This is a genomic window from Shinella sedimenti, from assembly GCF_022601905.1.
Taxonomy (GTDB): Bacteria; Pseudomonadota; Alphaproteobacteria; order Rhizobiales; family Rhizobiaceae; genus Shinella; species Shinella sedimenti.
The window spans coordinates 362,664-418,731 of the sequence record NZ_JAKVIN010000001.1 but is presented as its reverse complement, the minus strand read 5'-3'; the positions used below and the strand labels follow the sequence as shown (position 1 = coordinate 418,731).

General features: G+C 62.8%; 53 protein-coding genes and 3 tRNA genes (2 of these 56 only partly in view). 39 read left to right on the top strand and 17 right to left on the bottom strand.

The features are described 5' to 3' along the window. From MKI86_RS02145 to secD, 4 genes are all read left to right on the top strand, one after another. A protein-coding gene (locus MKI86_RS02145; protein WP_241596475.1) for a metallophosphoesterase family protein crosses the window boundary here: on the top strand, positions 1-904 show its 3' portion. Its footprint begins 365 nt before the window's first position; only the last 904 of its 1,269 coding nucleotides appear in the window; its start codon lies beyond the left edge, outside the window; the stop codon is at positions 902-904. A gap of 1 nt (position 905) precedes the next feature. Further along, positions 906-4,370 carry an ATP-binding protein gene (locus MKI86_RS02140; protein WP_241596473.1) on the top strand — a complete coding sequence of 1,155 codons (3,465 nt, stop codon included), beginning with the start codon at positions 906-908 and terminating at the stop codon, positions 4,368-4,370. 139 nt (positions 4,371-4,509) lie between these two features. Beyond that, entirely contained in the window at positions 4,510-4,932 is a 423-nt protein-coding gene (locus tag MKI86_RS02135) for a hypothetical protein (RefSeq protein WP_241596471.1), read from the top strand. 104 nt (positions 4,933-5,036) lie between these two features. Continuing rightward, entirely contained in the window at positions 5,037-7,574 is a 2,538-nt protein-coding gene (gene secD / locus MKI86_RS02130) for a protein translocase subunit SecD (protein WP_241596468.1), read from the top strand. Positions 7,575-7,611: 37 nt separating this feature from the next. Here secD and MKI86_RS02125 read toward each other — a convergent pair whose 3' ends face one another. From MKI86_RS02125 to hutI, 8 genes are all read right to left on the bottom strand, one after another. After that, on the bottom strand, positions 7,612-8,736 hold the full coding sequence (locus MKI86_RS02125; RefSeq protein WP_241596466.1) for an NAD(P)/FAD-dependent oxidoreductase: 1,125 nt from the start codon (positions 8,734-8,736) through the stop codon (positions 7,612-7,614). Positions 8,737-8,816: 80 nt separating this feature from the next. Continuing rightward, positions 8,817-9,773 (bottom strand): LysR family transcriptional regulator, encoded by a 957-nt coding sequence (locus tag MKI86_RS02120; RefSeq protein WP_241596464.1) that lies wholly within the window; start codon positions 9,771-9,773, stop codon positions 8,817-8,819. 141 nt (positions 9,774-9,914) lie between these two features. Then, positions 9,915-10,691 (bottom strand): ABC transporter substrate-binding protein, encoded by a 777-nt coding sequence (locus tag MKI86_RS02115; RefSeq protein WP_241596462.1) that lies wholly within the window; start codon positions 10,689-10,691, stop codon positions 9,915-9,917. Between the two features lie 123 nt (positions 10,692-10,814). Further along, positions 10,815-11,402, bottom strand: coding sequence for a HutD/Ves family protein (locus MKI86_RS02110; RefSeq protein WP_241596460.1), 588 nt, complete (start codon positions 11,400-11,402; stop codon positions 10,815-10,817). Beyond that, positions 11,402-13,078, bottom strand: coding sequence for a urocanate hydratase (hutU, locus tag MKI86_RS02105; RefSeq protein ID WP_241596458.1), 1,677 nt, complete (start codon positions 13,076-13,078; stop codon positions 11,402-11,404). Before hutU ends, MKI86_RS02110 begins: the two co-directional genes overlap by 1 nt. A 16-nt stretch (positions 13,079-13,094) precedes the next feature. Continuing rightward, a complete protein-coding gene (gene hutG, locus MKI86_RS02100) occupies positions 13,095-13,895 on the bottom strand; it encodes an N-formylglutamate deformylase (protein ID WP_241596456.1) in 801 nt (266 codons plus the stop codon). A gap of 1 nt (position 13,896) precedes the next feature. Continuing rightward, a complete protein-coding gene (hutH, locus tag MKI86_RS02095) occupies positions 13,897-15,432 on the bottom strand; it encodes a histidine ammonia-lyase (RefSeq protein ID WP_241596454.1) in 1,536 nt (511 codons plus the stop codon). Between the two features lie 41 nt (positions 15,433-15,473). Continuing rightward, entirely contained in the window at positions 15,474-16,697 is a 1,224-nt protein-coding gene (gene hutI / locus MKI86_RS02090) for an imidazolonepropionase (protein WP_241596450.1), read from the bottom strand. Positions 16,698-16,801: 104 nt separating this feature from the next. Between hutI and MKI86_RS02085 the strand changes: the two genes are divergently transcribed. From MKI86_RS02085 to MKI86_RS02070, 4 genes are all read left to right on the top strand, one after another. Then, on the top strand, positions 16,802-18,148 hold the full coding sequence (locus MKI86_RS02085) for a formimidoylglutamate deiminase (protein WP_241596447.1): 1,347 nt from the start codon (positions 16,802-16,804) through the stop codon (positions 18,146-18,148). A 78-nt stretch (positions 18,149-18,226) separates the two neighbouring features. After that, positions 18,227-18,982 carry a histidine utilization transcriptional repressor HutC gene (gene hutC, locus MKI86_RS02080; RefSeq protein ID WP_370879864.1) on the top strand — a complete coding sequence of 252 codons (756 nt, stop codon included), beginning with the start codon at positions 18,227-18,229 and terminating at the stop codon, positions 18,980-18,982. A gap of 219 nt (positions 18,983-19,201) precedes the next feature. Next, a complete protein-coding gene (locus tag MKI86_RS02075; RefSeq protein ID WP_241596442.1) occupies positions 19,202-19,465 on the top strand; it encodes a hypothetical protein in 264 nt (87 codons plus the stop codon). Between the two features lie 81 nt (positions 19,466-19,546). Next, entirely contained in the window at positions 19,547-19,876 is a 330-nt protein-coding gene (locus MKI86_RS02070; protein WP_241596439.1) for a hypothetical protein, read from the top strand. A gap of 158 nt (positions 19,877-20,034) precedes the next feature. On the opposite strand, the gene MKI86_RS02065 is transcribed toward MKI86_RS02070, so the two are convergent. Both MKI86_RS02065 and MKI86_RS02060 read right to left on the bottom strand, forming a co-directional pair. Then, positions 20,035-20,184 carry a hypothetical protein gene (locus MKI86_RS02065; protein ID WP_241596437.1) on the bottom strand — a complete coding sequence of 50 codons (150 nt, stop codon included), beginning with the start codon at positions 20,182-20,184 and terminating at the stop codon, positions 20,035-20,037. Between the two features lie 22 nt (positions 20,185-20,206). Beyond that, entirely contained in the window at positions 20,207-20,464 is a 258-nt protein-coding gene (locus MKI86_RS02060) for a PepSY domain-containing protein (protein WP_241596435.1), read from the bottom strand. A gap of 137 nt (positions 20,465-20,601) precedes the next feature. Between MKI86_RS02060 and MKI86_RS02055 the strand changes: the two genes are divergently transcribed. Beyond that, on the top strand, positions 20,602-20,874 hold the full coding sequence (locus tag MKI86_RS02055; RefSeq protein WP_370879863.1) for a hypothetical protein: 273 nt from the start codon (positions 20,602-20,604) through the stop codon (positions 20,872-20,874). On the opposite strand, the gene otsA is transcribed toward MKI86_RS02055, so the two are convergent. Together otsA and MKI86_RS02045 are read right to left on the bottom strand one after the other, a co-directional pair. Beyond that, on the bottom strand, positions 20,864-22,288 hold the full coding sequence (otsA, locus tag MKI86_RS02050; RefSeq protein ID WP_241596433.1) for an alpha,alpha-trehalose-phosphate synthase (UDP-forming): 1,425 nt from the start codon (positions 22,286-22,288) through the stop codon (positions 20,864-20,866). The two genes, MKI86_RS02055 and otsA, sit on opposite strands and share 11 nt — an antisense overlap. A 222-nt stretch (positions 22,289-22,510) precedes the next feature. Continuing rightward, positions 22,511-22,774: a sunset domain-containing protein gene (locus tag MKI86_RS02045; RefSeq protein ID WP_241596432.1), complete on the bottom strand. Its 264-nt coding sequence runs from the start codon at positions 22,772-22,774 to the stop codon at positions 22,511-22,513. A gap of 149 nt (positions 22,775-22,923) precedes the next feature. Between MKI86_RS02045 and MKI86_RS02040 the strand changes: the two genes are divergently transcribed. Together MKI86_RS02040 and MKI86_RS02035 are read left to right on the top strand one after the other, a co-directional pair. Then, positions 22,924-23,073, top strand: a complete 150-nt coding sequence (locus MKI86_RS02040) for a hypothetical protein (RefSeq protein WP_241596430.1) — start codon at positions 22,924-22,926, stop codon at positions 23,071-23,073. A 110-nt stretch (positions 23,074-23,183) separates the two neighbouring features. Beyond that, on the top strand, positions 23,184-23,492 hold the full coding sequence (locus MKI86_RS02035) for a hypothetical protein (protein ID WP_241596428.1): 309 nt from the start codon (positions 23,184-23,186) through the stop codon (positions 23,490-23,492). Between the two features lie 185 nt (positions 23,493-23,677). Here MKI86_RS02035 and MKI86_RS02030 read toward each other — a convergent pair. Further along, positions 23,678-23,753, bottom strand: a tRNA-Val gene (locus MKI86_RS02030). A gap of 244 nt (positions 23,754-23,997) precedes the next feature. On the opposite strand from MKI86_RS02030, the gene MKI86_RS02025 reads away from it, so the two are divergent. From MKI86_RS02025 to MKI86_RS01900, 26 genes are all read left to right on the top strand, one after another. Then, positions 23,998-24,074 (top strand) — tRNA-Asp (locus MKI86_RS02025). Between the two features lie 46 nt (positions 24,075-24,120). Next, positions 24,121-24,197: transfer RNA gene (locus MKI86_RS02020), tRNA-Asp, on the top strand. A gap of 148 nt (positions 24,198-24,345) precedes the next feature. Beyond that, complete coding sequence (locus MKI86_RS02015; protein WP_241596426.1) at positions 24,346-25,233, top strand: prohibitin family protein; 888 nt, start codon at positions 24,346-24,348, stop codon at positions 25,231-25,233. Between the two features lie 301 nt (positions 25,234-25,534). After that, positions 25,535-25,900 (top strand): NADH-quinone oxidoreductase subunit A, encoded by a 366-nt coding sequence (locus MKI86_RS02010; RefSeq protein WP_064329771.1) that lies wholly within the window; start codon positions 25,535-25,537, stop codon positions 25,898-25,900. Then, a complete protein-coding gene (locus MKI86_RS02005) occupies positions 25,891-26,466 on the top strand; it encodes a NuoB/complex I 20 kDa subunit family protein (RefSeq protein WP_241596423.1) in 576 nt (191 codons plus the stop codon). The genes MKI86_RS02010 and MKI86_RS02005 overlap by 10 nt, the downstream gene beginning before the upstream one ends. 17 nt (positions 26,467-26,483) lie before the next feature. Then, positions 26,484-27,089: an NADH-quinone oxidoreductase subunit C gene (locus MKI86_RS02000; RefSeq protein ID WP_241596421.1), complete on the top strand. Its 606-nt coding sequence runs from the start codon at positions 26,484-26,486 to the stop codon at positions 27,087-27,089. A gap of 48 nt (positions 27,090-27,137) precedes the next feature. Next, positions 27,138-28,328, top strand: coding sequence for an NADH-quinone oxidoreductase subunit D (locus MKI86_RS01995; RefSeq protein ID WP_134652282.1), 1,191 nt, complete (start codon positions 27,138-27,140; stop codon positions 28,326-28,328). Then, positions 28,328-28,567 (top strand): hypothetical protein, encoded by a 240-nt coding sequence (locus tag MKI86_RS01990; protein WP_241596419.1) that lies wholly within the window; start codon positions 28,328-28,330, stop codon positions 28,565-28,567. Before MKI86_RS01995 ends, MKI86_RS01990 begins: the two co-directional genes overlap by 1 nt. Before the next feature lie 16 nt (positions 28,568-28,583). Then, on the top strand, positions 28,584-29,717 hold the full coding sequence (locus tag MKI86_RS01985; RefSeq protein ID WP_241596417.1) for an NADH-quinone oxidoreductase subunit E: 1,134 nt from the start codon (positions 28,584-28,586) through the stop codon (positions 29,715-29,717). A gap of 11 nt (positions 29,718-29,728) precedes the next feature. Next, a complete protein-coding gene (nuoF, locus tag MKI86_RS01980) occupies positions 29,729-31,033 on the top strand; it encodes an NADH-quinone oxidoreductase subunit NuoF (RefSeq protein WP_241596415.1) in 1,305 nt (434 codons plus the stop codon). A gap of 4 nt (positions 31,034-31,037) precedes the next feature. Beyond that, positions 31,038-31,682 carry a helix-hairpin-helix domain-containing protein gene (locus MKI86_RS01975; protein ID WP_241596413.1) on the top strand — a complete coding sequence of 215 codons (645 nt, stop codon included), beginning with the start codon at positions 31,038-31,040 and terminating at the stop codon, positions 31,680-31,682. 99 nt (positions 31,683-31,781) lie between these two features. Beyond that, a complete protein-coding gene (gene nuoG, locus MKI86_RS01970) occupies positions 31,782-33,860 on the top strand; it encodes an NADH-quinone oxidoreductase subunit NuoG (protein WP_241596411.1) in 2,079 nt (692 codons plus the stop codon). A gap of 20 nt (positions 33,861-33,880) precedes the next feature. After that, positions 33,881-34,927 carry an NADH-quinone oxidoreductase subunit NuoH gene (gene nuoH, locus MKI86_RS01965; protein WP_241596408.1) on the top strand — a complete coding sequence of 349 codons (1,047 nt, stop codon included), beginning with the start codon at positions 33,881-33,883 and terminating at the stop codon, positions 34,925-34,927. A gap of 36 nt (positions 34,928-34,963) precedes the next feature. Then, complete coding sequence (gene nuoI / locus MKI86_RS01960) at positions 34,964-35,455, top strand: NADH-quinone oxidoreductase subunit NuoI (RefSeq protein ID WP_023513863.1); 492 nt, start codon at positions 34,964-34,966, stop codon at positions 35,453-35,455. Between the two features lie 98 nt (positions 35,456-35,553). Continuing rightward, the gene (locus MKI86_RS01955) at positions 35,554-36,168 is read left to right on the top strand and encodes an NADH-quinone oxidoreductase subunit J (protein WP_241596405.1); all 615 of its coding nucleotides are present in this window, start codon (positions 35,554-35,556) and stop codon (positions 36,166-36,168) included. Positions 36,169-36,193: 25 nt separating this feature from the next. Beyond that, positions 36,194-36,502 carry an NADH-quinone oxidoreductase subunit NuoK gene (nuoK, locus tag MKI86_RS01950; protein ID WP_241596402.1) on the top strand — a complete coding sequence of 103 codons (309 nt, stop codon included), beginning with the start codon at positions 36,194-36,196 and terminating at the stop codon, positions 36,500-36,502. 7 nt (positions 36,503-36,509) lie between these two features. After that, positions 36,510-38,507 carry an NADH-quinone oxidoreductase subunit L gene (nuoL, locus tag MKI86_RS01945; RefSeq protein ID WP_241596400.1) on the top strand — a complete coding sequence of 666 codons (1,998 nt, stop codon included), beginning with the start codon at positions 36,510-36,512 and terminating at the stop codon, positions 38,505-38,507. Further along, positions 38,507-40,021, top strand: a complete 1,515-nt coding sequence (locus MKI86_RS01940; RefSeq protein ID WP_241596396.1) for an NADH-quinone oxidoreductase subunit M — start codon at positions 38,507-38,509, stop codon at positions 40,019-40,021. Before nuoL ends, MKI86_RS01940 begins: the two co-directional genes overlap by 1 nt. A 16-nt stretch (positions 40,022-40,037) precedes the next feature. Further along, the gene (gene nuoN / locus MKI86_RS01935; protein ID WP_241596393.1) at positions 40,038-41,480 is read left to right on the top strand and encodes an NADH-quinone oxidoreductase subunit NuoN; all 1,443 of its coding nucleotides are present in this window, start codon (positions 40,038-40,040) and stop codon (positions 41,478-41,480) included. Positions 41,481-41,503: 23 nt separating this feature from the next. Further along, positions 41,504-42,244 (top strand): biotin--[acetyl-CoA-carboxylase] ligase, encoded by a 741-nt coding sequence (locus MKI86_RS01930; RefSeq protein ID WP_241597795.1) that lies wholly within the window; start codon positions 41,504-41,506, stop codon positions 42,242-42,244. Positions 42,245-42,259: 15 nt separating this feature from the next. Further along, entirely contained in the window at positions 42,260-43,927 is a 1,668-nt protein-coding gene (locus MKI86_RS01925) for a ribonuclease J (RefSeq protein ID WP_241596391.1), read from the top strand. Positions 43,928-44,062: 135 nt separating this feature from the next. After that, a complete protein-coding gene (mce, locus tag MKI86_RS01920) occupies positions 44,063-44,467 on the top strand; it encodes a methylmalonyl-CoA epimerase (RefSeq protein WP_241597792.1) in 405 nt (134 codons plus the stop codon). Positions 44,468-44,542: 75 nt separating this feature from the next. Next, positions 44,543-44,812, top strand: coding sequence for a DUF1467 family protein (locus tag MKI86_RS01915; RefSeq protein WP_241596388.1), 270 nt, complete (start codon positions 44,543-44,545; stop codon positions 44,810-44,812). Positions 44,813-45,533: 721 nt separating this feature from the next. Continuing rightward, positions 45,534-46,862 (top strand): proline--tRNA ligase, encoded by a 1,329-nt coding sequence (gene proS, locus MKI86_RS01910; RefSeq protein WP_241596386.1) that lies wholly within the window; start codon positions 45,534-45,536, stop codon positions 46,860-46,862. 36 nt (positions 46,863-46,898) lie between these two features. After that, the gene (locus tag MKI86_RS01905; protein ID WP_241596383.1) at positions 46,899-48,203 is read left to right on the top strand and encodes a lipoprotein-releasing ABC transporter permease subunit; all 1,305 of its coding nucleotides are present in this window, start codon (positions 46,899-46,901) and stop codon (positions 48,201-48,203) included. Between the two features lie 11 nt (positions 48,204-48,214). Then, positions 48,215-48,901 carry an ABC transporter ATP-binding protein gene (locus MKI86_RS01900; RefSeq protein ID WP_241596381.1) on the top strand — a complete coding sequence of 229 codons (687 nt, stop codon included), beginning with the start codon at positions 48,215-48,217 and terminating at the stop codon, positions 48,899-48,901. Positions 48,902-48,935: 34 nt separating this feature from the next. On the opposite strand, the gene MKI86_RS01895 is transcribed toward MKI86_RS01900, so the two are convergent. Further along, complete coding sequence (locus tag MKI86_RS01895; protein ID WP_241596379.1) at positions 48,936-49,514, bottom strand: hypothetical protein; 579 nt, start codon at positions 49,512-49,514, stop codon at positions 48,936-48,938. After that, positions 49,511-49,732, bottom strand: coding sequence for a hypothetical protein (locus tag MKI86_RS01890; RefSeq protein ID WP_241596376.1), 222 nt, complete (start codon positions 49,730-49,732; stop codon positions 49,511-49,513). The genes MKI86_RS01895 and MKI86_RS01890 overlap by 4 nt, the downstream gene beginning before the upstream one ends. A 125-nt stretch (positions 49,733-49,857) precedes the next feature. Between MKI86_RS01890 and dnaE the strand changes: the two genes are divergently transcribed. Continuing rightward, entirely contained in the window at positions 49,858-53,352 is a 3,495-nt protein-coding gene (gene dnaE, locus MKI86_RS01885) for a DNA polymerase III subunit alpha (RefSeq protein WP_241596373.1), read from the top strand. A 141-nt stretch (positions 53,353-53,493) separates the two neighbouring features. After that, positions 53,494-54,444: a tetratricopeptide repeat protein gene (locus MKI86_RS01880; RefSeq protein ID WP_241596371.1), complete on the top strand. Its 951-nt coding sequence runs from the start codon at positions 53,494-53,496 to the stop codon at positions 54,442-54,444. A 60-nt stretch (positions 54,445-54,504) separates the two neighbouring features. On the opposite strand, the gene MKI86_RS01875 is transcribed toward MKI86_RS01880, so the two are convergent. Both MKI86_RS01875 and MKI86_RS01870 read right to left on the bottom strand, forming a co-directional pair. Then, positions 54,505-55,815, bottom strand: coding sequence for a L,D-transpeptidase family protein (locus tag MKI86_RS01875; protein ID WP_241596369.1), 1,311 nt, complete (start codon positions 55,813-55,815; stop codon positions 54,505-54,507). Between the two features lie 131 nt (positions 55,816-55,946). Beyond that, positions 55,947-56,068, bottom strand: the final stretch of a protein-coding gene (locus MKI86_RS01870) for a DNA polymerase IV (RefSeq protein WP_442475971.1). It continues 1,225 nt past the right edge of the window; 122 of the gene's 1,347 nt are visible here — the last part of the coding sequence; its start codon lies beyond the right edge, outside the window — the gene reads right to left on this strand; the stop codon is at positions 55,947-55,949.

The following is a 56,068-nucleotide window of genomic DNA, read 5'->3' as shown; positions in this document are numbered from 1 at the left end:
AGCAGGCACGCTGGAGAACGGCCGCGAGGTGCATATGCATGGTGTGAGCTTCGCCAATCCGCACGCGCCAGCCTCGCTGCTGCCGACCTATCGCGCGCCCGTAGCCGACGCCATCAATATCGGCGTGATGCACACGAGCCTCGCCGGTGCCAGCCGTCATGACCCCTACGCGCCGGTCGGCATCGCTGATCTCTCCGGTCACGGTTTCGACTATTGGGCGCTCGGCCATATTCACCAGCGGCGGGTGCATGCGCAAAAGCCCTGGATCGTCATGCCCGGCAATCCGCAGGGCCGCGATATCAATGAGGCCGGGCCGAAGGGCGTCACCCTCGTCGATATCGATGACGACGGCACGATCACCTGCGAGGAGCGCGCCGTCGCTGTTGCCGTGTTCGAGCGCATCGCCGTGGATCTCTCCGATATCGATGACTGGAGCGGCATGCTCGACCGGGTGGAGGCTGTACTTGGTGCGGCACGCGCTGGGGCCGGTGGTGCGCATCTCGTTGCACGCCTGCTCCTGACGGGGGCGACGCCGCTCGCATGGCGCCTTCGCCGCGACGAGGACTTGCTTCTGGCCGAAGCGCAGAACCTCGCAGCCTCGCTTGGCGAATGCTGGATAGAAACCGTCGAGCTTTCCGTGACGGTGCCGGCGGCAGCGACGGGCGGTGATGCCGGGCCGGTAAGCGAGCTTTCGCGGCTGATGCATGAAAATGTCGTGGAAAGCCACGCCTACCGCGAGGACCTGCGCGAGGCGCTGAGCGATCTCCTGCGCCAGCTGCCGAAGGAGGCGCGTGGCCTGCTTGCCGCGGACGAGGCGGCCGAGGAAGCGCTGCTTTCCGAACTGGCGCTGACGGGCGCCGACGCCGTGCTTGCCCGCCTCGGCGGCGAGGGCGGGAGGACATAGGATGCGTCTCGACCGTCTTGATCTCGTCCGCTACGGCAAGTTCACGGACCGCAGTCTCGACTTCGGCGCTGCGCGGCCGGGCAAGCCGGATTTCCATCTCGTGCACGGCCCCAACGAGGCCGGCAAGTCGACGCTCTTTTCCGCCTATCTCGACCTGCTCTTCGGTATCGAGAAATCCAGCGCCTACGGCTTCCTGCATCCCTATTCGCTGATGCGTGTCGGCGGTCTGCTTTCGATCGGCACTTCGCAGCAGGAAGCCTATCGGCTCAAGCGTAACCAGGCGTCGCTCGTGACCGCCGACGACCGGCCCTTGCCGGACGGGCTCTTCGCCTCCGTGCTCGGCGGCATGGACCGCCACGCCTACCGCACGATGTTCTCGCTTGATGACGAAAGCATCGAAAAGGGTGGCGAGGACATTCTGAAAAGCGAGGGCGAACTTGGCGCGATGCTGTTTTCCGCCAGTTCCGGCCTGTCCGACATGGCCTCCGCGCTGGCGGGGCTGAAAGCGGAGGCGGATGAATTCTATCGTCCTTCCGGACGCAAGCACGGACTTTCCAATCTCAAGGCCGAGATCGAGGCGCTGGCGGTCGAGCGTAAGGCGCTCGACGTCGCCGCCCGCGACTACGGCGTGCTCATGCGCGAACGCGATGCGGCGGCCGGCCGGCTCGAGGCCGCGACGGCGGCCCGCACCAGGCTACGCGGCGCGCTGGTCGAGGTGGAGCGCAGCCTTGGCGCGCTGCCGTCGCTGCGCCGCCTGCGGGCGCTGCGAGCCGAACTGGCTGCCTTCGACCTTGGCGATTCGCCGCCGCCGGGCTGGCGCGGCCTGCTGGGCGAACTGGCGCGGGAAGAAGCGGAGATCGCGGCTCGCATGGAGCATCTGGAGCGCGAGCGCCACAGGAGCGGCGACGAGCGCGACGCCCTGCCGGAGGATCACGCGATTCTGCATGCCGAGGCCGATATTCTCGCGCTGTCCGGTTCCGCGCTGGAAGCCCGTTTCCGCACTGCCGGAATGGACCTCGCTGCGCGCGAGGCCGATCGCGACCGGCTGGAGGCGACGATAGCCGATGCGCTCGTAGCACTTATGCTGGCGCCGAACACCGATCCGGCCGATCTTGTTCTGCCCGTCGGCCTCGCCGACCGGCTGATGAAACGTCTCTCGCGCCGGGCGACATTGGCGGAGCGCGCCGAGATGGCGAAGCGCGAGCATGCGGATGCGCAGAAGGCGTTGGATGCTTTCGGCGGGGACGCCGGGATGGTTGAGGGCGAAGCCGGTGGCGACGCTGCATTGCAGACCACGCTTTCCACCGCACTGCGTGCCGCCCGTGCCAACGACCTGTCGGGACGGCTGCGTGCTGCGCGGCGCCTTGCCGCCGTCGCCGCCCAGGAAGCGGATAATGCCATGGCGCATCTTCTGCCCTGGGACGGCACGCCGGACGCCTTGCGTCGGCTTGCCGTTCCCGCCGCCGGCGATGTCGATGCCCTTCGCAGGCGCAGCGAGGCTGCTGGCGAGGCACACCGCCGCCAGCACGAACAGATCGCCGCCGCCAGCCTTGACGTCGCCTCCGCCAAGGCGAAGCTCGATGCCCTGCTGGCGGTGACAGGCGCCGTGAGTGACGAGCAGACCGAGCGTCTGCGGATTGCCCGTGACGCTGCATGGCATGCCCATCGCGCGCGTCTCGACGCTTCGACGGCCGATGTCTTCGAGACGGCGATGCGCGATGACGACCGCGCGACGGAGCTGCGGCTGCGCAACGCCGACCGCCTGTCCGAAATCCGCCTGCACGAGCGCGCCGGTGCGGAAGCCGCCGCGCGCCTTGCCGTTCTCATGGAGGAGGCGGGGCGGCTGGAGCAGGGGCAGCGGGATGTCGAGGCCGATATTGCCGCGCTTGCAGGTGGGCTGGGTCTTGCGGAAAGCCTGTCGCCGTCCGAGGTGCTGGCATGGCTGGAGCGTCGGACGGCAGCGCTTGCGGCAGCCGACGATCTTGCCCGCTGCAAGGTCGAGGCTGATATTGTCGGCGCTGAGGCACAGGCCCTTGCCGAACGGCTCGCCCCGGCACTCGGCGTCGACGCGGACGAGATGCCTTTCGACGAACTGCTCGTTCTGGCCGAGGATCTGTTGGAGGCGCTTCGCGCGTCCCACGCCGCGCGGCTGGCCGCCGTGGATGCTCTCACACGGGCGCAGGCGGACGTCGAGGCGCGGCGGCTCGCTGAGGACGAGGCGGCGGCCGACCTTTTGGCATGGCTGGACGCCTGGAATGCGGATGTTGCGGGCACCTGGCTTGCAAGCGATACGGCCGGCGACGAGCCCGACCGGCTGGCCGTGCTGCTGCCGGCCCTTCAGGCGCTTGCCCAGAATATCGAGCGCAGGGGCGAGCTCGATCACCGCATCGCCGCCATGCGCCGCGATCAGCAGGATTACGCGAACCGAGCCCGCAGCCTTGCCGAACGGCTGAACGAACCCTTCGACGAGAACGATTGCCTTTCCGTCGTCGCCGGTCTTTCCCGTCGCCTTGGCGATGCCAGGAACATGCGCGAACGGCGGGAGGCCATCGACAAGACGCTGGCGCGGCTCACGGAAGAGGAGGGGGCGCTGGAGGAACGGCGCGCCGTGCTCGCCGCCCGCCTCTCGGAAATCTTCACCGTCCTTGGCTGCGACAATCTTGCGGAGGCAGCAAGCCTTCTCGAAGCCTATCGCCAGCGGGATGATGTGCTCTCCCATGTCACGGATGCCGCGCGCAGTCTCGTGGAGCAAATGCACACGGATACCGTCGATGAGGCGGAGGCGCTGCTGGCGGCGGTGGACGGCGACCAGCTCCAGGCGGAAAAGGCCGATCTCGCCGTGCAGCTCGATGCGCTCGACAGCGAGGTGCAGGAACATCATCTGGCGCGTGTGCGGGCCGACGAAGCGCTCGCGAAGGTCGCCGGCAGCGACGAGGCGGCGGCGCTGGAGGAAAGGCGCCGCACCGCGCTGATCGAGCTTGCGGAAAAATCCCGCCGGTATCTGGCGACCCGCGCCGGAATCATGGCGGCAGAGCAGGCCTTGCGCCTGTACCGCGAACGCCACCGCAGCGCCATGATGCAGCGGGCTTCCGACACGTTCCGCGATATCACCGGCGGTGAATATGCCGGGCTGTCCACGGTGCTTGAAAAAGACGGCGAGTTCCTCGTGGTCAATGCCGCCGCCGGCGGCTCGAAACTCGCCAAGGATCTCTCCAAGGGCACGCGCTTTCAGCTGTATCTGGCGCTGCGTGTCGCCGGCTATCACGAGATTGCCGCCAGCCGCGAGATCGTGCCCTTCATTGCCGACGACATCATGGAGACCTTCGATGATCGCCGGGCGCTGAACACGCTCAGGGTGATGGGTGATATGGCGATGGGCGGGCAGGTGATTTATCTCACCCATCACCAGCATCTGCGCGATCTTGCGCGCGAAGCCTGCCCGGATGTCACGATCCATGAACTGTGAGGGCTGAAACGTCGGATCGTCAAGGAAGCGTTAACGCCGCGAACTTGACTTGGCGGGCCGTAAATGGTTCTTGGCGCACCATCGGCGCCGCTGCGAAGCCTGCTTCGCGTCCGCAATGCGTGGAGAAAAACGGACGGGCATGACGATCAGGACCGGGAAAGACTGGACGGCTTGGGAGCGGGGTTTTGCACCCGTCGGCTTCCTTGTGCTGTTCTTCACCCTGTTCCTGTCGCAGTTTTTCCTGCCTGAGAACACGCCCACCGCCGCACATCCGCAGCCGACAGCCGCCGAAGGCGGCGTCGCACCGTCGCCGCTATCCACCTCCGCTGACGACCTTTGGTTTCCCGCGAGCGGCCATGCCGAGCGGCGGGTCGCCAAGGCCAAGGCCGGTCTGCCCGAGGGCGATGCCGGCGGCAAGGCATTGCTCTCGGCGAGCGGTGCGTGGCTCTATCCCTTCGAAACCGCTCTCGATGTGGTTTTTCACGCTGCTGACGATGTGGCGCCGGCTCGCTCCGGCCACAGCGCCTTCCGCAGTCGTGCGCCTCCGGCCCTTGTTGCCTGAGGCTCCGTGGCGCTGGCCGCGCCGCGCCATTCGATAAATACCGCTCCCACGGACGGCGCCGGCTTTCAGTCGCGCCTTTCCGGCAGTCGAACTGGAACAAACCCATGAAAACTTCCAAATGGGCACTGATCGTCTCGACCCTTCTCATCCTCTTCGGGATGCTTGCGGCCGTGCCGAACGTGCTGACGCCTGAACAGCAGGCGAAATACGGGCGCTACCTGCCCGCCAACCCCGTCACGCTCGGGCTAGACCTGAAGGGCGGCTCTCACCTCGTTCTGGAGGTGGATTCTGCGGCCCTGCGCAAGGCGCGCATGGATGCGCTGCTGAACGATACGCGCGCCATCCTGCGCACGGCCGGCGAACGCGCCTCCGCCGCGCGCCTGAACGGCACGACGCTGACCGTGACGCTGCCCGACCAGGCCGCCCTCGACAAAGTCCTGCCTGAAGTGCGCAAGCTCGCCACGCCGACATCCACGCTCGGCTTCGGCACCGGTTCCTCCGATATTGATGTGGCGACCAGCGGCCAGGTGATCAACGTCACGCTGACGGAAGCCGGTATCAACGAGCGCATGTCTGCCGCCGTTGAGCAGAGCCTTGAGATCATCCGCCGCCGCGTCGACCAGGTGGGCGTTGCCGAACCGCTCATCCAGCGTGTCGGCGGCGACCGCATTCTCGTCCAGCTGCCCGGCCTTCAGGACCCGACGCGTCTTCGCCAGCTGCTCGGCTCGACCGCGCAGATGAGCTTCCACATGGTCGACCAGACCGTAGATCCGAACGGGGTCGCGCCGCGTGGCGTGATGATCCTGCCCGGCGCCAACGACAATAACAAATACGCCGTCGAAGAGCGTGTCGCTATTTCGGGCGACCGTCTGGCCGATGCCAAGGCCGGCTTTGACCAGCGTACGAGCGAGCCGATCGTTTCATTCAGCTTCGATTCCACCGGCGCACGCCAGTTCGCGGAAATCACGCAGGCCAATGTCGGCAAGCCTTTCGCCATCGTTCTCGACGGCAAGGTTCTGACCGCGCCCGTCATCCGCGAGCCGATCATCGGCGGCCAGGGCCAGATCTCGGGTAACTTCAACCCGCAGGAAGCTACCGTGCTTTCCGCGCTCCTGCGTTCGGGCGCGCTGCCCGCACCGCTCACCATCATCGAAGAGCGCACCGTCGGCCCGAACCTCGGTTCGGACTCGATCCGCATGGGTCTCTACACCGGCCTTGCCGGCCTTGCCGCCGTCGTGGTCATGATGCAGGTGCTTTACGGTTCCTGGGGCCTCATCGCAAATCTCGGCCTCGTGCTGCACACGATCCTGACGATCGGCCTGCTTGGCATTCTCGGCTCGACGCTCACGCTGCCGGGCATTGCCGGTATCATCCTCGGCATCGGCATGGCGGTGGACGCCAACATCCTCATCAATGCGCGTATCCGAGAGGAAACCGCGGGCGGGGCAGGCGCCATGAAGGCGCTCGATGTCGGCTTCAACAAGGCCTATGCGACCATCGTCGATGGCAATATGACGACCATGGTCGGCATGATCCTGCTCTTCATGTTCGGCTCGGGCCCGGTGCGCGGCTTCGCCATCACCATGATCATCGGTCTGGCGATCTCGATGTTCACTTCGATCACCTTCGTGCGCTTCCTGATGCGCGAGGCGGTGATCTGGCGCAAGATGAAGAAGATCGAGATTCATTCGATCTTCGGCAAGACCTGGAGCATACCGACTTTCTCCTTCATGCGCGGCCGCTATATTGCGATTGCCATGTCGGCGTTCATCTCGACGAGTTCCATCATCCTGTTCTTCACGCCGGGCCTCAATTACGGCATCGACTTCGTCGGCGGTATCCAGGTTGAAGCAACGTCCAAGACGCCGATCGATCTGGGACCGCTGCGCTCCAAGATGGAGGGCCTCAACCTGGGCGAAGTGGCGTTGCAGGAATTCGGCCAGGGCACGTCGGTTCTCGTGCGCGTCCAGCGTCAGCCGGGCGGCGAGGAGGTGCAGACTGCAGCCTTGCAGAAGATCCGCGACGGTGTCGCCGAAGTCATTCCGGATGCCAGCTTCGAGCGGACGGAAGTGGTCGGCCCGACGGTCAGTACCGAACTTGCACGCTCCGGCTTCCTCGCCGTGGGCCTCGGCATGGTGGCGATCCTGATCTACATCTGGTGGCGCTTCGAGTGGCACTTCGCGGTGGGCGCCATCGCGACGCTGATCCTCGATATCACCAAGATGATCGGCTTCTTCGCGCTGTTCCAGATCGACTTCAACCTGACGGCCATCGCGGCCGTGCTGACGCTGATCGGCTATTCGGTCAATGACAAGGTTGTCGTGTATGACCGCATGCGAGAGAACATGCGCAAGTACAAGACGATGCCCTTCTCGGATCTGATTGATCTGTCGATCAACCAGGTGGTCATGCGATGCATCTTCACCTCGGTTGCCGTTGCCGCCTCGCTGCTGCCTATGGCGATCTGGGGTGGCGACACGGTCAAGCCCTTCGCCTGGCCGATGCTGTTCGGCGTCATCGTGGCGACGACCTCGTCGATCTATATCGGCGGTCCGATCCTCCTCTTCCTCAACCGGTACTGGAAGGATCGCAGCGCAACCCGCACGGCCGGCACGCCCGGAACGCCGGCTGCGGAAGCCTAAGATACAGAACGGGCGCCCTTGAGGCGCCCGTTTCGTTTCAGGGGAAGCGTCGAGGACTGAAGGTCTCGGCCCCGATACCCTCGCGGATGAGCGGTTCCGGCATGGGGCGTTCCGTCAGCAGCGCTGCGGCAAGACTGCCGAGTGCCGGGGAGGTGAGGATGCCGTAGCCCCCCTGACCGGCGAGCCAGAAGAAACCGGGTTCATCCTTGGCGTAACCGACGACCGGCAGATGGTCGGGTGCAAAGCTGCGCATGCCGGCCCAGCTCTTGAAGACGCGGCGCACGTCGAGCGTCGTCGCTTCCTCGATATAGTGGGCGGCATAGGCGATATCGAGTTCCTCCGGCTGCACGTCGCCCGGCTCGCAGGGCGTGGCATCGGCGGGAGAGGCGAGCAGGCGGCCGCCTTCCGGCTTGAGGTAGAACGTATCCTCGATCTCGTTGATTTCCGGCAGTGCATTCGCGTCTGTCCCTGCCGGCAGATCGACCGTGATGGCGGTGCGCCGATGGGGCACGATGCCCATGGGCGCCACGCCGGTGAGCTCGGCGACCGTATCAGCCCAGCCGCCAGCCGCATTGACCAGAACGTGGGCGCGGATCGTCTCCTCGTTCGTCTCGATCAGCCAGCTTGCTCCTGTTCGCTTCGCCGATGTCAGCTGTCGCTTCTCAAGGATCCGGGCACCGTTGCGGCGTGCTTGTCTTGCATAGGCCTGCAACAGCGCATCCACCTCGATGTCCCAATAGTCAGGGTCGAAATAGGCGGCGGCGATATAGGACGGGTCGAGGAGAGGTGCGCGGGCCAGTAGGGCGGCCTCGTCGAGCCATTCGACGGTAACGCCGAGCGCTCTGGCCGCTTCGAAACGCGCCTTGACCAGAGCTTCCTTGCCTTGCGTGCCGATCAGGATGCTGCCGCGCGGGATAAGGAGCGGAACCGCAGCGAAACTCTCCGGCGGCGCCATCATGAAGGCATGGCTGGCCCGGGCCAGCGCGTTGACCAAAGGCGGGTTGTCGCGCAGCGTGAATTCCGCGGCCGAGCGCCCGGTGCTGTGATAGCCGAGCGCTTCCTCCTGCTCCAGCACGACGACGGAGCGGTGCGGGCTAACGAAATGGGCAAGCGAAAGGCCGGCAATGCCGCCGCCGATGATCGCGATGTCGAAAGTCTGCATGCCGTCCTCCAGCGTTCGTGCACAGGAAGCCGTAAGCAAGCCGCCGGCATTCTTCAAATTTATAGATGTGAAGGTGGATATCAGTCGGATTGATGCGGTTCGCCCCAGTGCCACGCGGGCACATCGGCCATATGGGCGAGGAAGGCGCGTTCCGCCGGGTTGAGTGTCGAACCGGGATTGGTGATGCGGAACGTCTCGGCCACGGGAAGCGCATCATAGGGCGGCAGTTGCCAGAGGTTGCCGGCAGCGACGGCTGGTCCCGTGAGGTGCAGCGGCAGCATGCCGATACCGGCATTGGCCACCACCAGCCGCAGCACTTCCTCGACGTTGAAGGCGAGGGCACGCACCTGCTGGCCGAAAGAGCCGATGGCACGCACGGCCGTTACCGGTCCCATATGCGGCCCGCCGAGCACATCGGCAAGGAAACTCACATAGGGTTCGCCGCGCAGATCCTCCAGCCGGACATCTGGCACGCCGAACAGCCGATGGTCCCGGCCGCAAAAAAGCGCGTAGTGTTCGTAGCAGAACGGCGTCTTTTCGAGCTCCGGCGGAATGATCCCGTCGGACAGGCCGAGCGTTGCAACGCCGCGTTCAACCGAGCGGATGACATCCGTCGTCGTTTCCACGGTCACGCCCACCGTGACGCGCGGATGCAGCCGGAAAAAATCGGCGATGGCACGATCCCAGGCCGGGTTCATGGCGTGGCTGACGGAATGAATCGTGATGTGCCCGGCAATGTCCTCGCCGGAGGTCTCCATCGCCTCGGGCAGGCGCACGATGGCGGAGAAGATGTCGTGGCAGAGATCGTGCAGCCGCTCTCCGGCTTCCGTCAGCTCGAAACGGCCGGGGCTGCGGTCGATGAGTCGGTGGCCGACGGACTGCTCCAGCCGCTTCAAAGCCATGCTGACGGCAGGTTGCTGCAAAAGAAGCCGGTTCGCCGCCCGCGTGATCGAGCCTTCCTCGACCACCACGACGAAAGTTCGAAGCAGGTTCCAGTCGAGATTGTGGGCGAAGCGTTCGAGACGGTTGATCGGCATAGCCCTAGCTAGGACGGTGGGCTGGAGAATGGCAAGCGGCTTTTGTGCTGAGACTGCCCCTCATCCCGCTGCCGCGACCTTCGCCCCGCAAGCAGGGAGAAGGTGCCGGTAGGCGGATGAGGGGCGTTAGCCTCCCTTACGTCACTTCATCGTATAGATGTCGATGGAGAAGTACTTGTCGTTGATCTTCTGGTAGGTGCCGTCCTCGCGGATGGCCTTGAGCGCGGCGTTGAGCTTCTCGCGAAGATCGTTGTCGTCCTGGCGGACGGCGATGCCGACGCCTTCGCCGACGAACTTCGGATCGGTGATCGGCTTGCCGATGAGTTCGCAGCAGGCCTTGCCGTCTTCGTTCTTGGTGACCCAGTCGAGAAGCGGGATCATGTCGCCGACCTGGAGGTCGAGACGCCCGTTCGCCATGTCGAGGTTTACCTCGTCCTGTGTCGGATAGAGCTTGATATCCGCATCGGGATAGACCGCCGCGACATAGTCGCCCTGGGTCGTGCCGGACTGCGCGCCGATCGTCTTGCCCTTCATGCCCTCATTCGTGAAGTCGGTGATGCCGGCGCCCTTGGGCGCGGCATGGGTCATGGCGGCAAGATAATAGGGATCGCTGAAAGCGACCTGCTTCTTGCGCTCCTCGGTGATGAACATCGATGCGATGATCATGTCGTATTTCTTGGCGATGAGACCGGGGATGATGCCGTCCCAGTCCTGCGCCACGACCTCGCATTCGACCTTCATCTTCTCGCAGAGCGCAAGGCCGATCTCCACATCGAAACCGCCGAGTTTGCCGGTGGAATCCTGGAAGTTGAAGGGCGGATAGGCGCCCTCGGTGCCGATCTTCAGCGTCTCGGCAGAAGCCTGTCCGCTCATCAAGGCAGCACCGGCGAGAGCCAGCGCAAGCAGCGTTCTTTTCATGGTCGTTCCCCTGTTGTGATTGTGACCTGGCGTGACGGTAGCGCGCACACCTGCATAAACGAAATAGATAGCCATGATATTAGCTATCATTTCAGCTTATGCGCATGACACGGCCGAGGCCTATCAGGAAGGCGTGTGGGGAAGGATGCGGATATCGTAGAACGTGGCCTGATCGCCCGCCGGGATCACCTCGATCTGCATATTGACGTCGATCAGCAGTGCATCCAGTGGCTGGAGACCGACAAGGCCATCGGGCGTGGCGACGCCGAGTGGATCAAGCGGCAGCAGCAGGCGCGTCCCGCACGCGGCGGCAAGTGTGAATGACCCGTCTGCGGTATGGCGTGAGAGAGTATGCTCGAAGTGGCCACGCCGGGTCATCACGTTGAGGTCGGTGATCGGGCCGCCCGTCAGGCGGGCCGTCGTCGGCGCGTCGGCGGGGAAGGCCAGCGGTTCGGAGGACGGCGTCAGCAGCCTGTCGCCGAACCCGTCGATGGACAGCGCCATGCCGTCACCCGACAGGACTGTCAGCGTGCGGTCGATGCCGGGAAAAACGGAGAACGGCCCGTCGCTCGCGACCGTCGCCATGCTGACACGCCAGCCGAAATCGGTAAGGCCCGCACCTTGCGGATGCACGAAGACCTCGACCGTCTCCCCGCCGCCGTTCTTCCACGGCATGCGGCGATGGTCTGCGTTGCGCAAGAGCGTTGCCATCAGTTGCCCAGAATGCCGGGCAGGCGCAGGCCCTTTTCCTTCGCGCAGTCGAGCGCGATGTCGTAGCCGGCATCGGCATGGCGCATGACGCCGGTCGCCGGATCGTTCCACAGGACACGACCGATACGTTCGGCGGCGTCATCCGTGCCGTCGCAGCAGATCACGACGCCCGAATGCTGCGAGAAGCCCATGCCAACGCCGCCACCGTGATGAAGCGACACCCAGGTCGCGCCAGAGGCGGTGTTGAGAAGCGCGTTGAGCAGCGGCCAGTCTGACACGGCGTCCGAGCCATCCTTCATCGCTTCCGTCTCGCGGTTGGGCGAGGCGACGGAGCCCGAATCGAGATGGTCGCGGCCAATGACGACGGGCGCCTTCAACTCGCCATTCCGGACCATTTCGTTGAAGGCGAGGCCGAGGCGGTGGCGGTCACCGAGCCCGACCCAGCAAATGCGCGCCGGCAGGCCCTGGAAGGAAATGCGCTCTTTCGCCATGTCCAGCCAGTTGTGCAGGTGCTTGTTGTCGGGCAGCAGTTCCTTCACCTTGGCGTCGGTCTTGTAGATGTCCTCTGGGTCGCCCGACAGCGCGGCCCAGCGGAACGGGCCGATGCCGCGGCAGAACAGCGGGCGGATATAGGCGGGCACGAAGCCCGGGAAGGCGAAGGCGTTTTCCAGGCCTTCGTCCTTGGCGACCTGGCGGATGTTGTTGCCGTAGTCGAAGGTCGGGATCCCCATATCCTGAAAGGCGATCATGGCTTCGACATGCTCGCGCATGGAGGCGCGGGCGGCCTTTTCGACGGCCTTCGGGTCGCTTTCGCGCTTTGCCTTCCACTCGGCCATCGTCCAGCCCTTCGGCAGGTAGCCGTTGATTGGGTCGTGGGCGGAGGTCTGGTCCGTCACCATGTCGGGGCGGATGCCGCGGCGAACCATTTCCGGCAGGATTTCGGCGGCATTGCCAAGCAGGCCAACGGACTTGGCCTCGCCGGCCTTCGTCCAGCGGTCGATCATGGCGAGCGCCTCGTCGAGCGTTTCGGCCTTCTCGTCGATATAACGGGTGCGCAAGCGGAATTCGATGGAATCGGGGTTGCACTCCACGGTAAGGCACGACGCGCCGGCCATGACGGCGGCGAGCGGCTGGGCGCCGCCCATGCCGCCGAGGCCGCCGGTCAACACCCACTTGCCCTTGAGGCTACCGCCATAATGCTGGCGGCCGGCTTCCACGAAGGTCTCGTAGGTGCCCTGAACGATGCCCTGCGAGCCGATATAGATCCACGAGCCGGCCGTCATCTGGCCGTACATGGCAAGCCCCTTCTTATCCAGCTCGTTGAAATGGTCCCAGGTGGCCCAGTGCGGCACGAGGTTGGAATTGGCAATGAGCACGCGCGGCGCATCCTTATGCGTACGGAAGATGCCGACGGGCTTGCCGGACTGCACCAGGAGCGTCTCGTTGTCTTCGAGATCGCGCAGCGAGGCGACGATCCTGTCGAAATCCGCCCAGGTGCGGGCGGCGCGGCCGATGCCGCCGTAGACGACCAGTTCGTGCGGGTTCTCTGCCACATCGGGGTCGAGATTGTTCATCAGCATGCGCAGCGGCGCTTCGGTCAGCCAGCTCTTGGCGGTGCGCTCGGTACCGGTGGCGGCACGGACCTCGCGGATATTGTGGCGGGGATTATCGGTCATGGCTGCGTCTCCCGGATCAGTGTGGAAGGGTGGCGGCAAGCGCCGCGATGCGGTGGAGGATGTCTTTGAGGTGGACCCGCAGCCGCGCGGCCTTGTCTTCGTCATAGGCGAAGGGCGGGGCCTCGGTCGCAAGGTGGCTGATTTGCGCCAGTTCCATCTGGATGGCGTGCACGCCCGTTTCCGGCCTGCCGTAATGGCGCGTCGTCCACCCGCCCTTGAAGCGGCCGTTGAGGACGCTCGTATAGCCCTCAGCATTGGCGCAGACCTCGTAGGCCGCTCTTTCGATTTCGCGGGCGCAAGTCCGTCCCATGTCGGTGCCGACGTTGAAACCCGGCAGCCTGCCTTCGAACAGGAAGGGAATAAGCGAACGGATCGAGTGGCAATCGTAGACGATTGCCACGTCGTGGATCGCCTTGATGCGCTCTATCTCTGCGGCAAGGGCTGCATGATACGGCGCGTGGAAATTGGCGAGCCGGTCTGCGATATCTGCCTCTGTCGGTGCCTGCCCGTCCTTCCAGATCGGCTTGCCATCGAAATCCGTTTCCGGAACAAGACCGGTCGTGTTCTGGCCGGGATAGAGGCTGACGCCGGCCGGATCACGATTGGCGTCAATGACATAGCGGTGGAATGTGGCGCGCACCGTCGTCACGTTCGGCAGCAGGCCGTCGTAGAGACGTTCGATGTGCCAGTCGGTATCGGCGAGGATGCGGCCGTTGTCGTTCAGGCGTTCCCATATGGCGGCGGGCACGTCGGTGCCCGTGTGCGGGAAGGCGAGGATGAGGGGCGAGGTGCCCTGGTGGGTCTCGAACACCGCCATGTCAGCCCCCCAGCACCGGCAGAATGCCCTTGGTGACGGAGGCGGCGAGCGCGCCGGACGACACGAAGGTGCCGGCGGCGCTGAGATCCGGCGCCATGTAGCGATCCTCTTCCAGCGTGGCGACGACGGTACGCAACGCGGCGACGACCTTCTGCAGCTCCGGGCTGGTGACGAGGGGCGCACGGAATTCGACCCCCTGCGCGGCCGTCACGGCTTCGATGCCGACGATTGCGGAAAGGTTTTCCGTCATGCGCAGCAGGCGACGGGCGCCGTGGCAGGCCATGGAGACGTGGTCTTCCTGGTTGGCGGAGGTCGGCGTCGAGTCGACCGAGGCCGGGTGCGCCATCTGCTTGTTCTCGCTCATCAGGGCGGCAGAGGTCACTTCCGCGATCATCAGTCCCGAGTTGAGGCCCGGCTTTTTGGCGAGGAAGGCCGGCAGGCCGAAGGAGAGGGCAGGATCGACCAGAAGCGCAATACGGCGCTGGGCAATCGCGCCGATCTCGCAAACGGCGATCGCGATCTGGTCTGCGGCGAAGGCGACCGGTTCGGCGTGGAAGTTGCCGCCGGACACCACGCTGTTGTCGGAGAGCACCAGCGGATTGTCGGTGACCGCATTGGCTTCGATTTCAAGCGTGCGGGCGGCCGAACGCAGGAGATCGAGGCAGGCGCCGTCGACCTGCGGCTGGCAGCGGATGCAATAGGGGTCCTGCACGCGCTCGTCGCCGGTGATGTGGCTCTCGCGGATGACGGAGCCGGCGAGCAGCGCCCGCAATGCCGCCGCGGCATCGATCTGGCCCTGATGGCCGCGCAGCGTGTGGATATCGGGATGGAACGGTGCCGACGAACCCATCGCGGCGTCCGTCGAAAGCGCGCCGGTCACAAGGGCAGCCTGGGCGGCGCGGTGGGCGCGAAACAGGCCGGCAAGCGCCAACGCCGTCGAAACCTGCGTGCCGTTGATCAGCGCCAGGCCTTCCTTGGCGGCCAGCACGACCGGCTTGAGGCCGGCCTTTTCGAGGGCCGCGCCGCCCGGCAGCCGCTTGCCGGCATGATAGGCCTCGCCTTCGCCGATCATCACGGCCGTCATATGGGCGAGGGGAGCGAGGTCGCCCGACGCACCGACGGAGCCCTGTTCGGGAATGACGGGGATGACGCCCTTTTCCTGCATGGCTTCGATGAGGCGGACGATCTCGATGCGCACGCCCGAAGCGCCGCGGCCGAGCGAGATGAGCTTCAGCGCCATGATGAGGCGCACGATGTTTTCGGCAAGCGGTTTGCCGACGCCGCAGCAATGCGAGAGAATGAGGTTGCGCTGGAGTGTGGCGACATCCGCCGGGGCGATCTTGATGGAGGCGAGTTTGCCGAAGCCGGTATTGATGCCGTAGACCGGCTCGTCGCCCGCGGCGATCTCGGCAATTCGCGCGGCGGCTCTTGCGATGCCGGCGTCGAAGGATGCATCGAGACGCGTGGCCTCGCCGGTCCAGTAAAGGGTCTCAAGGGTTTTCAGGGGCACGGAGCCCGGGTGAAGCGTGATCGTCATGGTTCATTCCCCGATGCAGCACTGTGCTGCGCAAAGAGCGATTATTGTCCGCTGCGGACGCGGGCATGCATGGGATTGAAGCCCATGCGGTAGACCAGTTCCGCCGGCCGGCTGATGTCCCAAAGGACGAAATCGGCCCATTTTCCGGTCTCCAGCGTTCCTACTTCATCGACCAGGCCGAGCGCGCGCGCGGCCTCGCGCGTCGTGCCGGCAAGGCACTCCTCGACGGTCATGCCGAACAGGGTCGCGGCCATGTTCATGGTGAGGAGAAGCGAGGTCAGCGGCGAGGTGCCGGGATTGCTGTCGGTGGCGACGGCCATTTTCACGCCGTGCTTGCGGAAAAGCTCGACCGGCGGCTTCTTCGTTTCACGGATGAAATAGAAGGCGCCCGGCAGGATGACGGCGACGGTGCCGGCCTTCGCCATGGCCGCAGCACCGGCATCGTCGGTATATTCGAGATGATCGGCCGAAAGCGCGCCATAGCGGGCGGCAAGTTCGGCGCCATGCAGGTTGGAAAGCTGGTCGGCATGGAGCTTGACCGGCAGGCCATGAGCCGTTGCCGTGTCGAAGACCCGTGCCATGTCCTCGGGCGAGAAGGCGATGCCCTCGCAGAAGCCGTCGACGGCGTCCGCCAGTCCTTCGGCTGCGACGGCCGGCAGCATTTCGCCCACCACCTTGTCGATATAGGCCGTCCTGTCGCCGTTCATTTCGGTTGGAAGAGCGTGTGCCCCGAGGAAGGTCGTGCGGACCGTGACATCACGCTCGTCGGCGATGCGGCGCGCCGCACGCAGCGACTTCAGCTCGTTTTCGGTATCGAGTCCATAGCCGGACTTGATCTCCACCGTCGTCACGCCCTCGGCGATCAGCGCATCGAGACGGGGCAGCGTCTGGCGCACCAGTTCGTCCTCGCTCGCCGCGCGCAGCGCCTTGACCGAGGAGACGATGCCGCCGCCTGCCCGTGAGATCTCTTCATACGAGGCGCCGGCGAGGCGAAGCTCGAATTCCTGGGCACGGTCGCCGGCATGCACGAGGTGGGTGTGGCAGTCGATCAGACCCGGCGTGATCCAGCGCCCCTCGCAATCCACGGTCTCTGCGCCGGCGAATGCGGCGGGCAGCGCCGACTCAGGGCCGGCGAAGGCGATGCGGCCATCTTCAACGGCAATCGCGCCGTTCTCGATGATGCCGAGCCCGGGGAAGCGTTCATCAAGCGTGGCAAGATGCGCATGGCGCCAGACGCGGGGCTTGTCCTTTTCCGATGTCGTCATCGCGATTGCCTCTTCCCTGTGAGGGCTATAATGTATATACATAATGATGAGGCGCGCAAGGGTCAATTTGACGCCGCGCACGAGAGGCAGCGAACGAGGGAACAATGTCCGTCATTCACGCAAGGCAGGCGCTGCTTACGGGCGGCTGGGCGAAGAACGTGCGGCTGCACATCACGGCGGGTCGTATCGAGGCGCTGGAGACGGACAAGGCACCTGAGGCCGGAGACGAACGGCACGACACGATCGTTGCCGGCATGCCGAACCTGCACAGCCACGCCTTCCAGCGCGGCATGGCCGGGCTTGCCGAAATGCGCGGGCCGGGCAGCGATTCGTTCTGGAGCTGGCGCAACGTCATGTACCGGTTCGCGCTCTCCATGACGCCTGACGACGTGGAGGCCGTTGCCGCCCAGCTCTACGTGGAAATGCTGGAAGCCGGCTTCACCCGCGTTGGCGAATTCCACTACCTGCACCACGACAAGGACGGCCGTCCCTATGCGGATATCGCCGAAATGGCTGCCCGCATCGTAGCGGCTGCGTCGGCAACCGGCATCGCGATGACCCTGCTGCCGGTGTTTTACGCCCATGCCGGCTTCGGCGGGACCGTGCCGGGCGAAGGGCAACGCCGGTTCATCAATGATCGCGATTCCTTCGCTCTGCTGCTGGAGCGATGCCGTGCGCTGACGGACACGATGCCGGCCGGCATCACCGGTGTCGCCCCCCACAGCCTGCGCGCGGTGACGCCGGACGAGCTTTCCGCCGTCGTCGCCATGGCGGGCAAGGCGCCGGTTCACATTCATATCGCCGAGCAGGTCAAGGAGGTCGAGGACTGCATCGCCTGGTCTGGACGTCGGCCGGTGGAATGGCTGCTCGACAGCCAGCCTGTCGATGGCCATTGGTGTTTCATCCATGCCACGCACATGACGGAGACCGAAACCGCCGGCATGGCAAGGGCCGGTGTCATTGCCGGCCTGTGCCCCGTCACCGAAGCCAATCTGGGGGACGGCACGTTCCCGGCGGCCGATTTCCTCGCTGCCGGTGGGCGGTTCGGCGTTGGCTCCGATTCGAACGTGCTGATCGGTCTGCCGGATGAATTGCGCCAGCTCGAATACTCGCAGCGTCTTGCTCATCGCGCCCGCAATGTGCTGGCGACGCCCGGCGGCTCGACAGGCCGCGCGCTGTTCGACGGCGCGCTGTCAGGCGGTGCCGCAGCACTCGGTGCCGCTTCTGGCATCGCGACCGGCCAAGCGGCGAATTTCGTCAGCCTGAAGGCACGCCATGGTCTCGATCTGGAGGGCGATGCGCTTCTCGACGGCTGGATCTTTGCCAATGCCGCGATGGTCGATTGTGTCTGGGTGAACGGCCAAAAGCGGGTCGAAGCCGGATGCCACGCAGAACGTGAGGCGATCGGCCGACGCTTCGCATCTGTCATGCGCGCGCTCGCCGCCGTCTGAGCGCATATTGAAAGGCGGGACGGCCTTTTCTATGACATTGAAAGACCGGCGAATCTGCGTCCGGCAACGGAGATGCGCATGTCCACCGGCGAGGAAAGCCTGGAAGCTGGGGCCAAAACCCCCTCCTTGCATCGCCGCATCCTGGAGGATGTGGAGGGCAGGATTCTGTCGGGTGAGTGGCCGCCCGGCCATCGCATCCCCTTCGAGCATGAGCTGACCGAACAGTACGGGTGCTCGCGCATGACGGTGAACAAGGCGATCATCGAACTGGTCAAGCGCGGCCTGATCGAGCGCCGGCGCAAATCCGGCAGCTTCGTCACCCATCCCCATGCGCAATCCGCAGTGCTGGAAATCCACGACATCCGCCTGGAGGTGGAGCAACTGGGACTGCCCTATCGCTATGAGCAGCGCGCGCGCCTCGACCGTCCCGCAAGGGCCGCTGACCGGCGCCTGATGGATCTGCCGGAGGCGGCACGGGTGATCGAAGTCATGGCGCTGCATTTTGCAGGCGCCCAACCGTTCTGCCTGGAGGAGCGTCTCATCAATCACGCCGCGGTGCCGGAGGTTGCAAACGAGACCTTCGGCGACATCGCCCCGGGTGCATGGCTGATCAGCCGCGTGCCCTGGAGTGCTGCCGAGCATCGTATCCGCGCCGTTGGCGCTGATGGCCGTGTGGCCGGGCTTCTCGCTATCGCGCCGGGCACGCCGTGCCTTGTGGTCGAGCGCCGCACCTGGAGCGGCGGTCTCTACGTGACCCATGTGCGGCTCACCTATCCCGGTGAAAAGCATGAACTCGTTGCCGAATTCGCTCCGACGCATCCCAAGCTCGCCTGATAAGAAGCCGTGGGCACGCTACGGAATGGGTGGACGCACGGCGCCTGCTCTGTCAGAACAATTTCAGGAACGCGACTGCCGGTAGTTTTAGATCGGGGTCGGGCGATCGATTGACGTCACGTCGCTGCCGCGAGATCACGCAGGCCGTTCCTGCCCTAATTTCCTTCGATCACGCGAGCCGGAGCGCACGATCCGGCATCGCCTCCAGGACGAGCCGCCATGACCAAGAAGCCCAAGCTGGAACATTCGGAGCTCTCCGGAGAATACACCGAAGACGATATAACGGTGCTCGTCGATATCTACCGCCCGGCCGGCACGCAGAACGACTGGAAGCTGGAAGTCGTCACCCAGAACGAAGATCTGTTTGAGTGGGACGAACCCTTCGCCACCGATCGCGAAGCCTTCGACGAGTTCCTCGCCACCATCGCCCGCGACGGCATTCATTCCTTCCTCGAGGAAGACGATATCCCAACGACACACTAGGCCGCATCCGCCGGGGAACATTTGCTCGGTCGCCGTATTATCTCCTGCATGCGGATTGACCGCCAAACGAGGAGATAAAACATGTACTTGAAACTGGTAACCGTAGCGGCTGCAGCTGCATTCATGAGCGTTTCTGCCTACGCACAGTCATCCGGCGGCGAAGCCGATAACTCGGCTGTGAATCAGGCTGCCGGCGATAATCATCAGGTCTGGTCGGGTGCGACCGGCGAAGTCTTCTTTAGTGACTCCACGAACAAGACGATGCGCCCGCAGGCTGAATGGTCGGATCGCTGGACAAAACTGTCGGACGATCAGCGCGCGGAAGTGAAGCGCAAGTGCGACGCCGCTTCTCAGACCAACAAGGACGACGCGAACGCCGGTGCGATCTGCCAGTTCGTGAACGCAAAGTAATATACACATACGCCGCCGCCGTACTCCGGCGGCGGCGTATGCAATTTTTATGATGGTTTGTTTGTTGTCTTGCGTTTGTGATGCAGGGTGATTGCTATTAGGTAACAGTATTTCGCTACTGCAGCGGGGTGGCCCGCCCTTCTATCCCATGGTCGAGATTACTGGCCATTTGATTCGGCCGCTGCATCGGTCACGATCTCAGCGTTCGCTCCCTGGCTTTTAAGCACCGCGAGGCTCAGAACCGAGCCTATGATGACAACGAAGGTGAGGATAAGCCCCAGTCCAGTCGGGCTGAATCGCATCTGCATCTTTTCTCCCGACGGTGGTTGTTTAGCGATGCTCGACGGGTTTGCCCATCGGATCGACATTGACCTCAACACGAGCCTTGTCGCTCGTGTGGTAGACGATTTCGTAGTAACCTTCATCTTCCCATGACATCTCGTCCAGACGGGCGAAATCCGGCCGTTGCTCGATCATCGCCAAGATTTCCGAGGGCTTCTTGCCTGCTTCGGGTGTCGGTTTGTCGGCCTGCTGGGCGGCGGCGGGAAAGGCTGCGAGAAGGCCAATAAGGATGACGGCTCTTTTCATCGTTCACACTCCATTTCAATTGCAGACACGAAACGACCTGCGTGGGATGAAGTTCCACAAGGGGCGCGCAGAACGCAAATTCTGGCTGGCCCGGAACCTATCAAAGCGTTCCAGATTAGAGACGAAAGGATGCTCTGATGTTTCATATCGCCATGTTTTCGATCTTCGGCTGTGCCGCACTCCTTGCGTCATCGTCCGCCTTTGCACAGGGGTTAACCCCGGTGCCTGGCAGCATTACCTATAATGGCCAGCCTCATACGAAACTGACCAGGGCGCCCATCGGCAGTACTTTCAGCCACAGTCTGACCGACGCGGTGACGGGGCAGCAATATGTTGAGATTTATCGAATTGCGCCGGACCGTTCGCTCGAGATCGTGAGCCGGCGCCTCTACGGTCCCGTCAGCAACTGACCCGTTTCAAAGCGGGCTGTTCATTACTCGCAACCTCGCCGTTTCCGGCGAGATCTCCGAGAAAAGTATCGCACCAGGTGAACACGTTGTTTTCGCGCAGCGTCGTCATCATGCCTCTCCAGCGCGCCTGACGCTCTTCAAGCGGCATGGCAAGGCTGCGCGCGATGACGTCGGCGGTTCCCTCGACATCGTAGGGATTGACCAGCACCGCTTCCTTCAGTTCATGGGCAGCGCCTGCGAAGCGTGAAAGAAGCAGAACGCCGGGATCATCCTCGTCCTGCGCCGCGACGAACTCCTTGGCGACAAGGTTCATGCCGTCGCGAAGCGGCGTCACGAGAGCCACCTTGGCCATGCGGTACAGGCCCGCGAGAGCGGGCCGGCGCAGGGAGCGGTTGACATACCGGATGGGCACCCAGTCCACCGTGCCGAGCGCCCCGTTCACGCGCCCTGCCTGTTCCGCGACCGTTTTCTGCATCGCCTCGTATTCCGGCACCTCGGAGCGCGATTTCGGCGTGATCTGCAACAGGGTGACCTTGCGCTGATAATCAGGATGCCGCGTCAGAAACGTCTCGAAGGCATCGATGCGCTGGGTGATGCCCTTGGAATAATCAAGACGATCGACGCCGATGATGAGTTCCTTGCCGTCGAGGCTCTGGCGCATGCGCTTGTGCAGCGTGGTGTTGGCCGCCTGGCGCGCCAGTTTTGTGAATTCGTCGGTCTCGATGCCGATCGGGTAGGGCCGTGCGATGAAGCTGCGACCTGCGGCGGTGAAAGCCTCCTTGCCGAGTCGCTCACCGATATCCTGCCGCGACAGGCATTCCGCGAAATTCTCGCGATCCTGGCGGGTCTGGAAGCCGACGACATCATAGGCAGTCAGGCTCTTTAACAATTCGTCATGAACCGGCATCGCCAAGAAAACGTCCGGCGCCGGCCATGGTATGTGCAGGAAGAAGCCTATCCGGTTTTTCACGCCTTGTCGGCGAAGTTCCTCCGCAAGGGGAATGAGGTGGTAATCGTGGATCCAGATGACATCGTCCTTCTGGATCAGCGGAAGCAGGCGGCTGGCGAAGAACTGGTTGACGCGAAAGTATCCCGTCATCTCCCGGCGGCCATATTCGGCAAGGTCCAGCCGATAATGGCAGATCGGCCAAAGCACGCGATTGGCGAAACCCTGATAATATTCCTCGACGTCCAAATCCGTGAGATCGGTCAAGGCGTATTCGATATTGCCGTCCTTGAGCATTGTCAGCGGCCCGACGGGCTCGTCACTGCATATCTTTCCCGACCAGCCGAGCCACAACCCGCCGCGCGCGGCCAGAGCCGATTGAAGCGCGACAGCCAGGCCGCCGGCGGACGCTGCCCCGCTCTTTGAGGGAAGAGGGACGCGATTGGAAACGACGATGAGACGACTCATGAGCTTTTGAACCATGTCTGGGCTGGCCCATCGCTCGGCAGGAAAACCTCCGGAAGGCAATCCATGATGACGGCACGACCGCGCCAGGAAGAGGCAGGCCAGCAGATTTCATATTGCAATGCAGTATGAACACGCCGGTGCCGATTTGGTTCCGAAAAAGAAAGACCGGCGCTCGGTCCGCCAGCCACCCAGGACCAACGGCAAGTGCTGCGGGCAATGGAATCAGTAGCCCGCGCGGCGCCAGCCGGCAGCCTGTGCTTCGGCTTCCGTACAGAACCACCGCTCGCCCCTGCCGTAGCTGATTTTGGTGTCCTGATAATAATGCTGGCCGGGTACATGGTAGATCCGAGCGCCACCATTATAGGAGATGTTGCCCTTGATATTGCAGGCGGGATCGTAGGCTTCGCGCGGAATGAGTGCGTGTCCGCCCGCAGCAAGGAAGCTGGCGATCGAGGCGCCGGCAACGAGATAGGTGAAGTTGCTCATGCCGCCACGATAGACGAAAGGTGTTTCGCGGCGATGTAATGATTACGTAAAGTTGTAATCGCTGGGCGGTGCAATGCCATTCTGGGGAGTTGGGTGGATATATCGTCGCGTCGCCTCAGCTTTTGCACATTACAATGCAGGATATGGGCATGGACAGAACCGGCATCGTCTTCACCGCTCTCCTCATCGCCCTCGCGGCCCTCGTGGTAAGCGTTCTTCTCATCGAGGTTGACCCGCGATCTCCCGAGACCGGCGATGGCGCCATCGTACCGGCGCCGGCCGTCGGGCCCGTGGAATAATACTGATGAGTCTGCGGCCATATTGGGTGCGGGGCTAATGTGGTTCGCGAAAGCGCTGATCAGGTGGAGGTCCTTCCACCACCAGAACTTCCAGCGGGGGGCCGTCCTTCATGACGTCCGGTTTTCGTGCCTGGACTTTCCGTTCCGCCCCATCCACCATAGCCTCCACGACCACGTATCATGCTGGCAATTGCCCCGCGTGCCGCAATGGACGGCTGTTTCTCTTCCGCGAGACCGATACCGGTGACGTGTACGGTCATTGCGAGGAGTGCGAACAAGGCTTTCGAAGCCCCGATGAAATCGACGCAAAAAGCGGCTTCCTGACCTTGCTCAACCCTTCTGACGCGCAATGGGCGACCGCCGCAGACATCGGCCGAAGCGTGTGGGCGAACTACGAGATTTTCCCAGCGCAGCCGTAGGCGCACGGCCATTCCGTCCAGGTGCCGACCATCCGCGGCCTCCACGCTGGCGGGTATCGCATGACATGGGGCCAGAGACACAATAGGCGAGGTGGAAACCTCAAGATCGCGTCAGAGGAGATGAGGAGTTCCGAAACCCCAAAAAGCAAAAAGGCCCTGTAAACAGAGCCTTGCGCGAATGAATATGGTGGGCGATGAGAGACTCGAACTCCCGACATCCTCGGTGTAAACGAGGCGCTCTACCAACTGAGCTAATCGCCCGCCGCGTTGGTGGCTGTGATCTATGCGGAACCGGATCGAACCGCAAGAGGCAATTGCAAAGTTTTCTGCATTTTTTTGAAGGTCGCGCTGATGATGCGGGAGGGTGTGGAAACATTTCGTGCAGCGTCATTCTTTTGTCTTGAAACCTGCTTGACACCCAAAGACGAACCCCGTAGTTAGCCGCTCATCGAACGGCCAAGGCCGCTCGGGACGGATGCCTTGTCATCCGGTCGCTTTCGAGGATGCGGGTGTAGCTCAGTCGGTTAGAGTGCCGGCCTGTCACGCCGGAGGTCGCGGGTTCGAGCCCCGTCACTCGCGCCACTCGAAAGGCCGGAACATCATCCGGGACTTAAGGTCCAAAAGATGCGCGGGTGTAGCTCAGTCGGTTAGAGTGCCGGCCTGTCACGCCGGAGGTCGCGGGTTCGAGCCCCGTCACTCGCGCCATTCTTCTTTTTCTTCCAGTTTCTTCCAGCTTTTTCTTCATGTTAAGAACGAGCTGCGATTCGGTTTGTTTTTCTCCCCTTAAGCTGAATGTTTGCGGGCCTCTCTCCGTCTGGATATAGCGACGCGTCAAAAACGAGAGAGGATTCGCATGCGAAACGTCACGATGATTCTGGCCGGGTGCGCTGCGCTTGTCGCGCTCAGCATTCTGTTCGGCTCCTGGTTCACCGTCGACCAGGGAGAGCGCGGGGTGATCCTGCGCTACGGCGCCATTTCCGGCACGGCCGAGCCCGGCCTCGGCTTCAAGCTGCCGCTCATCGATTCGATCGTGCGTGTGTCCGTGCAGTCCAAGGCCGTGGTCTATGAAAAGATGGAGGCCTACAGCCGTGACCAGCAGCCGGCCGAGATTCGTCTTTCCGTGAACTATCGCATCCCCGCGGACCGCGTGCAGGAAGTCTATGCCACCTATGGCGGGGAGGACGGTCTTCTGTCGCGTCTGATCGAGCGCAAGGTCTTCGAGGAGACGAAGACGGTGTTCGGCCGCTTCAATGCGGTCACGGCGATCCAGGAGCGCGGGCGGCTCAACGCGGAAATCGCGTCTGCCATCCAGCAAGGCGTCTCAGGTCCTGTCCTTATAGATAGCGTTCAGATCGAGAATATCGATTTTTCGGATGCCTATGAGGCGAGCATCGAGCAGCGCATGCTGGCCGAGGTGGAAGTGCAGCGCCTGCGGCAGAACGCCGAGCGTGAAAAGGTGCAGGCGGAAATCACGGTGACGCAGGCGCGCGCCCAGGCCGATGCGCGGCGTGCGGAGGCCCAGGCGCAGGCCGATGCCGTCAGGCTGGCGGCGCAGGCCGAATCGGAAGCGATCCGCCTGCGCGGTGAGGCCGAGGCCGAAGCGATCAAGGCGCGCGGCGATGCGCTGAAGGACAATCCGGGCCTCGTGGCGCTGACGCAGGCGGAAAAGTGGGATGGTCAGCTCCCGCGCACCATGCTGCCGGGCGGCGCCGTCCCCATGCTCAACCTCAATCCGAATTAAGAGCCGAACTGCGGCCCCCGTCTAAGGTAACAAACGCGCAGGCGCGGTTTTCAGGCCGCGCCTGCGGCGAAACGCCCCGAACGCCGCCCGTCATGAAATCGTAACGATTTAAACGGCTTCCCGCGGGCTTGTGCCACTCCTGTCTCAAAAGCGCAGATTGATTACGGCGAAAGCGGGACAAAGCCTTGCGCGGGGGCGCTCGCTGCGCTAACGACAGGGCGTTGCAACATACTTTATCGGCTTGCAGGTCTTGAACCAACAGGCGTCTCTCCGGCGCCGATCGCAGGCAGGATGGACGCCAATGACTGAACTTCTCGGTTCCTATATTCCGATCGCCATCTTCATCGGTATCGCGCTTGTGATCGGCCTTGCGCTGCTGGTCGCGCCGTTTGCCGTCGCATACAAGGCCCCTGATTCGGAAAAGCTTTCCGCTTACGAGTGCGGCTTCAACGCTTTTGACGATGCGCGCATGAAATTCGACATCCGCTTCTATCTGGTGTCGATCCTCTTCATCATCTTCGACCTCGAAGTGGCCTTCCTCTTCCCGTGGGCCGTGTCCTTCGGCGACATGGGCTGGTTCGGCTTCTGGTCGATGATGGTTTTCCTCGGTGTCCTGACCATCGGCTTTATCTACGAATGGAAGAAGGGAGCACTCGAATGGGAGTAGCATCCAGCACGCTCGTCGCGCCGCAGCCGAAGGGGATCATCGATCCCTCGACCGGCAAGCCCATTGGCAGCAACGATGCCTTCTTCGGCGAGATCAACAACGAGCTCGCCGACAAGGGTTTTCTCGTCACCTCCACGGATGAACTTATCACCTGGGCCCGTACCGGCTCGCTGATGTGGATGACCTTCGGCCTGGCCTGTTGCGCCGTCGAGATGATGCAGCTTTCCATGCCGCGTTACGACGTCGAACGCTTCGGCTTTGCGCCGCGCGCCAGCCCGCGTCAGTCCGACGTGATGATCGTCGCCGGCACGCTGACCAACAAGATGGCGCCTGCGCTCCGCAAGGTCTATGACCAGATGCCGGAGCCTCGCTACGTCATCTCGATGGGCTCCTGCGCCAATGGCGGCGGCTACTATCACTATTCCTATTCGGTGGTGCGCGGCTGTGACCGCGTGGTGCCGGTCGACATTTATGTACCAGGCTGTCCTCCCACGGCGGAAGCACTCCTCTACGGTGTGCTCCTGCTGCAGAAGAAGATTCGCCGGACCGGTACGATCGAGCGTTAAGGGCAGGGGACTTAGATATGAGCGAAGCTCTGCGGGAGCTCTCCTCCCACATCGGCGAAGTTGCCGGCGGTCTGGTTTCGTCCGCCGACATCGCCTATGGCGAACTCACCTTGAAGACCGACGGCACGCGCGTCATCGAGCTTCTGACGTTCCTGCGCGATGACGTGCAGTGCGGTTTTGTCAATCTTATCGATATCTGCGGCGTCGACTGGCCGGCGCGGGCCGAGCGCTTCGACGTGGTCTATCATCTCCTGTCGCCGCGCCAGAACCTGCGCATCCGCATCAAGGTCGCCACAGGCGAGGACGTTCCAGTTCCTTCGGCCTGTTCCGTCTATGCGGGCGCGGACTGGTTCGAGCGCGAAGCCTACGACATGTACGGCATTCTCTTTACCGGCCATCCGGACCTGCGCCGCATCCTCACCGACTACGGTTTCGAGGGGCACCCGCTGCGCAAGGACTTCCCGACGACCGGTTTCGTGGAAGTGCGCTATGACGACGAGGTCAAGCGCGTCGTTTACGAGCCGGTCGAGCTGAAGCAGGAATTCCGTAACTTCGACTTCCTCTCCCCCTGGGAAGGCACGGACTACGTGCTTCCGGGTGATGAGAAGGCGAAGACGAACTGATTTTGGGTCACGTGGCCCGATAGGGCGCCGGCCTCTGGAGCAAGCGGTATGAACGAGCACAACGTTCGCAATTTCAACATCAACTTCGGCCCGCAGCACCCTGCGGCGCACGGGGTTCTTCGTCTGGTTCTCGAGCTGGACGGCGAAATCGTCGAGCGCGTCGATCCGCATATCGGCCTGCTGCACCGCGGCACCGAGAAGCTGATCGAGACGAAGACCTATCTTCAGGCCGTTCCCTATTTCGACCGCCTCGACTACGTGGCGCCGATGAACCAGGAGCACGCCTTCGCTCTGGCCGTCGAGAAGCTGACGGGTACGGAAGTTCCGATCCGCGGACAGCTGATCCGCGTGCTCTATTCCGAAATCGGCCGCATCCTGTCGCATCTGCTCAACGTGACGACCCAGGCCATGGACGTCGGCGCGCTGACGCCGCCGCTCTGGGGCTTCGAAGAGCGTGAAAAGCTTATGGTGTTCTACGAGCGCGCCTGCGGCGCGCGCATGCACTCGGCCTATATCCGTCCGGGCGGCGTGCATCAGGACCTGCCGCACGAACTGGTGGAAGACATCGGCAAGTGGATCGACCCGTTCCTCAAGACCGTCGATGATATCGACGCGCTTCTGACCGGCAACCGTATCTTCAAGCAGCGCAACGTCGACATCGGCGTCGTGAAGCTTGAAGACTGCTGGGCCTGGGGCTTCTCCGGCGTCATGGTACGCGGTTCGGGAGCTGCCTGGGACCTGCGCCGCTCGCAGCCCTACGAGTGCTATTCCGACCTCGACTTCGACATTCCGATCGGCAAGAACGGCGACTGCTATGACCGCTACGTCATCCGCATGATCGAGATGCGCGAATCGGCGAAGATCATGCGCCAGTGCGTCGATCGCCTGCTCGGCGATGCCAAGGTCGGCCCGGTCTCCTCCATCGACGGCAAGATGGTTCCGCCGAAGCGCGGTCAGATGAAGCGCTCGATGGAAGCGCTCATCCACCACTTCAAGCTTTATACCGAGGGCTATCACGTGCCGGCCGGCGAGGTATATGCAGCCGTCGAAGCGCCGAAGGGCGAATTCGGCGTCTATCTCGTCGCAGACGGCACCAACAAGCCGTATCGCTGCAAGATCCGCGCCCCGGGCTATGCCCACCTGCAGGCGATGGATTTCATCTGTCGCGGCCATCAGCTCGCCGACGTCTCGGCGATCCTGGGTTCGCTGGATATCGTGTTCGGCGAGGTGGACCGCTGATGCCGAAAGCCGCCCTAGCCATCGTCGCCGCTGTCCTTGCCGCCACGCCTGCGCTTGCGCAGGAGGGCGGCGAAGGCAATGCGTCCACGACGATCGGCCAGCTGGCAGGTCAGGGCTATGAGATCAAGGCGGCGGCGCCGAATGGCAGCCGTTACGTCCTATTCATGCAGAAAGAGAAGTCTGTCTACGCCTGCGAATTCGTCAACACGACGAGAACGCAGTGCCGGCAGATTAACTGAGACAAGGCGTTACAGAATGTCCGTTCGTCGACTAGCCGATGATAATGTTCAGCCCGCCAGCTTCGCCTTCACCGAGGAGAATGCGGCCTGGGCCAAGGCGACCATCAACAAGTATCCGCAGGGCCGCCAGCAGTCGGCCGTTATCCCGCTGCTCATGCGGGCACAGGAACAGGATGGCTGGGTCACCAAGGCGGCAATCGAATCCGTCGCCGACATGCTCGACATGGCCTATATCCGCGTGCTCGAAGTCGCGACCTTCTACACGCAGTTCCAGCTTCTGCCGGTCGGCACGCGCGCCCACATCCAGGTGTGCGGCACCACGCCCTGCATGCTGCGCGGCGCGGAAGATCTGATCAAAGTCTGCAAGAAGCGCATCCATCCGGAGCCCTTCCACCGCAACGAGAGCGGCACGCTCTCCTGGGAAGAGGTCGAGTGTCAGGGTGCCTGCGTCAACGCGCCGATGATCATGATCTTCAAGGACAGCTACGAAGACCTGACGCCCGATCAGCTCGAGACCATCATCGACCGTTTCGACGCGGGCAAGGGCGCTGAAGTGGCGACCGGTCCGCAGGTCGAGCGTGTCTTCTCCGCGCCTGCCGGCGGTCTCACCAGCCTTACGGCGCCGGACGCCGCCGCCGGCAAGACGACTGGCCGCAGCCGCAAGACGGCGGATGAAAGCGTAAGCGTTCCCCCGTCGAATGCCGCCAAGCCGAAGACGGATGCTGCCGAAACCGATCCGACGGTCAAGACGCCGCTGACTGCCAAGGCAGAAGCCGCCGCCAATGCCAAGGTGAAGGGTGAAACGCGCGCCGAAGGTGGCGACGCCGCCGACAAGCAGTCAACTGCTGCTGTTGCAAAGCCCTCGCTGGACGACAAGAATCGTCCGGCCGGCATCGAGCGCCCGGCAGCGGTCGACGACCTCAAGCTGATCTCCGGCGTCGGTCCGAAGATCGAGGGTACCCTGCACGAACTCGGCATCTTCACCTTTGCGCAGGTCGCATCGTGGAAGAAGGCCGAGCGCGACTGGGTCGACGGCTATCTGAACTTCAAGGGCCGCATCGAGCGCGACGACTGGGTCAAGCAGGCCAAGGCGCTCGCCAAGGGCGGCGAAGCGGAATACATCCGCGTTTTCGGCAAGAAGCCGCGGTAAAGAGGTGAACCATGCTTAAAGATCAGGATCGCATCTTCACCAATATCTACGGCACCAAGGACAAGTCGCTGAAGGGCGCCATGGCGCGCGGCCATTGGGACGGCACCAAGCAGCTTCTCGAAAAGGGCCGTGACTGGATCATCAACGAGATCAAGGCGTCCGGCCTTCGCGGCCGCGGCGGCGCCGGCTTCCCGACCGGCCTCAAATGGTCCTTCATGCCGAAGGAATCGGACGGCCGTCCGCATTACCTCGTCGTGAATGCCGACGAATCAGAGCCCGGCACCTGCAAGGACCGCGATATCCTGCGCCACGATCCGCATACGCTGATCGAGGGTTGCGTCGTCGCGTCCTTCGCCATGGGGGCTAACGCTGCCTACATCTATGTGCGCGGCGAGTTCATCCGTGAGCGCGAGGCGCTTCAGGCGGCCATTGACGAGTGCTATGACGCGGGCCTTCTCGGCAAGAACAACAAGCTCGGCTACGACATCGACGTCTTTGTCCACCATGGCGCCGGCGCCTATATCTGCGGCGAAGAGACCGCACTGCTCGAAAGCCTCGAGGGCAAGAAGGGCCAGCCGCGCCTGAAGCCGCCGTTCCCGGCCAATATGGGCCTCTACGGCTGCCCCACCACCGTCAACAACGTCGAGTCGATCGCCGTTACCCCGACGATCCTGCGCCGCGGCGCCGGCTGGTTCTCGTCGTTCGGCCGTCCGAACAATGTCGGCACCAAGCTGTTCATGATGTCGGGCCACGTCAACACGCCCTGCACCGTTGAGGAAAGCATGGGCATCTCCTTCAAGGAGATGGTCGAAAAGCACGGCGGCGGCATTCGCGGCGGCTGGGACAACCTGCTTGCGGTCATTCCCGGCGGCGCATCCTGCCCGGTCGTCAAGGCCGAGGACATGATGAACGTCACGCTCGATTTCGACGGCCTGCGCGAGGTTAAGTCCTCGTTCGGCACCGGCGGCATGATCATAATGGATCGCTCGACCGATATCATCAAGGCGATCTGGCGTATCTCGGCCTTCTTCAAGCATGAGAGCTGCGGCCAGTGCACGCCGTGCCGTGAAGGCACCGGCTGGATGATGCGCGTCATGGAGCGCATGGTTCGCGGCAACGCGCAGAAGCGCGAGATCGACATGCTGTTCGACGTTACCAAGCAGATCGAAGGTCACACGATCTGCGCGCTCGGCGACGCGGCCGCCTGGCCGATCCAGGGCCTCATCCGCAACTTCCGCCCCGAGATCGAGGCGCGGATCGACCAGTACACCGCCAATGCCATGGCGCATGGCGCGGTGCTGGAAGCCGCGGAGTAAGGCGATGAAGACGCCGGCCGGACAGGATGCAAATGCCACCAATGTCCCGCCGGCCGAAGCGGCCGGCGACGATCCTTTCGGGATGGCGCAGTGGCTGAAGGAAGTGCCCGATGTGCCGCTGCATCCGCTGATGGCGCATCCGGCTGCGGCAATGGCCGCGACGGCGGCTATCGGTTTCGGCCTTGCCGGCCAGATGGCCGGTGCGATGCTGGGGCTGATGCAGGGCGCGGCGGGGCAGGCCAAGGCCAGGACAGATTCGGTCAGGGCAAAGCCGGTGCTGAGGGTTGTGCCGAAGGAACCGGCGGCGAAGGCGGAAACGCCTGCGGCCGAACTGAAGGCGAAGGTGGCGCGGGAAAAGACCGCGACGCCGAGCACGGTGGAAGCAAAGCCGGTGCGCAAGGTACCGGTGAAGAAGACCGCCAAGGCGGATGACCTGAAGATGATTTCGGGCATCGGGCCGAAGCTGGAGCAGGTGCTGAACGGCATGGGCTTCACGCGCTACGCCGACATCGCAGCCCTTGGGGACGCGGATGTGGCAAGGATCGAGGCCGAACTTGGCGCCGGCGGGCGGATTGCCCGCGATGGCTGGGTGGAGCAGGCAAGAACGCTGGCGAAGGGCAGGGGAAAGACCCGCCCGGACCGGCAGTAGAAACGAAGGGCGGAGGCCTGGGGCATACGACCCGGGCCGAAGGCCGGAGAGAGAATGGCGCTGGTGAGACGCGGTTTCGCGTCAAAGCGGGATTGAGATATGGCAAAGCTGATCGTCGACGGAAAAGAAATCGAAGTCCCTGACCACTTCACGCTGCTTCAGGCGTGCGAGGAGGCGGGCGCCGAAGTTCCGCGCTTCTGTTTCCACGAGCGGCTTTCGGTCGCCGGCAACTGCCGCATGTGCCTCGTAGAGGTGAAGGGCGGCCCGCCGAAGCCGGCGGCCTCCTGCGCCATGAGCGTGCGCGACCTGCGCCCCGGCCCGAACGGCGAAGCGCCGGAAGTCTTCACGACCACGCCGATGGTCAAGAAGGCCCGCGAAGGCGTGATGGAATTCCTGCTCATCAACCACCCGCTGGATTGCCCGATCTGCGACCAGGGCGGGGAATGCGACCTGCAGGACCAGGCGATGGCCTTCGGTATCGATTCGTCGCGCTACGCTGAAAACAAGCGCGCAGTCGAAGACAAGTATATCGGCCCGCTCGTCAAGACGATCATGAACCGCTGCATTCACTGCACGCGTTGCGTTCGTTTCACGACCGAGGTTGCCGGCATTACCGAGCTTGGCCTCATCGGCCGCGGTGAAGATGCCGAGATCACCACCTATCTCGAGCAGGCGATGACCTCCGAGCTTCAGGGCAACGTGGTCGACCTTTGCCCGGTCGGCGCGCTGACCTCCAAGCCCTTCGCCTTTACGGCGCGGCCGTGGGAACTGAACAAGACCGAATCCATCGACGTGATGGATGCCGTCGGCTCGGCGATCCGCGTCGATACGCGCGGCCGCGAAGTCATGCGCATCCTGCCGCGCGTCAATGAAGAGATCAACGAAGAGTGGATCTCCGACAAGACCCGCTTCATCTGGGACGGCCTGAAGACCCAGCGTCTCGACCGCCCGTATGTCCGCAAGGACGGCCGTCTGCAGCCTGCCTCCTGGGCCGAGGCCTTCGGCGCCATCAAGGCTGCCGTTGCCGGCAAGCCGGGCGACCGCATCGGCGCCATCGCCGGCGATCTGGCCTCCGTCGAAGAAATCTACGCACTGCGCGAACTGATGACTTCGCTCGGTTCGACGAACATCGATTGCCGCCAGGACGGGTCGGTGCTCGACCCGTCGCTCGGTCGCGCCAGCTACATCTTCAACCCGACCATCGAAGGTATCGAGCAGGCCGACGCGCTGCTCATCGTCGGCTCCAACCCGCGTCTCGAAGCCGCCGTGCTCAACGCCCGCATTCGCAAGCGTTGGCGCATGGACAACTTCCCGATCGGTGTGATCGGCGAGCAGGGTGAACTGCGCTACGGCTACGAATATCTCGGCGCCGGCACGGATACGCTGTCCGGCCTCGTCAACGGTTCGATCTCGTTTGCCGAAACGCTGAAGAAGGCCGAGCGTCCGATGATCATCGTCGGCCAGGGCGCACTGTCGCGCGCCGATGGTCTGGCCGTTCTCTCGGCCGTCTCTGCACTCGCCGACAAGGTCGGCGCGGTCACGGCCGACTGGAACGGTCTTGCCGTGCTTCACACCGCCGCTGCCCGCGTCGGTGCGCTCGACCTCGGTTTCGTGCCGGGCGAGGGCGGCAAGACGGCTGCCGAGATGCTGGACGGCACGGACGTGCTCTTCCTGCTCGGCGCCGACGAGATGGACTTCTCGAAGAAGTCCGCCTTCACGGTCTATATTGGCTCGCACGGCGACAACGCGGCGCATGTCGCCGACGTCATCCTGCCGGGCGCGACCTATACCGAAAAGTCGGGCACCTGGGTCAACACCGAAGGCCGCGTCCAGATGGGCAACCGCGCCGGCTTCGCACCGGGCGATGCCCGCGAGGACTGGGCGATCCTGCGTGCGCTTTCCGACGTGCTCGGCAAGAAGCTGCCGTTCGATTCGCTCGTCCAGCTGCGCGCAAAACTCTATGCCGCGCACCCGCATTTCGCCGCGATCGACGAGATCGCACCAAGCGAAATCGCCGATCTCTCGGCCCTTGCGAAAAAAGGCGGGACGATGGCGAATTCCGGGTTTGCGTCTCCGATCAAAGACTTCTATTTGACGAACCCGATAGCGCGCGCCTCCGCGGTCATGGCCGAATGCTCGGCGCTTGCCCGCAACAATTTCAAAGCCGCGGCGGAATGAGCGCGAAGGAATAAGACGTTATGGACGCTTTCATTTCGACCTATGTCTGGCCCGGTCTCATCATGGTGGCCCAGTCGCTTCTGCTGCTGGTGCTGCTTCTGGTGTCGATCGCCTTCATCCTTCTGGCAGACCGCAAGATCTGGGCGGCGGTACAGCTGCGCCGCGGCCCGAACGTCGTCGGCCCCTTCGGTCTTCTCCAGTCGTTTGCCGACCTTCTGAAGTTCGTCTTCAAGGAGCCGGTGATCCCGGCCACGGCCAACAAGGTCATCTTCCTGCTCGCTCCGCTGGTTTCCGTGACGCTGGCGCTGGCGACCTGGGCGGTGATCCCGGTCAATGACGGCTGGATGATCGCCAACATCAATGTCGGCATTCTCTACATCTTCGCGATCTCGTCGCTCGAAGTGTATGGCATCATCATGGGCGGCTGGGCTTCGAACTCGAAGTACCCGTTCCTTGGTGCGCTGCGTTCCGCGGCGCAGATGGTGTCCTACGAAGTGTCGATCGGCTTCGTCATTGTGACCGTGCTGCTCTGCGTCGGTTCGCTGAACCTGTCTGATATCGTCAACGCCCAGAGCGATGGTCTCGGCACCCGTCTCGGCCTGCCGCCGTCGTTCCTCGATTGGCATTGGCTGGCGCTGTTCCCGATGTTCGTGATCTTCTTCATCTCGGCGCTGGCCGAGACGAACCGCCCGCCTTTCGACCTTCCGGAAGCGGAATCCGAACTCGTCGCCGGCTTCATGGTCGAGTACGGCTCCACCCCGTACATGATGTTCATGCTCGGCGAATATGCCGCCATCTGCCTGATGTGCGCGCTGACCACGATCCTCTTCCTCGGAGGCTGGCTGCCTCCGGTCGACGTCTGGTTCCTGAACTGGGTTCCGGGCATCGTATGGTTCGTCCTGAAGGCGCTTCTCGTCTTCTTCATGTTCGCGATGGTGAAGGCCTTCGTGCCGCGCTACCGCTACGATCAGCTCATGCGTCTGGGCTGGAAGGTCTTCCTTCCGATCTCGCTTGCCATGGTCGTCATTACCGCATTCGTGCTGAAGCTCACGGGCTGGTCGCCATGATGACCGTCTCTCGCCTCAGCAGCATTGGAGCTTGAAATGGCTAGTCTTTCGCAAGCCGTAAATTCGCTGTTCCTCAAGGAATTCGTCGGCGCGTTCTTCCTGTCGATGCGTTACTTCTTCCGCCCGAAGGCAACGGTGAACTATCCCTTCGAAAAGGGCCCGGTCTCTCCGCGCTTCCGCGGCGAGCATGCGCTGCGCCGTTACCCGAACGGTGAAGAGCGCTGCATCGCCTGCAAGCTGTGCGAAGCGATCTGTCCTGCTCAGGCCATCACCATCGAGGCCGGCCCGCGCCGCAACGATGGCACCCGCCGCACGGTGCGTTACGATATCGACATGGTGAAGTGCATCTATTGCGGCTTCTGCCAGGAAGCCTGCCCGGTTGACGCCATCGTCGAAGGTCCGAACTTCGAGTTCTCGACCGAGACGCGCGAAGAGCTCTACTACGACAAGCAGAAGCTCCTCGAGAACGGCGATCGCTGGGAGCGGGAAATCGCCCGCAACATCGCGATGGACTCGCCTTACCGCTGATCGGCTGGGCGTATTGAATTTCAAGTGCCTGACGAGAGGGTCGTCAGGCTTCGACGGGGAAGGGGGACCTTCTCCGGGGAAGACGAAAAGGCACCAAAATGGGTCTGCAGGCTCTATTCTTCTATCTGTTCGCCTTCGTGGCGGTGGCGTCCGCCTTCATGGTGATCGCGTCGAGGAACCCGGTTTACTCCGTGCTGTTCCTGATCCTCACCTTCTTCAACGCGGCGGGCCTGTTCCTTTTGACGGGCGCCGAGTTCCTGGCGATGATCCTGCTGGTCGTCTATGTCGGCGCCGTCGCGGTTCTCTTCCTCTTCGTCGTCATGATGCTGGACATCGACTTCGCCGCCTTGCGCGCGGGCGTTCTTGAATATGCTCCGGTCGGCGCGCTGATCGGCGTTATCCTGGCCATCGAACTCGTCGTGGTCATCGGCGGTTCGACGCTTTCGCCGGAAATCGCCTCGAACGTGTCGATGCCGATCCCGCCGGTATCGGAACGCACCAACACGGCAGCGCTCGGTGACGTGCTCTATACGCACTACGCCTACTACTTCCAGATCGCCGGCCTCGTGCTGCTCGTCGCCATGATCGGCGCGATCGTGCTGACGCTGCGCCACAAGCCAAACATCAAGCGCCAGAACATCTCGCAGCAGGTTGCCCGCACGCCGGAAACCGCCGTCGAGGTGGTCAAGGTGAAGCCCGGACAGGGCATCTGAGGCCGCGCGGACAAGGAAAAGCATCATGGAAATCGGTATTTCCCACTATCTCACGGTCAGCGCCATCCTCTTCGTTCTCGGCGTCTTCGGCATCTTCCTCAACCGGAAGAACGTCATCGTCATCCTGATGTCGATCGAACTGATCCTGCTTGCGGTCAACATCAACATGATCGCGTTCTCGGCGTTCCTGAACGACATCGTCGGCCAGGTCTTCGCGCTGTTCATTCTGACCGTCGCGGCTGCGGAAGCGGCCATCGGTCTTGCAATTCTCGTCGTCTTCTATCGTAACCGCGGTTCGATCGCCGTCGAAGACGTCAACGTGATGAAGGGCTGATCGGGTCATGGATACCATCATCAAGGCAATCGTCTTTCTTCCGCTGATCGGCTTCCTGATCGCCGGCATCGGCGGCAACGCCATCGGCGCCAAGGCATCGGAATACGTCACCTCCGGCTTCATGATCATCGCCGCCGTGCTGTCGTGGATCGTCTTCTTCGACGTCGCCATGGGCGAGACGGAGATGATCAAGGTCAGCGTGCTGCGCTGGATCCAGTCGGGTAATCTCGATGTCGAATGGGCGTTCCGCGTCGACACGCTGACGGCCGTCATGTTCGTCGTGGTCAACACCGTTTCGACGCTCGTGCACATCTACTCGATCGGCTACATGCACCACGATCCGCATCGGCCGCGCTTCTTCGCCTATCTGTCGCTCTTCACCTTCGCCATGCTCATGCTGGTGACCGCCGACAACCTGCTGCAGATGTTCTTCGGCTGGGAAGGCGTGGGTCTGGCCTCCTACCTGCTGATCGGTTTCTGGTACAAGAAGCCGTCGGCCAGCGCGGCCGCCATGAAGGCGTTCATCGTCAACCGCGTCGGTGACTTCGGCTTCATTCTCGGCATTTCCTGCGTCTTCGTGCTGTTCGGCTCGATCAATTTCGAAACGATCTTCGCGACCGCCGCGACCTATCTGCCGGCCGAAGGGGCCGCGAATGCCGCTGAACCCGTCATCAACCTGTTCGGCATGTCGCTCGACAAGTCGCATGCGCTGACCGCCACCTGCCTGCTGCTCTTCATGGGCGCGATGGGCAAGTCGGCGCAGTTCCTGCTGCACACCTGGCTTCCGGACGCCATGGAAGGCCCGACCCCGGTTTCGGCGCTCATTCACGCCGCCACCATGGTCACCGCCGGCGTCTTCCTCGTCGCACGCATGTCGCCGGTCTTCGAACTGTCGCATGACGCCCTGATGGTCGTCACGCTCGTCGGCGCGATCACGGCCTTCTTCGCCGCGACGGTCGGCCTCGTGCAGAACGACATCAAGCGCGTCATCGCCTATTCGACCTGCTCGCAGCTCGGCTACATGTTCGTGGCGCTCGGCATCGGCGCCTATGGCGCGGCCGTCTTCCACCTGTTCACGCACGCCTTCTTCAAGGCTCTGCTGTTCCTTGGCGCGGGTTCCGTCATCCACGCCGTCGATGGCGAGCAGGACATGCGCTACATGGGTGGCCTGCGCAAGCACATCCCCATCACCTTCTGGATGATGACGATCGGCACGCTCGCGCTGACCGGCGTCGGCATCCCGGGCACCGTCATCGGCTTTGCCGGCTTCTTTTCGAAGGATGCGATCATCGAATCGACTTTTGCGTCGCACAGCCCGGTTGCCGGCTTCGCCTTCGTGCTGCTGGTCATTGCCGCGCTCTTCACGAGCTTCTACTCCTGGCGCCTGGCCTTCATGACGTTCTTCGGCAAGCCCCGCGCTTCGGCAGACGTCATGCACCATGTGCACGAGTCGCCGGCCGTCATGCTCATCCCGCTCTACATTCTCGGTGCGGGCGCGATTGGCGCGGGTGTGATCTTCGTGGAGTATTTCTACGGTCACCATTACGGCGAGTTCTGGCAGGGCGCTCTCTTCACGCTGCCGGGCAACGACCTGGTCAACGAGTACCACCACGTTCCGCTGTGGGTGAAGTGGAGCCCGTTCGCCGCCATGGCGCTTGGCTTCGTCACCGCCTGGTACATGTACATCCGTTCGCCGGAGACCCCGAAGTACCTCGCAGAGCAGCACCGCGGTCTCTACCAGTTCCTGCTCAACAAGTGGTACTTCGACGAACTGTACGATTTCCTCTTCGTTCGTTCGGCAAAGGCGCTGGGGAGGTTCCTCTGGAAGAAGGGTGACGGCGCCGTCATCGACGGTCTTGGCCCGAACGGTGTTGCCGCTCGCGTCGTCGACGTCACCGACCGTGTCGTACGTCTCCAGACCGGTTATCTCTATCACTACGCATTCGCGATGCTGCTGGGTATTGCAGCACTCGTCACCTGGATGATGCTCGGGAGTTCCATCTGATGACCGATTGGCCCATTCTTTCAGCGGTCACTTTTCTCCCGCTCGTCGGCGTGGCGCTTCTGCTGCTGACGCGTGAAGACAGCCCGTATGGCCGCCGCAACATCCTGAATGTCGCGCTGCTGACGACGGTCTTCACCTTCGTGCTCTCACTCTTCATCTGGATCGGGTTCGATTATTCGAACCCCGGCTTCCAGATGACCGAGAAGCATGAATGGCTCGGCACCGGCATCTCCTACCATCTGGGCGTCGACGGCATCTCCATGCTGTTCGTCATCCTCTCGACCTTCCTGATGCCCTTCTGCGTGCTGGCTAGCTGGAACACCATCGAGAAGCGCCTGAAGGCCTACATGATCGCCTTCCTGCTTCTGGAAGTGTTCATGGTCGGCGTCTTCGTTTCGCTCGACATCGTGCTGTTCTACGTGTTCTTCGAAGCGGGCCTCATTCCGATGTTCATCATCATCGGCGTGTGGGGCGGCAAGGATCGCGTCTACGCATCCTACAAGTTCTTCCTCTACACGCTGCTCGGCTCCGTGCTGATGCTGCTCGCCATCATGGCGATGTACTGGCAGGCCGGCACGACCGACATCACGGAACTGCTTGCCTACAACTTCCCTGACCATATGCAGACGTGGCTGTGGCTCGCATTCTTCGCGTCCTTCGCGGTGAAGATGCCGATGTGGCCGGTGCATACCTGGCTTCCCGACGCGCACGTTCAGGCGCCGACGGCGGGTTCGGTCATCCTGGCAGGCGTGCTCCTGAAGCTCGGCGGCTACGGTTTCATCCGGTTCTCACTGGCCATGTTCCCGCTCGCCTCCGACTATTTCGCGCCTTTCGTCTTCACGCTGTCGGTCATCGCCATCATCTACACCTCGCTGGTCGCGATGATGCAGGACGACATCAAGAAGCTGATCGCCTATTCGTCGGTCGCCCATATGGGTTACGTCACCATGGGGATCTTCGCGGCGAATGCGCAGGGCCTGCAGGGCGCCATCTTCCAGATGCTGTCGCATGGTATCGTGTCCGGCGCGCTCTTCCTCTGCGTCGGCGTGGTCTATGACCGGCTGCATACCCGCGAGATCTCGGCTTATGGCGGTCTCGTCAACAACATGCCGAAATACGCCGTCGCCTTCATGCTGTTCACCATGGCGAATGTCGGCCTTCCCGGCACGTCGGGCTTCGTCGGCGAATTCATGACGTTGCTCGGTGTCTTCCGCGCCAACACCTGGGTCGCGCTTTTTGCGACCACGGGCGTCATCCTCTCCGCCGCTTATGCGCTTTGGCTCTATCGCCGGGTGATCTTCGGTGCACTTGAGAAGGAAAGCCTCAAGGCGCTGCTCGATCTCTCGGGCCGTGAAAAGCTTCTGCTGTATCCGCTCGGCATCCTGACCATCTTCTTCGGTGTCTATCCGGCACCGGTCTTCGATGTGACGGCGGCTTCGGTCGACGCCCTGCTCAACCAATATTCCGCGGCTCTGCAAGCGGCGCAGCAATCTGTTGCGCTTCTGGCGAACTGACGACGGGACCCTAGACATGACTGCTGATACAATCCTCGCCAGCCTGCAGCTCTCGATGCCGGAGATCATTCTGGCCGTTGGCGCCCTGGCCCTGCTGATGATCGGTGTCTTCTCGGGCGAACGCTCCGGGACGACCGTCACGGGGCTTGCCGTCGCGCTGCTCATCATCTCCGGCCTCTGGCTGGTGCTCGCCACCGGCGAGGGCCAGGCCTATGGCGGCGCCTTCGTCTCCGACCCGTTCGCGCGGTTCATGAAGGTGCTGGCGCTGATCGGCTCGATCACCGCCATGGTCATGACGGTCGGTCACGCCCGCTCCGACCAGCTAGACCGCTTCGAGTTCCCGGTGCTGATCGTGCTGTCGACGCTTGGCATGCTGCTGATGATCTCCGCCAACAGCCTGCTGTCGCTGTATCTGGCGCTGGAACTCCAGTCGCTCGCGCTTTATGTCGTCGCCGCGATCAACCGCGAAAGCCTGCGCTCGACGGAAGCCGGCCTGAAGTACTTCGTGCTCGGCGCGCTGTCCTCGGGCATGCTGCTTTACGGCATGTCGCTGGTCTACGGCTTCACCGGCCAGATCGGCTTCCAGGAAATCGCCTCCGCGCTCACCGCAGAGGGCCGCTCGCTCGGTCTCGTCTTCGGCCTGGTCTTCATTCTCGCCGGCCTTGCGTTCAAGATCTCGGCCGTGCCGTTCCACATGTGGACGCCGGACGTTTATGAAGGTGCTCCGACCCCGGTCACCGCCTTCTTCGCGGCCGCTCCGAAGGTCGCCGCCATGGCCATGCTCGTACGCATCGTCATCGATGCCTTCGAGCCCGTCGTTGCCGACTGGCAGCAGGTCATCGTCTTCATCTCGATCGCCTCGATGCTGCTCGGTTCGTTCGCTGCCATCGGCCAGAAGAACATAAAGCGCCTGATGGCCTATTCCTCCATCGGTCACATGGGCTATGCACTAGTCGGTCTTGCGGCCGGCTCCATGGCAGGTGTGCGCGGCGTTGCGCTCTATATGCTCATCTACATGGTCATGACGCTTGGCACCTTCGCCTGCATCCTGGCCATGCGCCGCAAGGAAGGCGGCAATGTCGAGGATATCAACGACCTCGCAGGCCTGTCCTCGACCAACCCCTTCATGGCGACCGTTCTGACCGTCCTCATGTTCTCGCTTGCCGGCATTCCGCCCATGGCTGGCTTCTTCGCCAAGTACTTCGTGTTCATGGCGGCGATCGAGGCGCATCTCTATGCGCTTGCCATCATCGGTGTCCTGTCGTCGGTCGTCGGCGCCTACTACTACCTGCGCGTCATCAAGGTGATGTGGTTCGATGAGCCGACCGGTGAGTTCGCACGTACGTCGGGTGAACTGAAGCTCGTTTTCGGTCTCTCCGGCCTCTTCGTTCTCGGCTACATCCTGATCGGTGGCCCGATCGGCAACGCAGCCGAAGCGGCGGCGCGGACCTTCTTTTGAGCCGGTCCGATCATCCTCGCGCGATGTCGCTTGACGACTTCCGGCATGAGGCGCTCACGGATGTGAGTTCTACCAACACGGAATGCCTGGAGCGCGCCCGAAAGGGCGCGCTTTCCGGTCTCTGGGTCACCGCCGTGCGCCAGACGGGCGGTCGCGGCCGCCGCGGCCGCGCGTGGTTCTCCGAGCCCGGCAATCTCTATGCCTCGCTGCTGTTGATCGATGCGGCACCGATGGACCGTCTCGGCTCCCTGCCGCTCGCCGTCGCCGTTGCCGTGCAGGACGCGATCAGCCGCGTCATGCCGCTCGACGCGCCCGATGTGCTGATCAAGTGGCCGAACGATATCCTCATCCAGCGCCTCAAGGTCTGCGGTATCCTTGTCGAGGGCGAGATGTTGCCCGACGGCAGGCATGCGCTGGTCATCGGCATCGGCATCAATGTGGCCGTGGCTCCGGAGGTCGGTCTCTATCCCGTGGCAACGCTGCGCGAATTCGGCGTGTCCGCTTCTCCCGATGAGCTTTTCGCCCATCTGTTTCAGTCAATGGCCGAGACGCTGTCGCTATGGAACGGCGGGCAGGGCATCGCATTGATCATGGAACGCTGGAAGCAGGTTGCCGGCGGGATCGGTGAGAACATAACGGTCAATCTTCCGGACCGTTCGATTTCCGGGCGCTTTGCCGGAATTGATGATACAGGTCTCCTCAAGTTGGAGACGGATGACGGCGGCACGCGCTTGATCGCGGCCGGCGACGTATTTTTTGGATAGGATGTTTTGAACACGATGGCAAAAGAAGACGAACTGGTGTTCCTGCCGCTTGGCGGCGTCGGCGAAATCGGCATGAACCTGGCGCTTTACGGCTACGGCCCGAAAGCCGACCGCCAGTGGATCATGGTCGACTGCGGCGTCACCTTCCCGGGACCGGATTTGCCGGGCGTCGACCTCGTCCTCCCCGATATCCGCTTTCTGGCCAAGGAACGCGACCGGCTGAAGGGCATCATCATCACCCACGCGCACGAGGACCATTACGGCGCGCTGAACGATCTGTGGCCCGGCCTCAACGTGCCGGTCTATGCCTCGCCCTTCACGGCCGGCATGCTGGAGGCCAAGCGCGACTACGAGCGCAGCCGCGTCGAAATCCCGGTCACGATCTTCAAGCAGGGCGACCGCATCAATGTCGGTCCCTTCGAGATCGAGGCGATCGGCGTCAACCACTCGATCCCCGAGCCCATGTCGCTGGCGATCAAGACGCCGCTCGGCACAGTCGTCCATACCGGTGACTGGAAGATCGACCTTGAACCGTCGCTTGGTCCGCTGACGGACGAAACCCGTTTCCGCAAGCTTGGCGACGATGGTGTGCTGGCGCTGATCTGCGACAGCACCAACGCGTTGCGTGACGGCGTCTCGCCCTCCGAGCGTGAGGTCTCCGAAAGCCTGACCAAGATCATCGAGGCCTCCGAGGGCCGGGTGGGCATCACCACCTTCTCGTCGAATGTCGGGCGTATCCGCTCGATTGCGCGCGCCGCCGAGGCCGCCGGCCGCGAGGTGCTGCTGCTCGGCAGTTCGATGAAGCGCGTGACGGATGTGGCGCGCGACATCGGTCTGATGGAAGGCATCAAGACCTTCATCGCCGAGGACGAATTCGGCTACATTCCCCGCGATAAGGTCGTGGTGATCCTCACCGGCAGCCAGGGCGAGCCGCGCGCGGCGCTTGCCAAGATCGCCCGCGACGAGATGCGCAACGTCGCTTTCACCGCCGGCGATACGATCATCTTCTCCTCGCGCGCCATTCCCGGCAACGAGAAGGCGATCAACGATATCAAGAACGGCCTGATCGAGCAGGGCATCCACATCATTACTGATTCCGAGGCGCTTGTGCATGTGTCGGGCCATCCCCGTCGCCACGAGCTGCAGCAGATGTATGGCTGGGTGCGCCCCAAGATCGTGGTGCCCGTGCACGGCGAAGCCGCGCATCTGACGGCACATGCCGAGCTTGCTGAGCAGTCCGGCATCGGCAAGGTCCCGCGCGTGCGCAACGGTGACGTCCTGAAACTTGCCCCGGGCGAGCCTGAAGTCGTCGACCACGCCCCGTTCGGCCGCATCTTCAAGGATGGCAACCTGATCGGTGACTTCGAGGAGATGGGCATCGGCGAGCGGCGCAAGCTGGCCTTTGTCGGGCACGTCGCCGTCAGCGTTCTGCTCGACAGCCGCTACGATTTCATGGGCGATCCCGAAGTGGAACCGTTCGGCCTGCCGCAGTTCGACGACGAGGGCGAGGACATGGGCGATACGCTCTATGACGCCATTCTGGGTGCTGTCGAAAGCATTCCGCGCGCCCGCCGCAAGGATCTGGAAATGGTGCGGGAAGCCGTGCGCCGCGCCGTGCGCTCCACCGCAAACGAGATCTGGGGCAAAAAGCCCGTTGTGACGGTGTTCCTGACGAAAGTCTGATTGCCCGGCACGGGCAGGGGATGATAGCGGGCGAGAGATTGCCTGCCATCACGCCGTAGAATGGCATCCTCTTCGCCGAGAAGTAGTCGCGACATGGATGAGGCGGTCGCAGTCGTTCAACGCCGGGAGGATACCGTGCTCGGAAAAGTCAACCACATCGCCATTGCCGTGCCGGACCTCGCCGCCGCCACGGCGGTCTATCGTGACACGCTGGGTGCCAAGGTGTCGGAGGCGCAGGCGCTGCCCGAACATGGCGTGACGGTGGTGTTCGTCGAACTGCCGAACACCAAGGTAGAACTACTCGAGCCGCTGGGCGAGGCATCGACGATCGCCGCCTTCCTCGAAAAAGCGCCGGCGGGCGGTATGCACCACATCTGCTACGAGGTGGACGACATTCTCGCAGCGCGCGACAGGCTGGTCGCCGGTGGCGCGCGCGTGCTGGGCGACGGAAATCCCAGGATCGGCGCCCACGGCAAGCCGGTGCTTTTCCTGCATCCCAAGGATTTTCTTGGCACTTTGGTTGAGCTCGAACAGGTGTGACAGCGCGCCGCCTGTCTTCCATTTGAACTTCTCGTTTGCTCGGCGTAAAAGAGCGCTGTCGCACGAGGGTCGCCCATGCAGTTCGTTTCCTATTTTGCCGTTTATTTCATCGTCTGGTGGATGACGCTCTTCGCCGTTCTGCCGTTCGGGCTGCGCACGCAGGCCGAGGCGAACGAGGTGGTGCCCGGTTCCGTGGAAAGCGCACCCGCGCGCTTTCGCGGCGGTCGCGTGGTGCTGACCACGACCATTGTCTCGGCACTCATCTATGGCGGCTGGTATATTCTATCCGTGCGCTTCGGTTACGGCATCGATTCCCTTCCCCAACTCTACCCGAACTTCGAATAGCGGCTGCCGCATGTGTTAACGGCCTGAAGAGCGCCGAAGCACGACATTCCTGTTTGGCGGACATCCAGGAAAACGGTTCCTTTTGCGTCACTCGCATTGTCGCGTCGCGCACGTCCTGCAAACGGCGCAGGAGGGCGGGTTTTCGCCAATCTCCCGATGGGCGCGTCCACATACATGTGTGAGACTGAGTGTCGCAGCGTTAGCCGGTGCGCGCCCATGTCTCATGGACATCGACGAAAAACGCTGACGTAAAGGAAGGCGCCGTCAGGAAGTCAAAAAAAAACAAGGCGTAAAGCCTTGTTTTACAGGTATCGCGTGATCTCTATCCGTTTTGCGGTGGCAGCGTCTGCGCGCGCCAAAGATCTGATCCTCCCAAGACTTGACCGCGAATTTGGCTGGAATTTGTACTTCCTGCCTGTTTTGTGACCTGAAATTAGCCCAAAGCTTAGGCGTTGTCATCCGGTTTTTTTGCATTTCTGCTACAGTGGAATAAAATTTTTCCGTTGACAAGCTGCGCGCAATTTCTGTTATTGACCGCCCCATTTTTTCGCCACATTTGTCATGGCTGCCAAGAGCGGTGGACAGTGCTTCGCACCGTCGCGCCCATGAGGCCTTCCGGGTTCCCTTCCTTCCGCGAAGCGTTTATGAACGCGTGAAAATCAACGTCATTTTGCCCGATTCCCCCCATAGGGCGGTTCGGTCAGTTCGGAACCCTTGTCTTATGCGTCTTTCCCGCTTCTTCCTGCCCATCCTCAAGGAAAACCCCAAGGAGGCTGAAATCGTCTCCCACCGGCTGATGCTGCGTGCGGGTATGATCAAGCAGCAATCCCAGGGCATCTATACCTGGCTGCCGCTTGGCAAGCGCGTGCTGGACAAGGTGAACGCGATCATCCGCGAGGAGCAGAACCGTGCTGGCGCCGTCGAGCTTCTGATGCCGACACTGCAGTCCGCCGAACTCTGGCAGGAAAGCGGCCGCTATGACGCCTATGGCAAGGAAATGCTGCGCATCAAGGACCGCCAGGAGCGTCCGATGCTCTACGGCCCGACCAACGAGGAAATGATCACGGACGTCTTCCGCTCGTTCGTGAAGTCCTACAAGGACTTGCCGCTCAATCTCTATCATATCCAGCTGAAGTTCCGCGACGAGATCCGCCCGCGTTTCGGCACCATGCGTTCGCGTGAATTCCTGATGAAGGACGCCTATTCCTTCGACCTGAACCGCGAGGGCGCGGTGCACGCCTATAACCGCATGTTCGCCGCCTATCTGCGCACCTTCACGCGCATGGGCCTGCGCGCCATTCCGATGCGTGCCGACACCGGCCCGATCGGTGGCGATCTCAGCCACGAATTCATCATTCTGGCCGATACGGGCGAGTCTGAAGTGTTCTGCCACAAGGACTTCCTGGACCTCGACATTCCGTCGGAAGACACCAACTTCGAGGATGCCGCGGGCCTGAAGGGCATTTTCGACAAGTGGACATCGCGTTATGCGGCCACGTCTGAAATGCACGACGCCGAAGCCTTCGATGCCATCCCGGAAGGCGATCGCCTGTCCGCACGCGGCATCGAGGTCGGCCATATCTTCTATTTCGGCACCAAGTATTCCGAAGCGATGGGCGCCAAGGTTCAGGGCCCCGACGGCAAGGAACACGCTGTGCATATGGGCTCCTACGGCATCGGCCCGACGCGCCTCGTGCCGGCGATCATCGAAGCCTCGCATGACGAGAACGGCATTATCTGGCCCAAGGCGATCGCGCCCTTCGAGGCCATCGTCATCAACATGAAGTCGGGTGATGCGGCCTGCGATGCGGCCTGCGAAACGATCTACAATGCGCTCCTGAAGGCCGGCATCGACGTTCTCTACGACGACAAGGACGAGCGGGCGGGTGCGAAATTCGCGACCGCCGACCTGATCGGCGCGCCGGTCCAGGTCATTGCCGGACCGCGCGGCGTGGCCAATGGCGAGGTCGAGATCAAGGATCGCAAGACCGGCGAACGCGAGACGCTGACCATCGAGGCGGCCATCAACCGCCTGACCTCAGGGAATTGATGCGGCGCACGAGCGCCGGGTGCAACGGGAGAGATCATGGCTGACGCAGCGAGCGGTGCATCTGCATCCGAGGCACAGGCCTTCAAGAAGAACCGCCCGTTTTCCGCTTTCGAGCGGATGGTCGCCTGGCGCTACCTGCGCTCCCGGCGCAAGGAAGCCTTCATCTCGGTCATTGCCGGCTTCTCCTTCATCGGCATCATGCTGGGCGTCGCGACGCTCATCATCGTCATGGCCGTCATGAATGGTTTCCGCACGGAACTGATTTCCCGCATCCTCGGCATCAACGGTCATATGATCGTGCAGCCCATCGATACGCCGCTCACCAATTATGGCCAGCTGGCCGAGCGGCTTTCGAAGGTTGCTGGCGTCACCATGGCGATCCCGCTCGTCGAGGGCCAGACACTGGCTTCGGGCACGGCGGGAGCCGGCACCGGCGCGCTGGTGCGCGGCGTGCGCCCCGAAGACCTGGCCAAGATGAAGGCGGTCTCCGATCATATCAAGGAAGGCGATCTCGTCGGCTTTGCCACCGGCGGCGTGGCGATCGGTGCGCGCATGGCCGAACAGCTGGGCCTCAGCGCAGGCGGGCAGATCACGCTCGTCGCGCCGGAAGGGGACGTGACGCCGCTTGGCGTCAACCCGCGCGTGAAGACCTATACGGTCTCGGCTATCTTCGAGATCGGCATGTCGGAATACGATGCGTCGATCATCTACATGCCACTTGAAGAGGCGCAGCTCTATTTCAATGCCGAAGGCATCGTGCAGTCGATCGAGTTGTTCGTGTCCAACCCGGATGCGGTCGACGAGCTTCGTCAGCCGCTTGAGGCGGCGGCGGAGCGACAGATCTTCATCACAGACTGGCGCCAGCGCAACAAGACCTTCTTCTCGGCGCTCGAGGTCGAGCGAAACGTCATGTTCATGATCCTGACGCTCATCGTGCTTGTGGCGGCGCTCAACATCATTTCCGGCCTGATCATGCTGGTGAAGGACAAAGGCAGCGACATCGCGATCCTGCGCACCATGGGGGCGACATCGGGTGCGATCATGCGCATCTTCTTCATGACGGGCGCGGCCATCGGCACGGTCGGCACGTTCGCCGGCGTGCTGCTCGGCGTCATCGTCTGCCTGAACGTTGAATCCATCCGCCAGTTCTTCTCCTGGATATCGGGCACGACACTGTTCAATCCGGAACTCTACTTCCTGAGCCAGCTGCCGGCCGACATGAATGCCGGCGAAACGGTATCGGTGGTGGTCATGGCTCTGGCGCTCTCGTTCCTCGCGACGATCTTTCCCGCCTGGCGCGCCTCCAAGCTCGATCCCGTCCAGGCCCTTCGGTACGAATAGGAACAGAACGCATGAATGCGCGCGTCGCTTTGGAACTGAAGGGCATCGAACGGCACTATGGCCAGGGCGAAACCACGCTGTCGATCTTGCGCGGCGCCGATTTCACGCTGAGAAGCGGCGAGACGGTCGCGCTGGTCGCACCGTCAGGAACCGGCAAATCGACGCTGCTGCACATAGCCGGCCTGCTGGAAAAGCCCGATGCGGGGGAGGTGCTCGTCAACGGCCATTCCTGCGCGACGCTCGGCGATGACGAGCGCACGGCCATTCGTCGCGGCGAGATCGGCTTCGTCTACCAGTTCCACCACCTGCTGCCGGAATTCACGGCACTCGAAAACATCATGATGCCGCAGCTCATCTCCGGCCTTACCAAGGCGGAAGCGCGCGAGCGCGCAGCACAGCTGCTCGATTACATGCGCATCGGCCACCGCGCCGACCATCGTCCGTCCGAGCTGTCGGGCGGCGAACAGCAGCGCGTGGCGATTGCCCGCGCCGTGGCCAATGCGCCGCTTCTGCTGCTTGCCGACGAGCCCACCGGCAATCTCGACCCGGAAACCGCAGGCTACGTCTTCGAGGCGCTGGAGGCCCTTGCCCGCCAGTCCGGCCTTGCGGCGATGATCGCCACGCACAACCATGAGCTTGCGGGCCTGATGGATCGTCGCGTGACGATCGAAGACGGCCTCGTGCGCGAACTCGCCTGAGGCTCATCTCCGGCGCGTGTGGCACGCCCCAAGATCAGTTGTCGAGACCGCAGATCGAGCGGCCGACATCGTCCTTCCAGTCCTTCAGCAGAACGAACTGCGCCTGGCCGGCGACCGGCCGCCCGCTGCTCTTTCCCTTGCCGGTCAGAACGTTCAGGTCGCATTCCTGCGCGCCGTCCGGGTTCAGCGTGTCGTAGGATGAGAAGGTGTAGCCCGCCACGATGAAATCGAAATTCCGATAGGCGATGGTGAGCGACTGGCGCCAGCGCTCGCGGCCGACGGCTTCATTCTTCGTCGTCAGCGTGAAGGAGCCGTTGGCGAGCGCGACAAGTTCGGGCTCCTGACCGAACAGGCTGAGGTTTCCCCAGACCGTGTTGGGCAGTGAAAGAGCGAGTTTCAGCCGGTTCTCGTTCGGTTTGGCGAGATAGACATAAAGTCCGTTGTCGTCGCCGTCGTTTTCCGGCGTCGCGATAACGGCAAGATCCGCAGTCCCGTCCTTGTCCCAATCACCGCTCGCCATGGCAATGATGCGCTCTGCCGGAAAGTCGGCGGCGATGGCGCCCGCGGGCAGAACGGTGGTGGAAAACAGCAGCGCGGCGGCAAACGATTTCATTTCAATTCTCCGTTGATCGGCCAGACCGTATTGCGCTTGGAAGCGACGGTCCAGAGGGGCTGTGGAAAACTGTTGACATGAGAACAAGAGTGGAACAAAATAAAAACATAAACGGAAAGGGAGACACCATGACCGACTTTCTTCGCGATCTCGCCGCATTCACCACCATGGCAATGTTCGTCGCCAGCTTCTCCGTCATTCTCTTCGGCATCTGACATTTTCGTCGCATCCCCCAAGTGAATGCGCCTTGCCGCGTGGATATCGGGTGCAAGGGCAAGAACCGTCTGGACGAGGCGGGTGCGAATCCGCTTAAGCTTCCTGTCTGATTGAAAGGACGAAGCAGATGGCGGAAGCGGCACCGGGCTCAGACAATGCGAAGATCGCGGAAACGCCGGAATTCGTGCATCTGCGCGTGCATTCGGCTTTCTCGCTGCTCGAAGGGGCCCTGCCGATCAAGAAGATCATCGGCAAGGCGACATCCGACCAGCAGCCGGCAATCGCGATCACGGATACGAACAACCTGTTTGCCGCGCTCGAGTTTTCGCAGAAGGCGGTCGGCGAGGGTATCCAGCCGCTGATCGGCTGTCAGTTGTCGATCGACATGGAAGACGAAGGCGACGGCGAGCGGCGGGGTTCTCAGGCCCAGCTCGTCAAGCTGCCGTCGATCGTTTTGCTGGCGGCAACCGACGCCGGTTATGTTCGTCTGGTGGAGCTTGTTAGTCGCGCCTATCTTGGTGGCGAGAGCGGCCAGTCGGTTCGCATCGCCAGGAGCTGGCTGGAGGAGGGCACGGAGGGGCTTATCGCGCTGACCGGTGCCCTCGGCGGCCCCGTAGACATGGCGTATCTGGCCGGCCAGCCAGCCGTTGCCAGGGCGCGGCTCAAGGCCCTGAAGGCGGCGTTCGGCGACCGGCTCTATATCGAATTGCAGCGCCATGGCCGCTACGACCGGCAGCATGAGCGTCGCATGGTCGAACTCGCCTATGCCGAGGATTTGCCGTTGGTCGCGACCAACGAGCCCTTCTTCCCGGCGCCGGACGATTACGACGCGCACGATGCGCTGATGGCCGTCGCGCACAATGCGATGGTTTCGGACGACAACCGGTTCCGCCTGTCGCCGGATCATTACCTCAAGGGCCGCAAGGATATGGCGACATTGTTCGCCGATCTGCCGGAGGCCCTGGAAAACACGGTCGAAATTGCCCGACGCTGCTCCTTCGTGCTGAAGACGCGCAGCCCCATCCTGCCGCGCTTCACCGGAGCCACCGACGATCCGGAGGAGGCCGAACGGGCCGAATCCGCAGAGCTGCGCCGTCAGTCTATCGAGGGCCTGGAGAGCCGCATGGCCCTTCTCGGGCTCTCGCCGGGTTACACCGAGCAGGATTACCGCGAGCGGCTGGATTTCGAACTCAGCGTCATCGAGCGCATGAAGTTCCCGGGCTACTTCCTCATCGTCGCCGACTTCATCAAATGGGCCAAGCAGCACAACATACCTGTCGGGCCGGGCCGTGGTTCGGGTGCGGGCTCGCTGGTGGCCTATGCGCTCACCATCACCGACGTGGATCCGCTGCGATTCTCGCTGCTCTTCGAACGCTTCCTCAACCCGGAACGCGTCTCGATGCCGGACTTCGATATCGACTTCTGCCAGGACCGCCGCGAAGAGGTGATCCGCTACGTGCAGCAGAAATACGGTCGCGAGCAGGTGGCGCAGATCATCACCTTCGGTTCGCTGCAGGCGCGCGCCGCCCTGCGCGATGTCGGCCGCGTGCTGGAAATGCCCTATGGTCAGGTCGACAAGATCTGCAAGCTCGTGCCCAACAATCCGGCCAACCCGACGCCGCTCTACAAGGCGATCGAGGAGGAGCCCAAGCTGCAGGAAGAGGCTGAGAAGGAGCCGGTGGTTGCACGCCTGCTCGACATCGCCCAGAAGATCGAGGGCCTCTACCGGCACGCCTCCACGCACGCCGCCGGCATCGTGATCGGCGACCGTCCGCTGTCGCAGCTCGTGCCGATGTACCGCGATCCGCGCTCCGACATGCCCGTCACCCAGTTCAACATGAAATGGGTGGAGCAGGCCGGCCTCGTCAAGTTCGACTTCCTCGGCCTGAAGACGCTGACCGTCTTGAAGACGGCGGTCGATTTCATCCGCAAGCGCGGCATCGAAGTGAAGCTCGAAAGCCTGCCGCTCGATGACCAGCTGACCTATGAGATGCTCTCGCGCGGCGAGACGGTCGGCGTGTTCCAGGTGGAAAGTGCCGGCATGCGCAAGGCGCTGATCGGTATGCGGCCCGACTGCATTGAGGACATCATTGCGCTCGTGGCGCTCTATCGTCCGGGCCCGATGGAAAACATCCCGGTCTACAACGCCCGCAAGCACGGCGAGGAGGAGATCGAGTCGATCCATCCGATGATCGACCATCTGCTCAAGGAGACCCAGGGCGTCATCGTCTACCAGGAGCAGGTGATGCAGATCGCCCAGGTGCTCTCGGGCTATTCGCTCGGCGAAGCCGACCTGCTGCGCCGCGCCATGGGCAAGAAGATCAAGGAGGAGATGGACAAGCAGCGCGCCCGTTTCGTCGAGGGCGCGGTCAAGAACGGCGTGTCCAAGCCGCAGTCCGACCTGATCTTCGACCTGCTCGCCAAGTTCGCCAATTACGGCTTCAACAAGTCGCATGCCGCCGCCTACGCCATCGTGTCCTACCAGACGGCCTATCTGAAGGCGCATTACCCGGTCGAGTTCCTCGCCGCGTCGATGACCTACGATATGTCCAACACCGATAAGCTGAACGACTTCCGGCAGGATGCCGCGCGTCTCGGCATCGCGGTCATTCCCCCGTCCGTCCAGACTTCCTTTGCGCATTTCGAAACCGGCGAAAGCCGCATCTACTACGCGCTCGCCGCCATCAAGGGCGTTGGCGAGGCCGCGGTGCAGCATATCGTGGAGGTGCGCGGCACGACGCCGTTCAAGAGCCTGGAGGATTTCTGCACCCGCATCGATCCGAAATTCGTCAACCGCCGCGTCTTCGAAAGCCTGATCATCGCCGGCGCCTTCGATTGCTTCGGCCATGACCGCGCGGCGATGATTGCCGGGCTGGACCGTCTGCTCGGAGCAGCACAGCGCGCCCAGGAGAACAAGACGAGCGGGCAGGGCGACATTTTCGGCATGGGGGCTGCGACCGGACCCGAGGTCATCACGCTGCCCTCCTACACGCCGTGGCTCGCCTCGGAAAAGCTGCACCGCGAGTTCCAGGTGCTCGGCTTCTATCTTTCGGCCCACCCGCTCGATACCTATGCGCCGATCCTCTCGAAGATGCGGGTACAGACCTATGGGGACTTCTCCGTTGCGGTGAAGCGCGGTGCGACGGCCGGCCGCCTTGCCGGTACCGTCACCTCCAAGCAGGAGCGCAAGACGCGCACCGGCAACAAGATGGGCATTGTCGCCTTCTCTGATTCCTCCGGTCAGTTCGAGGCCGTGCTGTTTTCCGAAATGCTCAACCAGTACCGCGATCTTCTCGAGCCCGGCAAATCGCTGGTGATGACGGTTCAGGCGGAAGAGCGCCCGGAGGGCATCGGCCTGCGCATTCAGACATTGCGCTCGCTGGAGGAGGAGGCGTTGCAGACGCAGAAGGCGCTGCGCGTCTATGTGCGCGATTCCGGTCCGCTACGCTCCATCGCCGCCCATCTCAACACAAAGGGCGACGGCCTCGTGTCCTTCATCGTCATCAAGGACAACGGCCAGCGCGAGATCGAGGTCGAACTGAACGAACGCTTCCGCATCTCTCCCGAAATCGCAGCCGCCCTGCGCTCGGCGCCGGGCGTTCTGGACGTGGAGCTGGTATAGGCGCGCGAGCCCGGCCGCTCATCACTCGCACCGCGCTAACGCCCCGCAGTCGGTCGAAAAAGATCGTCTGCGGTCTTGATCTTCATGGCTCCGTTTGCCAGTTCCTGAACCAGGATAATCAACAGGGAGCCGGGGGAACGGATGCGATTTCGCGCTGCCATCGTGTACTGCCTCGTCGCCGTCCTGGCACTTCCGTCTATCGCCATGGCAGAACGCGAGACGATCATAATCGAAAAGCAGGGCGCACCTGCCAATGATGCGCAATTGCGCCAGCGCGTCACGCTGATGCGCAGCCGCATCGATGATGAAAACGTACAGTTCAGCGGCACCGACGCGATGGAAGAGCTGAAGGTCTTGCGCGCCTATGTTGGCAAGCGGCAGGATCTGATCGACGAACGACGCGATATCCTGTCGATGATCGGTCTCGTCACGAGCCGCTCGTCTGTTGTTCCGTTTGAAGACGGAATCGACGCATTGGCAGAGCTGATGACGCTGGCGGACGATGACCGCCGCCCACTCAAGCGCCAGCTTGGCGATCGCTATCTCTACGCCGAACTGCTTGGCGGCTACGCGAAAATTCCCGGCAACAGCGCCAGCCACGCGCTGTCCGCCGAACAATACGGCAAGGCGGCGCTGATGGCCGACCGCTACGACGGCTACAGCGACGACCAGCGTGCCGGCGTGCGCCAGAAACAGGCCTACGAGTTGCATGAGGCAAAGCTCTACGAGCAGGCCTATACGCTCAATCTCGATGTGCTCGCCCGCGGCGAGAAGATCTTTGGCAAAAGCCACCCCAATCTCACGACAGTGCTGACAAACCTGGCACAGAACCTTCACGCGATGGGCCGAAAGCAGGAGGCCGAGCCGTATCTCGCGCGTGTCCTGGCCATCGCCGAGGCGGACAACGACCTTGATACCGTGCAGGATCTGCTGTTCCAGCGCGGCGTGCTCGCCTACGAGCTGGGGCGGAAGGAGGACGCCAAGGCCTTCATGCGGACCCGGATCGAGCGTCTGCGCGCTGCGGGTGAGGACGCCCGCTTGGCGACGGCACAGGAGGATTACGACGAGCTGCTGCGTCGCCTTGGCGAGTGAGACACGCAAAGAAAAGGCCACCCGAGGGGTGGCCTTAAGATAAAGTGTGTTGGCAACAGGTCAGTTGATGACCGTCACCGACTTCTTCTTCTTTTTCGATTTCTTGCTGCCCTGTGTGACCGACACATCCGCCTTCTGCACCTTGCGTGTGACGGTGATGAAGTCCGTTCCGTCGCCGGTTTCCGGGCCAAGCCCCGTGTCGGAAATAGACAGCGATGCACCTTCGCTCATCAGGCCGGAAATACGGTTGCGCATGTCCTCAGGGATATCCAGCCGATCCAGCGTGCGGGCAAGCGCATCCGGCGCGCTCGCATCCGCCTCCGTGGTGATGCCGAGCCGCTTCAGGGTCGATTGTGGCAGCTGGTTGTCCATGCTCACACCATACCATTCGGCGGTGCCCTTGTCGGCATCGACCGCGCGCGCCAGCAGGAAATGCGTGCCAAGCGCGATTTCAGGCTCCCGAATGGTGATCGCTTCCTCGACGAGCGGCTTGAACTTCTGGCGCACGAGGATCTGGCCGTTCGGCGGCGCGCCCTTTCCTGCCTTGGCATAGACGGCGGCAACGAGATCGGCTGTCACCATGCCGTCTTCCTTCAATCCCTCTGCCAGCTGGAAGGCGCGGATGGCCGTGATCGTCTGCTTGCCGTGGCGGCCATCCGGTACGCCGGCGTCGTAACCCAGCGTGTTGAGCAGCGTTTGCAGGTCGAGCAGCGCTTCGCGCTCGCCGCGGCGGGTGATCAGGATGCGGATCGGGTCCTGCTCGGTCTTGACGACGACGGGTTCGATGACCGACGGCTTGGGCTCGGTCATCGCGACCTCGACGCTCTTGTCGCCGGCCTCGATCAGCGCGGGCCGCAGGCCGGCATCGGAGAGCAGGGGCGTATCCGGAACGACGATGGAGGGCTTGAAGAGCGCGGCATGTACCACGCGCTGCGGCGCCACTTCGCGGTCGGAGATCAGAACATGACCCCCACGACGGGTGGCGGAGAAAAGCGTCTTGGCGAAATCGTTGGGCAGGCGCACACAACCGTGCGACGCTGGGTAGGACGGCACGCTGTTGGAGGCGTGCAGCGCGATACCCGACCAGGTCAGCCGCTGCATGAAGGGCATCGGCGCGCTGTCATATATATTGGAGAAGTGCGTACGCTTCTTTTCGAGAATGGAGAAGATGCCTGTTGGCGTCGAGTGGCCGGCCTTGCCGGTCGAAACGCGCGAGGTCGCCACCACGACGCCGCCATCGTAGATCTTCAGTTCCTGGAGATCCTTGGAGACCACGATCTGCAGCGGCCCTTCGAGCGTGCCGCCGAGGGCGCTGGTGCAACTCAGCATCAGGCCCAGAATGCTCATGCCAGTGGCAAGACGAAACTTCATTTAACCCACCCGTACGCAATACAAACCGGGGAAAAATCTAACGCATCCGGTTTAAGGAACACTTGATGCATCGCGCCGACGTCCCCGCCCGTCTCATCCCGATACACAGGAAAACGCCGGTTTGCGGGGATTTATTCGCTTGGGTCTTCGAGTTTCCCGACGGCTTTCAGGCTCACTTTTCCGTGAGTACGCTCAGGGCCGGAACGGCCGAACGTGTAGCCGGTCTCAACGCTTGCCTTGCCGAACTTGTCGC

What these genes read in the sequence shown, in the direction of transcription:
- MKI86_RS02140 (WP_241596473.1), top strand. Translation starts at nt 906, where the DNA reads ATGCGTCTCGACCGTCTTGATCTCGTCCGCTACGGCAAGTTCACGGAC.
- MKI86_RS02135 (WP_241596471.1), top strand. Translation starts at nt 4,510, where the DNA reads ATGACGATCAGGACCGGGAAAGACTGGACGGCTTGGGAGCGGGGTTTT.
- secD (WP_241596468.1), top strand. Translation starts at nt 5,037, where the DNA reads ATGAAAACTTCCAAATGGGCACTGATCGTCTCGACCCTTCTCATCCTC.
- MKI86_RS02125 (WP_241596466.1), bottom strand. Translation starts at nt 8,736, where the DNA reads ATGCAGACTTTCGACATCGCGATCATCGGCGGCGGCATTGCCGGCCTT.
- MKI86_RS02120 (WP_241596464.1), bottom strand. Translation starts at nt 9,773, where the DNA reads ATGCCGATCAACCGTCTCGAACGCTTCGCCCACAATCTCGACTGGAAC.
- MKI86_RS02115 (WP_241596462.1), bottom strand. Translation starts at nt 10,691, where the DNA reads ATGAAAAGAACGCTGCTTGCGCTGGCTCTCGCCGGTGCTGCCTTGATG.
- MKI86_RS02110 (WP_241596460.1), bottom strand. Translation starts at nt 11,402, where the DNA reads ATGGCAACGCTCTTGCGCAACGCAGACCATCGCCGCATGCCGTGGAAG.
- hutU (WP_241596458.1), bottom strand. Translation starts at nt 13,078, where the DNA reads ATGACCGATAATCCCCGCCACAATATCCGCGAGGTCCGTGCCGCCACC.
- hutG (WP_241596456.1), bottom strand. Translation starts at nt 13,895, where the DNA reads ATGGCGGTGTTCGAGACCCACCAGGGCACCTCGCCCCTCATCCTCGCC.
- hutH (WP_241596454.1), bottom strand. Translation starts at nt 15,432, where the DNA reads ATGACGATCACGCTTCACCCGGGCTCCGTGCCCCTGAAAACCCTTGAG.
- hutI (WP_241596450.1), bottom strand. Translation starts at nt 16,697, where the DNA reads ATGACGACATCGGAAAAGGACAAGCCCCGCGTCTGGCGCCATGCGCAT.
- MKI86_RS02085 (WP_241596447.1), top strand. Translation starts at nt 16,802, where the DNA reads ATGTCCGTCATTCACGCAAGGCAGGCGCTGCTTACGGGCGGCTGGGCG.
- hutC (WP_370879864.1), top strand. Translation starts at nt 18,227, where the DNA reads ATGTCCACCGGCGAGGAAAGCCTGGAAGCTGGGGCCAAAACCCCCTCC.
- MKI86_RS02075 (WP_241596442.1), top strand. Translation starts at nt 19,202, where the DNA reads ATGACCAAGAAGCCCAAGCTGGAACATTCGGAGCTCTCCGGAGAATAC.
- MKI86_RS02070 (WP_241596439.1), top strand. Translation starts at nt 19,547, where the DNA reads ATGTACTTGAAACTGGTAACCGTAGCGGCTGCAGCTGCATTCATGAGC.
- MKI86_RS02065 (WP_241596437.1), bottom strand. Translation starts at nt 20,184, where the DNA reads ATGCAGATGCGATTCAGCCCGACTGGACTGGGGCTTATCCTCACCTTC.
- MKI86_RS02060 (WP_241596435.1), bottom strand. Translation starts at nt 20,464, where the DNA reads ATGAAAAGAGCCGTCATCCTTATTGGCCTTCTCGCAGCCTTTCCCGCC.
- MKI86_RS02055 (WP_370879863.1), top strand. Translation starts at nt 20,602, where the DNA reads ATGTTTCATATCGCCATGTTTTCGATCTTCGGCTGTGCCGCACTCCTT.
- otsA (WP_241596433.1), bottom strand. Translation starts at nt 22,288, where the DNA reads ATGAGTCGTCTCATCGTCGTTTCCAATCGCGTCCCTCTTCCCTCAAAG.
- MKI86_RS02045 (WP_241596432.1), bottom strand. Translation starts at nt 22,774, where the DNA reads ATGAGCAACTTCACCTATCTCGTTGCCGGCGCCTCGATCGCCAGCTTC.
- MKI86_RS02040 (WP_241596430.1), top strand. Translation starts at nt 22,924, where the DNA reads ATGGACAGAACCGGCATCGTCTTCACCGCTCTCCTCATCGCCCTCGCG.
- MKI86_RS02035 (WP_241596428.1), top strand. Translation starts at nt 23,184, where the DNA reads ATGACGTCCGGTTTTCGTGCCTGGACTTTCCGTTCCGCCCCATCCACC.
- MKI86_RS02015 (WP_241596426.1), top strand. Translation starts at nt 24,346, where the DNA reads ATGCGAAACGTCACGATGATTCTGGCCGGGTGCGCTGCGCTTGTCGCG.
- MKI86_RS02010 (WP_064329771.1), top strand. Translation starts at nt 25,535, where the DNA reads ATGACTGAACTTCTCGGTTCCTATATTCCGATCGCCATCTTCATCGGT.
- MKI86_RS02005 (WP_241596423.1), top strand. Translation starts at nt 25,891, where the DNA reads ATGGGAGTAGCATCCAGCACGCTCGTCGCGCCGCAGCCGAAGGGGATC.
- MKI86_RS02000 (WP_241596421.1), top strand. Translation starts at nt 26,484, where the DNA reads ATGAGCGAAGCTCTGCGGGAGCTCTCCTCCCACATCGGCGAAGTTGCC.
- MKI86_RS01995 (WP_134652282.1), top strand. Translation starts at nt 27,138, where the DNA reads ATGAACGAGCACAACGTTCGCAATTTCAACATCAACTTCGGCCCGCAG.
- MKI86_RS01990 (WP_241596419.1), top strand. Translation starts at nt 28,328, where the DNA reads ATGCCGAAAGCCGCCCTAGCCATCGTCGCCGCTGTCCTTGCCGCCACG.
- MKI86_RS01985 (WP_241596417.1), top strand. Translation starts at nt 28,584, where the DNA reads ATGTCCGTTCGTCGACTAGCCGATGATAATGTTCAGCCCGCCAGCTTC.
- nuoF (WP_241596415.1), top strand. Translation starts at nt 29,729, where the DNA reads ATGCTTAAAGATCAGGATCGCATCTTCACCAATATCTACGGCACCAAG.
- MKI86_RS01975 (WP_241596413.1), top strand. Translation starts at nt 31,038, where the DNA reads ATGAAGACGCCGGCCGGACAGGATGCAAATGCCACCAATGTCCCGCCG.
- nuoG (WP_241596411.1), top strand. Translation starts at nt 31,782, where the DNA reads ATGGCAAAGCTGATCGTCGACGGAAAAGAAATCGAAGTCCCTGACCAC.
- nuoH (WP_241596408.1), top strand. Translation starts at nt 33,881, where the DNA reads ATGGACGCTTTCATTTCGACCTATGTCTGGCCCGGTCTCATCATGGTG.
- nuoI (WP_023513863.1), top strand. Translation starts at nt 34,964, where the DNA reads ATGGCTAGTCTTTCGCAAGCCGTAAATTCGCTGTTCCTCAAGGAATTC.
- MKI86_RS01955 (WP_241596405.1), top strand. Translation starts at nt 35,554, where the DNA reads ATGGGTCTGCAGGCTCTATTCTTCTATCTGTTCGCCTTCGTGGCGGTG.
- nuoK (WP_241596402.1), top strand. Translation starts at nt 36,194, where the DNA reads ATGGAAATCGGTATTTCCCACTATCTCACGGTCAGCGCCATCCTCTTC.
- nuoL (WP_241596400.1), top strand. Translation starts at nt 36,510, where the DNA reads ATGGATACCATCATCAAGGCAATCGTCTTTCTTCCGCTGATCGGCTTC.
- MKI86_RS01940 (WP_241596396.1), top strand. Translation starts at nt 38,507, where the DNA reads ATGACCGATTGGCCCATTCTTTCAGCGGTCACTTTTCTCCCGCTCGTC.
- nuoN (WP_241596393.1), top strand. Translation starts at nt 40,038, where the DNA reads ATGACTGCTGATACAATCCTCGCCAGCCTGCAGCTCTCGATGCCGGAG.
- MKI86_RS01930 (WP_241597795.1), top strand. Translation starts at nt 41,504, where the DNA reads ATGTCGCTTGACGACTTCCGGCATGAGGCGCTCACGGATGTGAGTTCT.
- MKI86_RS01925 (WP_241596391.1), top strand. Translation starts at nt 42,260, where the DNA reads ATGGCAAAAGAAGACGAACTGGTGTTCCTGCCGCTTGGCGGCGTCGGC.
- MKI86_RS01915 (WP_241596388.1), top strand. Translation starts at nt 44,543, where the DNA reads ATGCAGTTCGTTTCCTATTTTGCCGTTTATTTCATCGTCTGGTGGATG.
- proS (WP_241596386.1), top strand. Translation starts at nt 45,534, where the DNA reads ATGCGTCTTTCCCGCTTCTTCCTGCCCATCCTCAAGGAAAACCCCAAG.
- MKI86_RS01905 (WP_241596383.1), top strand. Translation starts at nt 46,899, where the DNA reads ATGGCTGACGCAGCGAGCGGTGCATCTGCATCCGAGGCACAGGCCTTC.
- MKI86_RS01900 (WP_241596381.1), top strand. Translation starts at nt 48,215, where the DNA reads ATGAATGCGCGCGTCGCTTTGGAACTGAAGGGCATCGAACGGCACTAT.
- MKI86_RS01895 (WP_241596379.1), bottom strand. Translation starts at nt 49,514, where the DNA reads ATGAAATCGTTTGCCGCCGCGCTGCTGTTTTCCACCACCGTTCTGCCC.
- MKI86_RS01890 (WP_241596376.1), bottom strand. Translation starts at nt 49,732, where the DNA reads ATGTCAGATGCCGAAGAGAATGACGGAGAAGCTGGCGACGAACATTGC.
- dnaE (WP_241596373.1), top strand. Translation starts at nt 49,858, where the DNA reads ATGGCGGAAGCGGCACCGGGCTCAGACAATGCGAAGATCGCGGAAACG.
- MKI86_RS01880 (WP_241596371.1), top strand. Translation starts at nt 53,494, where the DNA reads ATGCGATTTCGCGCTGCCATCGTGTACTGCCTCGTCGCCGTCCTGGCA.
- MKI86_RS01875 (WP_241596369.1), bottom strand. Translation starts at nt 55,815, where the DNA reads ATGAAGTTTCGTCTTGCCACTGGCATGAGCATTCTGGGCCTGATGCTG.